This is a genomic window from Methylocaldum gracile (assembly GCF_053646815.1).
The window spans coordinates 1,022,501-1,079,933 of record NZ_CM132196.1; the positions used below are offsets into that span (position 1 = coordinate 1,022,501).

Annotated in this window: 49 protein-coding genes, 1 tRNA gene and 2 rRNA genes (2 of these 52 cut by a window edge); 32 read left to right on the forward strand and 20 right to left on the reverse strand. The window is 56.8% G+C overall.

Going from position 1 to position 57,433, the window contains the following annotated elements:
- Positions 1 to 2,534: ribosomal RNA gene (locus ACWJJK_RS04545) — 23S ribosomal RNA — on the forward strand (it extends 357 nt beyond the left edge of the window).
- Positions 2,535 to 2,628: 94 nt separating this feature from the next.
- Positions 2,629 to 2,741: ribosomal RNA gene (gene rrf, locus ACWJJK_RS04550) — 5S ribosomal RNA — on the forward strand.
- A gap of 24 nt (positions 2,742 to 2,765) precedes the next feature.
- Here the strand turns inward: rrf and ACWJJK_RS04555 are convergent.
- On the reverse strand, positions 2,766 to 2,996 hold the full coding sequence (locus tag ACWJJK_RS04555; protein WP_454129067.1) for a hypothetical protein: 231 nt from the start codon (positions 2,994 to 2,996) through the stop codon (positions 2,766 to 2,768).
- On the opposite strand from ACWJJK_RS04555, the gene ACWJJK_RS04560 reads away from it, so the two are divergent.
- From ACWJJK_RS04560 to ACWJJK_RS04585, 6 genes are all read left to right on the forward strand, one after another.
- Complete coding sequence (locus ACWJJK_RS04560) at positions 2,979 to 3,839, forward strand: ABC transporter ATP-binding protein (RefSeq protein ID WP_454128689.1); 861 nt, start codon at positions 2,979 to 2,981, stop codon at positions 3,837 to 3,839. The genes ACWJJK_RS04555 and ACWJJK_RS04560 overlap by 18 nt on opposite strands.
- A gap of 28 nt (positions 3,840 to 3,867) precedes the next feature.
- Complete coding sequence (locus tag ACWJJK_RS04565; RefSeq protein ID WP_454128690.1) at positions 3,868 to 4,245, forward strand: hypothetical protein; 378 nt, start codon at positions 3,868 to 3,870, stop codon at positions 4,243 to 4,245.
- A gap of 55 nt (positions 4,246 to 4,300) precedes the next feature.
- The gene (gene hrpA / locus ACWJJK_RS04570; RefSeq protein WP_454128691.1) at positions 4,301 to 8,200 is read left to right on the forward strand and encodes an ATP-dependent RNA helicase HrpA; all 3,900 of its coding nucleotides are present in this window, start codon (positions 4,301 to 4,303) and stop codon (positions 8,198 to 8,200) included.
- Between the two features lie 173 nt (positions 8,201 to 8,373).
- Positions 8,374 to 9,570 carry a formate-dependent phosphoribosylglycinamide formyltransferase gene (gene purT / locus ACWJJK_RS04575; RefSeq protein WP_454128692.1) on the forward strand — a complete coding sequence of 399 codons (1,197 nt, stop codon included), beginning with the start codon at positions 8,374 to 8,376 and terminating at the stop codon, positions 9,568 to 9,570.
- Between the two features lie 145 nt (positions 9,571 to 9,715).
- Positions 9,716 to 10,330: a lytic transglycosylase domain-containing protein gene (locus ACWJJK_RS04580; RefSeq protein WP_077729274.1), complete on the forward strand. Its 615-nt coding sequence runs from the start codon at positions 9,716 to 9,718 to the stop codon at positions 10,328 to 10,330.
- Positions 10,330 to 11,199, forward strand: coding sequence for an HDOD domain-containing protein (locus ACWJJK_RS04585; protein WP_454128693.1), 870 nt, complete (start codon positions 10,330 to 10,332; stop codon positions 11,197 to 11,199). The genes ACWJJK_RS04580 and ACWJJK_RS04585 overlap by 1 nt, the downstream gene beginning before the upstream one ends.
- Position 11,200: 1 nt before the next feature.
- Here ACWJJK_RS04585 and ACWJJK_RS04590 read toward each other — a convergent pair whose 3' ends face one another.
- On the reverse strand, positions 11,201 to 11,779 hold the full coding sequence (locus ACWJJK_RS04590; protein ID WP_454128694.1) for a Maf family protein: 579 nt from the start codon (positions 11,777 to 11,779) through the stop codon (positions 11,201 to 11,203).
- Between the two features lie 54 nt (positions 11,780 to 11,833).
- Here ACWJJK_RS04590 and ACWJJK_RS04595 point away from each other — a divergent pair, with 54 nt between their 5' ends.
- From ACWJJK_RS04595 to ACWJJK_RS04655, 13 genes are all read left to right on the forward strand, one after another.
- Positions 11,834 to 12,370 (forward strand): YceD family protein, encoded by a 537-nt coding sequence (locus ACWJJK_RS04595; RefSeq protein ID WP_454128695.1) that lies wholly within the window; start codon positions 11,834 to 11,836, stop codon positions 12,368 to 12,370.
- A 13-nt stretch (positions 12,371 to 12,383) separates the two neighbouring features.
- Positions 12,384 to 12,575, forward strand: coding sequence for a 50S ribosomal protein L32 (gene rpmF, locus ACWJJK_RS04600; RefSeq protein ID WP_454128696.1), 192 nt, complete (start codon positions 12,384 to 12,386; stop codon positions 12,573 to 12,575).
- A gap of 95 nt (positions 12,576 to 12,670) precedes the next feature.
- Positions 12,671 to 13,699 (forward strand): phosphate acyltransferase PlsX, encoded by a 1,029-nt coding sequence (gene plsX / locus ACWJJK_RS04605; protein ID WP_454128697.1) that lies wholly within the window; start codon positions 12,671 to 12,673, stop codon positions 13,697 to 13,699.
- On the forward strand, positions 13,696 to 14,661 hold the full coding sequence (locus ACWJJK_RS04610; protein WP_454128698.1) for a beta-ketoacyl-ACP synthase III: 966 nt from the start codon (positions 13,696 to 13,698) through the stop codon (positions 14,659 to 14,661). Before plsX ends, ACWJJK_RS04610 begins: the two co-directional genes overlap by 4 nt.
- Positions 14,662 to 14,669: 8 nt before the next feature.
- Positions 14,670 to 15,626, forward strand: coding sequence for an ACP S-malonyltransferase (fabD, locus tag ACWJJK_RS04615; protein ID WP_077729281.1), 957 nt, complete (start codon positions 14,670 to 14,672; stop codon positions 15,624 to 15,626).
- Complete coding sequence (fabG, locus tag ACWJJK_RS04620; RefSeq protein ID WP_156880642.1) at positions 15,623 to 16,360, forward strand: 3-oxoacyl-ACP reductase FabG; 738 nt, start codon at positions 15,623 to 15,625, stop codon at positions 16,358 to 16,360. The genes fabD and fabG overlap by 4 nt, the downstream gene beginning before the upstream one ends.
- 147 nt (positions 16,361 to 16,507) lie before the next feature.
- Positions 16,508 to 16,738, forward strand: coding sequence for an acyl carrier protein (gene acpP / locus ACWJJK_RS04625; protein WP_026609307.1), 231 nt, complete (start codon positions 16,508 to 16,510; stop codon positions 16,736 to 16,738).
- A gap of 83 nt (positions 16,739 to 16,821) precedes the next feature.
- Positions 16,822 to 18,063, forward strand: a complete 1,242-nt coding sequence (fabF, locus tag ACWJJK_RS04630) for a beta-ketoacyl-ACP synthase II (RefSeq protein WP_086133094.1) — start codon at positions 16,822 to 16,824, stop codon at positions 18,061 to 18,063.
- A 144-nt stretch (positions 18,064 to 18,207) separates the two neighbouring features.
- Entirely contained in the window at positions 18,208 to 19,083 is an 876-nt protein-coding gene (pabC, locus tag ACWJJK_RS04635) for an aminodeoxychorismate lyase (RefSeq protein ID WP_156880643.1), read from the forward strand.
- Positions 18,999 to 20,036: an endolytic transglycosylase MltG gene (mltG, locus tag ACWJJK_RS04640; protein WP_143735100.1), complete on the forward strand. Its 1,038-nt coding sequence runs from the start codon at positions 18,999 to 19,001 to the stop codon at positions 20,034 to 20,036. The genes pabC and mltG overlap by 85 nt, the downstream gene beginning before the upstream one ends.
- The gene (tmk, locus tag ACWJJK_RS04645; protein ID WP_086133096.1) at positions 20,029 to 20,649 is read left to right on the forward strand and encodes a dTMP kinase; all 621 of its coding nucleotides are present in this window, start codon (positions 20,029 to 20,031) and stop codon (positions 20,647 to 20,649) included. The genes mltG and tmk overlap by 8 nt, the downstream gene beginning before the upstream one ends.
- Positions 20,649 to 21,662 (forward strand): DNA polymerase III subunit delta', encoded by a 1,014-nt coding sequence (locus ACWJJK_RS04650; protein WP_168183710.1) that lies wholly within the window; start codon positions 20,649 to 20,651, stop codon positions 21,660 to 21,662. Before tmk ends, ACWJJK_RS04650 begins: the two co-directional genes overlap by 1 nt.
- Positions 21,659 to 22,015, forward strand: a complete 357-nt coding sequence (locus tag ACWJJK_RS04655) for a PilZ domain-containing protein (protein WP_077729288.1) — start codon at positions 21,659 to 21,661, stop codon at positions 22,013 to 22,015. The genes ACWJJK_RS04650 and ACWJJK_RS04655 overlap by 4 nt, the downstream gene beginning before the upstream one ends.
- Before the next feature lie 62 nt (positions 22,016 to 22,077).
- On the opposite strand, the gene ACWJJK_RS04660 is transcribed toward ACWJJK_RS04655, so the two are convergent.
- The 3 genes from ACWJJK_RS04660 to ACWJJK_RS04670 all read right to left on the reverse strand — a co-directional run bounded on the left by ACWJJK_RS04660 (position 22,078) and on the right by ACWJJK_RS04670 (position 23,743).
- The gene (locus ACWJJK_RS04660; RefSeq protein WP_086133098.1) at positions 22,078 to 22,842 is read right to left on the reverse strand and encodes an OmpA family protein; all 765 of its coding nucleotides are present in this window, start codon (positions 22,840 to 22,842) and stop codon (positions 22,078 to 22,080) included.
- 13 nt (positions 22,843 to 22,855) lie between these two features.
- Positions 22,856 to 23,374: a DUF4398 domain-containing protein gene (locus ACWJJK_RS04665; RefSeq protein WP_139840988.1), complete on the reverse strand. Its 519-nt coding sequence runs from the start codon at positions 23,372 to 23,374 to the stop codon at positions 22,856 to 22,858.
- A gap of 102 nt (positions 23,375 to 23,476) precedes the next feature.
- The gene (locus ACWJJK_RS04670) at positions 23,477 to 23,743 is read right to left on the reverse strand and encodes a PGPGW domain-containing protein (protein WP_077729291.1); all 267 of its coding nucleotides are present in this window, start codon (positions 23,741 to 23,743) and stop codon (positions 23,477 to 23,479) included.
- Positions 23,744 to 25,025: 1,282 nt separating this feature from the next.
- Here ACWJJK_RS04670 and ACWJJK_RS04675 point away from each other — a divergent pair.
- Positions 25,026 to 26,375 carry an ATP-binding protein gene (locus ACWJJK_RS04675; RefSeq protein WP_454128699.1) on the forward strand — a complete coding sequence of 450 codons (1,350 nt, stop codon included), beginning with the start codon at positions 25,026 to 25,028 and terminating at the stop codon, positions 26,373 to 26,375.
- Positions 26,376 to 26,406: 31 nt separating this feature from the next.
- Here the strand turns inward: ACWJJK_RS04675 and ACWJJK_RS04680 are convergent, their stop codons facing one another.
- From ACWJJK_RS04680 to ACWJJK_RS04690, 3 genes are all read right to left on the reverse strand, one after another.
- Positions 26,407 to 27,084, reverse strand: a complete 678-nt coding sequence (locus ACWJJK_RS04680; RefSeq protein WP_454128700.1) for a DUF1294 domain-containing protein — start codon at positions 27,082 to 27,084, stop codon at positions 26,407 to 26,409.
- A gap of 163 nt (positions 27,085 to 27,247) precedes the next feature.
- Positions 27,248 to 27,640, reverse strand: a complete 393-nt coding sequence (locus ACWJJK_RS04685; protein WP_077729294.1) for an Hsp20/alpha crystallin family protein — start codon at positions 27,638 to 27,640, stop codon at positions 27,248 to 27,250.
- 16 nt (positions 27,641 to 27,656) lie between these two features.
- Positions 27,657 to 28,100, reverse strand: coding sequence for an Hsp20/alpha crystallin family protein (locus ACWJJK_RS04690; protein WP_156880645.1), 444 nt, complete (start codon positions 28,098 to 28,100; stop codon positions 27,657 to 27,659).
- Positions 28,101 to 28,318: 218 nt separating this feature from the next.
- Here ACWJJK_RS04690 and ACWJJK_RS04695 point away from each other — a divergent pair, with 218 nt between their 5' ends.
- Complete coding sequence (locus tag ACWJJK_RS04695) at positions 28,319 to 29,419, forward strand: DUF1207 domain-containing protein (protein ID WP_454128701.1); 1,101 nt, start codon at positions 28,319 to 28,321, stop codon at positions 29,417 to 29,419.
- Between the two features lie 20 nt (positions 29,420 to 29,439).
- Here ACWJJK_RS04695 and ACWJJK_RS04700 read toward each other — a convergent pair whose 3' ends face one another.
- The 7 genes from ACWJJK_RS04700 to ACWJJK_RS04730 form a co-directional block, all read right to left on the reverse strand.
- Positions 29,440 to 30,129: an alpha/beta hydrolase gene (locus ACWJJK_RS04700; protein ID WP_077729297.1), complete on the reverse strand. Its 690-nt coding sequence runs from the start codon at positions 30,127 to 30,129 to the stop codon at positions 29,440 to 29,442.
- Positions 30,130 to 30,207: 78 nt separating this feature from the next.
- Entirely contained in the window at positions 30,208 to 30,384 is a 177-nt protein-coding gene (locus tag ACWJJK_RS04705; RefSeq protein WP_208110108.1) for a hypothetical protein, read from the reverse strand.
- Positions 30,385 to 30,400: 16 nt separating this feature from the next.
- On the reverse strand, positions 30,401 to 31,306 hold the full coding sequence (locus tag ACWJJK_RS04710) for a VOC family protein (RefSeq protein ID WP_077729298.1): 906 nt from the start codon (positions 31,304 to 31,306) through the stop codon (positions 30,401 to 30,403).
- 85 nt (positions 31,307 to 31,391) lie between these two features.
- Positions 31,392 to 36,551: a malto-oligosyltrehalose synthase gene (gene treY, locus ACWJJK_RS04715; protein ID WP_156880647.1), complete on the reverse strand. Its 5,160-nt coding sequence runs from the start codon at positions 36,549 to 36,551 to the stop codon at positions 31,392 to 31,394.
- 5 nt (positions 36,552 to 36,556) lie between these two features.
- Positions 36,557 to 38,764, reverse strand: a complete 2,208-nt coding sequence (gene treZ / locus ACWJJK_RS04720; RefSeq protein WP_156880648.1) for a malto-oligosyltrehalose trehalohydrolase — start codon at positions 38,762 to 38,764, stop codon at positions 36,557 to 36,559.
- An 828-nt stretch (positions 38,765 to 39,592) separates the two neighbouring features.
- Positions 39,593 to 40,858 (reverse strand): glycosyltransferase, encoded by a 1,266-nt coding sequence (locus ACWJJK_RS04725; RefSeq protein WP_454128702.1) that lies wholly within the window; start codon positions 40,856 to 40,858, stop codon positions 39,593 to 39,595.
- Entirely contained in the window at positions 40,851 to 41,552 is a 702-nt protein-coding gene (locus ACWJJK_RS04730) for a DUF5752 family protein (RefSeq protein WP_240502441.1), read from the reverse strand. Before ACWJJK_RS04730 ends, ACWJJK_RS04725 begins: the two co-directional genes overlap by 8 nt.
- Positions 41,553 to 41,797: 245 nt before the next feature.
- Here ACWJJK_RS04730 and ACWJJK_RS04735 point away from each other — a divergent pair, with 245 nt between their 5' ends.
- Complete coding sequence (locus ACWJJK_RS04735) at positions 41,798 to 43,624, forward strand: ATP-binding protein (RefSeq protein ID WP_454128703.1); 1,827 nt, start codon at positions 41,798 to 41,800, stop codon at positions 43,622 to 43,624.
- A 471-nt stretch (positions 43,625 to 44,095) separates the two neighbouring features.
- Here the strand turns inward: ACWJJK_RS04735 and ACWJJK_RS04740 are convergent, their stop codons facing one another.
- On the reverse strand, positions 44,096 to 44,821 hold the full coding sequence (locus ACWJJK_RS04740; RefSeq protein ID WP_077729303.1) for an ABC transporter ATP-binding protein: 726 nt from the start codon (positions 44,819 to 44,821) through the stop codon (positions 44,096 to 44,098).
- On the opposite strand from ACWJJK_RS04740, the gene ACWJJK_RS04745 reads away from it, so the two are divergent.
- The 3 genes from ACWJJK_RS04745 (at position 44,820) to ACWJJK_RS04755 (ending at position 46,655) form a co-directional block, all read left to right on the forward strand.
- Complete coding sequence (locus ACWJJK_RS04745; RefSeq protein ID WP_086133107.1) at positions 44,820 to 45,422, forward strand: arylesterase; 603 nt, start codon at positions 44,820 to 44,822, stop codon at positions 45,420 to 45,422. The genes ACWJJK_RS04740 and ACWJJK_RS04745 overlap by 2 nt on opposite strands.
- A gap of 84 nt (positions 45,423 to 45,506) precedes the next feature.
- On the forward strand, positions 45,507 to 45,881 hold the full coding sequence (locus ACWJJK_RS04750) for a HopJ type III effector protein (protein WP_077729305.1): 375 nt from the start codon (positions 45,507 to 45,509) through the stop codon (positions 45,879 to 45,881).
- Positions 45,882 to 46,403: 522 nt separating this feature from the next.
- Positions 46,404 to 46,655, forward strand: a complete 252-nt coding sequence (locus tag ACWJJK_RS04755) for a hypothetical protein (protein ID WP_077729306.1) — start codon at positions 46,404 to 46,406, stop codon at positions 46,653 to 46,655.
- Between the two features lie 326 nt (positions 46,656 to 46,981).
- Here the strand turns inward: ACWJJK_RS04755 and ppsR are convergent, their stop codons facing one another.
- Entirely contained in the window at positions 46,982 to 47,800 is an 819-nt protein-coding gene (gene ppsR / locus ACWJJK_RS04760; RefSeq protein ID WP_077729308.1) for a posphoenolpyruvate synthetase regulatory kinase/phosphorylase PpsR, read from the reverse strand.
- Between the two features lie 113 nt (positions 47,801 to 47,913).
- Between ppsR and ppsA the strand changes: the two genes are divergently transcribed.
- Together ppsA and ACWJJK_RS04770 are read left to right on the forward strand one after the other, a co-directional pair.
- Positions 47,914 to 50,274, forward strand: coding sequence for a phosphoenolpyruvate synthase (ppsA, locus tag ACWJJK_RS04765; RefSeq protein ID WP_156880649.1), 2,361 nt, complete (start codon positions 47,914 to 47,916; stop codon positions 50,272 to 50,274).
- Positions 50,275 to 50,326: 52 nt separating this feature from the next.
- Positions 50,327 to 50,417, forward strand: a tRNA-Ser gene (locus ACWJJK_RS04770).
- A gap of 213 nt (positions 50,418 to 50,630) precedes the next feature.
- On the opposite strand, the gene ACWJJK_RS04775 is transcribed toward ACWJJK_RS04770, so the two are convergent.
- The 3 genes from ACWJJK_RS04775 to ACWJJK_RS04785 all read right to left on the reverse strand — a co-directional run bounded on the left by ACWJJK_RS04775 (position 50,631) and on the right by ACWJJK_RS04785 (position 53,651).
- Complete coding sequence (locus ACWJJK_RS04775; protein WP_086133110.1) at positions 50,631 to 51,647, reverse strand: hypothetical protein; 1,017 nt, start codon at positions 51,645 to 51,647, stop codon at positions 50,631 to 50,633.
- A gap of 526 nt (positions 51,648 to 52,173) precedes the next feature.
- On the reverse strand, positions 52,174 to 52,911 hold the full coding sequence (locus ACWJJK_RS04780) for an ABC transporter ATP-binding protein (RefSeq protein ID WP_086133111.1): 738 nt from the start codon (positions 52,909 to 52,911) through the stop codon (positions 52,174 to 52,176).
- Positions 52,908 to 53,651, reverse strand: coding sequence for an ABC transporter permease (locus ACWJJK_RS04785; protein WP_077729313.1), 744 nt, complete (start codon positions 53,649 to 53,651; stop codon positions 52,908 to 52,910). The genes ACWJJK_RS04780 and ACWJJK_RS04785 overlap by 4 nt, the downstream gene beginning before the upstream one ends.
- Before the next feature lie 139 nt (positions 53,652 to 53,790).
- Here ACWJJK_RS04785 and ACWJJK_RS04790 point away from each other — a divergent pair, with 139 nt between their 5' ends.
- The 3 genes in view from ACWJJK_RS04790 to ACWJJK_RS04800 are tightly spaced (at most 6 nt apart) and all read left to right on the forward strand, a layout consistent with a single transcriptional unit that may run on beyond the window.
- Positions 53,791 to 55,374, forward strand: a complete 1,584-nt coding sequence (locus ACWJJK_RS04790) for a thymidine phosphorylase family protein (RefSeq protein ID WP_086133112.1) — start codon at positions 53,791 to 53,793, stop codon at positions 55,372 to 55,374.
- 2 nt (positions 55,375 to 55,376) lie between these two features.
- Positions 55,377 to 56,270, forward strand: a complete 894-nt coding sequence (locus tag ACWJJK_RS04795) for a ribose-phosphate diphosphokinase (protein WP_156880650.1) — start codon at positions 55,377 to 55,379, stop codon at positions 56,268 to 56,270.
- Between the two features lie 6 nt (positions 56,271 to 56,276).
- Positions 56,277 to 57,433, forward strand: partial view of an ATP-binding protein gene (locus ACWJJK_RS04800; RefSeq protein ID WP_086133114.1) — the 5' portion only. The gene runs 367 nt beyond the window's last position; the window shows 1,157 of its 1,524 coding nt (coding positions 1–1,157); the start codon lies at positions 56,277 to 56,279; its stop codon lies off the right edge, out of view.

Below are 57,433 nucleotides of genomic sequence, written 5' to 3' on the forward strand. Positions count from 1 at the left end.
CGAGTAAGGCGGGGCACGTGAAACCCTGTCTGAACATGGGGGGACCATCCTCCAAGGCTAAATACTACTCACCGACCGATAGTGAACCAGTACCGTGAGGGAAAGGCGAAAAGAACCGAGGTGATCGGAGTGAAATAGAACCTGAAACCGTATGCGTACAAGCAGTGGGAGCACCCTTCGGGGTGTGACTGCGTACCTTTTGTATAATGGGTCAGCGAGTTACTTTCAGTGGCGAGCTTAACCGACTAGGGGAGGCGTAGCGAAAGCGAGTCTGAATAGGGCGTTAAGTCGCTGGGAGTAGACCCGAAACCGGGCGAGCTAGCCATGGCCAGGCTGAAGGTGCGGTAACACGCGCTGGAGGGCCGAACCGGGATCTGTTGAAAAAGATTCGGATGAGCTGTGGCTAGGAGTGAAAGGCTAAACAAGCTCGGAGATAGCTGGTTCTCCTCGAAAGCTATTTAGGTAGCGCCTCGTGTATCACTTCCGGGGGTAGAGCACTGTTTCGGCTAGGGGGTCGTCTAGATCTACCAAACCGATGCAAACTCCGAATACCGGAAAGTGCAGCACGGGAGACAGACGGCGGGTGATAACGTTCGTCGTCAAAAGGGAAACAACCCAGACCGCCAGCTAAGGTCCCCAAATCATGGCTCAGTGGAAAACGATGTGGGAAGGCCCAGACAGCCAGGAGGTTGGCTTAGAAGCAGCCATCCTTTAAAGAAAGCGTAATAGCTCACTGGTCGAGTCGGCCTGCGCGGAAGATTCAACGGGGCTAAGCCATGTACCGAAGCTGCGGATTCAGCGAAAGCTGAGTGGTAGAGGAGCGTTCCGTAGGCCTGTGAAGGTCAATCGTAAGGTTGGCTGGAGGTATCGGAAGTGCGAATGCTGACATGAGTAACGATAATGCGGGTGAAAAACCCGCACGCCGAAAGCCCAAGGTTTCCTGCGCAACGTTAATCGGCGCAGGGTTAGTCGGCACCTAAGGCGAGGCCGAAAGGCGTAGTCGATGGAAAACCGGTTAATATTCCGGTACCGGGTGTAACTGCGATGGGGTGACGGAGAAGGCTAGGTCAGCCGGGTGTTGGACGTCCCGGTTTAAGCGAGTAGGCAGATCCTTTAGGCAAATCCGGAGGGTCAATGTCGAGACGTGATGACGGTGTCTTGGTTCGCCAAGACCGAAGTGATTGATGCCACGCTTCCAAGAAAAACCTCTAAGCTTCAGGTTACATCTGGCCGTACCAAAACCGACACAGGTGGGCAGGATGAAAATTCTAAGGCGCTTGAGAGAACTCGGGTGAAGGAACTAGGCAAAATGGTACCGTAACTTCGGGAGAAGGTACGCCCCTGGTACGTGAAGTGACTTGCTCATGGAGCGGAAGGGGGTTGCAGTGAAACGGTGGCTGCGACTGTTTAATAAAAACACAGCACTCTGCAAACTCGAAAGAGGACGTATAGGGTGTGACGCCTGCCCGGTGCCGGAAGGTTAATTGATGGGGTCAGCGCAAGCGAAGCTCTTGATCGAAGCCCCGGTAAACGGCGGCCGTAACTATAACGGTCCTAAGGTAGCGAAATTCCTTGTCGGGTAAGTTCCGACCTGCACGAATGGCGTAACGATGGCCACACTGTCTCCACCCGAGACTCAGTGAAATTGAACTTGCTGTGAAGATGCAGTGTACCCGCGGCTAGACGGAAAGACCCCGTGAACCTTTACTACAGCTTTACACTGGACTTTGAATTCGCTTGTGTAGGATAGGTGGGAGGCTATGAAGCCGGGACGCCAGTTCCGGTGGAGCCAACCTTGAAATACCACCCTGGTGAATTTGGAGTTCTAACCCAGGTCCGTGATCCGGATCGGGGACCGTGTATGGTGGGTAGTTTGACTGGGGCGGTCTCCTCCCAAAGCGTAACGGAGGAGCACGAAGGTGCGCTCAGCACGGTCGGAAATCGTGCACAGAGTGTAAGGGCAAAAGCGCGCTTGACTGCGAGACAAACACGTCGAGCAGGTACGAAAGTAGGTCCTAGTGATCCGGTGGTTCTGTATGGAAGGGCCATCGCTCAACGGATAAAAGGTACTCCGGGGATAACAGGCTGATACCGCCCAAGAGTTCATATCGACGGCGGTGTTTGGCACCTCGATGTCGGCTCATCACATCCTGGGGCTGTAGCCGGTCCCAAGGGTATGGCTGTTCGCCATTTAAAGTGGTACGCGAGCTGGGTTTAGAACGTCGTGAGACAGTTCGGTCCCTATCTGCCGTGGGCGTTGGAGATTTGAGGGAAGTTGCTCCTAGTACGAGAGGACCGGAGTGAACGAACCTCTGGTGTTCCGGTTGTCACGCCAGTGGCACAGCCGGGTAGCTATGTTCGGACAGGATAACCGCTGAAAGCATCTAAGCGGGAAGCCCCTCCCAAGATGAGATCTCCCTGGGACTGCGAGTCCCCTGAAGGGCCCTGGAAGACCACCAGGTTGATAGGTGGGGTGTGGACGGTCAGTAATGGCTGAAGCTAACCCATACTAATGGCCCGTGAGGCTTGACCATATAACACCCAAACCGTTTGGGTGATGACACAAACGCCGTGTACGTTGTCCGAGTGAAGAGCTAAAAATAAGAGCTCGACTCAAAACCAGTTTTGCCTGGTGGCCAGAGCGAGCGGGAACCACCCGACCCCATCCCGACCTCGGAAGTGAAACCGCTCAGCGCCGATGATAGTGCAGATCCCTGTGCGAAAGTAGGTCACCGCCAGGCACCTCTTACCCAAAGCCCCGTCGCCTAAAAGGCGTCCGGGGCTTTATTCTGTTGTCCCGATCTGCCAATAGCAACCTCAAGCGCGATCCAAGCTTTTACTCCGGTATAATTCGGCAAATACTGCCACCCGATCTTGTCCAGATCAGAAACACTCTCCGGATAATTGCCTGCGTGACTGTGACGCATAAGTCCGATGTCGTTATTTTCGCTAGCCAGCTGACAAAGTCCTATGGAGGAATGAGTGTAGTCGACCATATTTCCTTTTCGATCTTTCGCGGAGAGCTCTGTGGAATTCTAGGGCCTAACGGCGCCGGGAAAACGACGACTCTCAAGATGCTAGTGGGTAATGTTCCTCCGACCTCCGGACCGCTGCGGGTCTTGGGGTTTTCAATTTCAGCTCGTGCCCGGCAAATGCGGCGCAGGATTGGAATTGTGCCACAAGTGGATAACCTCGATCCGGATTTTACTGTGATCGAGAACTTGATGGTGTACGGTCAATATTTCGGTCTGAAGCGTGCCGAAATCAATGCGCGGATACCGTTTCTCCTGTCCCTGGCGGCACTTGAAAATAAGGCACATTATCGAATCAACCAACTTTCAGGCGGGATGAGGCGGCGTCTATCCATTGCTCGGGCGCTGATCAATCGGCAGGAACTTCTAATTCTTGATGAGCCCGCCACCGAACTTGATCCTCAGATCCGCCAGAATATCTGGCAAATGTCGAGACAGCTTCAGAAAGACGGGCTGACGATCGTACCCACAACACATTATATGGACGAGGCGGAGCGTCTCTGTAGCCGCATTATTTTGATGGATCACGGTCAGATTCGGACTGACCAAACGCCGGTCGCCTCACTCAAGAATCGAACCAAGAGTGTTGGAAGTTTATGGAGGCGATGTTTTCTCGTGGCATCGCAGCCAGCCGTTGCAGGAGGACATCCGTTTCGAGCAAGTCGGGGAAACTTTTTTCTACTACGGCGAAAATCTGGAGGGTTTGGTTCGCTCTTTGGACGAAAGAGTAGGCATACGCTATTCCGATCGCCCATCAAATTTGGAAGATGTGTTTCTGAAGCTGACAGGGAGGGAGTTACGAGATGATTGATGCGTTATGCCGCTGGGTTGCAGTATGGCGGCGCAACGCTCTGGTATCGCGCAAGTCGATACGTACCTCTTGGGAGGATTCGCCGAACCAATATTTTATCTATTTGCGCTGGGATATGGTCTCGGGGCCTTTATCGGGGAAATTGAAGGATTATCGTACCTGGCGTTTCTCAATGCAGGAATTCTTTCTACAGTGGGTTTTTTCCCTTTCGCCACGCTGCCGGAGCCGGTTCAACTCGCGAGTGCCTGGCGTCCCCTTCAACACGTTGTTGAGATTATACGAACGCTGCTATCCGGGCGAATTTCTCAAGACATTTTGAAACACTTGCTTATTCTGGCTGCTTATGCCGGGCTGGCAATAAGCTATGCGATTTGGCGATTGCGGCGGCGCTTGCCGCTTTGATTAAAACAGTCGGCTCTTAACCACCGTGGAATCAAGCGTATTCATCAATCCCTCAATGCAGGAAATCTTCAAACAACTCGAACGGAACCTCGAACTTTGCCTTCGCAAGGATCGCTACCGCCTCGGAAAGAGGCTTTCACGTTTGCTGGCGGATATACGCCAAGACCAAGCCGCTACGGATCAGTTACAGGCACTTCAGGACTCGATTGACCAGTCCGTAGCACAAAGGCGGCTTCGAGCAGACGCCATTCCGGTACTTGATTATCCGCACGAACTTCCGGTTGTCGAACGAAAAGCCGAGATCCTCGAAAGCGTTCGCAATCATCAGGTCGTCGTCGTTTGCGGAGAAACGGGGTCGGGCAAAACGACCCAATTGCCGAAAATCTGTCTTGAGGCCGGCCGAGGCGTCTCCGGTTACATCGGTCACACCCAGCCTCGCCGCATCGCGGCCCGTACCGTTGCCGCTCGGATTGCCGAGGAGCTCAAACAGCCCTTGGGGCAGGCAGTCGGCTATAAGGTTCGATTCCAAGATCACACCCGGCCGGAAAGCTTGATCAAGCTGATGACCGACGGCATTCTGCTGGCCGAGACTCAGCACGATCGCTTTCTCGATCAGTATGACACTTTGATCGTGGACGAGGCGCACGAGCGGAGCCTCAATATCGATTTTCTGCTCGGCTATCTCAAATGGTTGCTGCCCAAACGTCCGGACCTGAAGCTCATCATCACTTCCGCCACCATCGATCCAGAACGCTTCTCACAGCATTTTGGTCATGCGCCCATCATCAACGTCTCTGGTCGAACTTATCCGGTAGACATCCGTCATCGGCCGGTAGAAGTCGAGGAGGGCGACGAGACCGACCGCGCCGAGCAGACGGCTATACTCAACGCCGTGGACGAACTGTGGCGGGAGCAGCCCGGGGATATCCTCATCTTCCTGAGCGGCGAGCGCGAAATTCGCGAAACCGCCGAGTCGTTGCGGAAACATCACCCGTCAAAATGTGAAATCCTGCCGCTGTACTCGCGTCTGTCCCAGTCCGAGCAGGAACGGGTGTTCAAGCCTTCGGGTACGCGTCGCATCGTGCTGGCGACCAACGTGGCGGAAACTTCTCTCACCGTGCCCGGCATCCGCTCGGTTATCGATACGGGCTACGCCCGCATCAGTCGGTACAGTCACCGCAGCAAGCTGCAGCGACTGCCGATCGAGAAAGTCTCCCGTGCTTCGGCCAACCAGCGATCCGGCCGCTGCGGACGGGTCGGCCCGGGGATAACGATTCGATTGTATTCCGAACAGGATTTTCTCAACCGGTCCGAATTCACCGATCCGGAAATTCTCCGCACCAATCTGGCGGCGGTCATTCTGCAGATGCACGCCCTCAAGCTGGGAGATATTTCCAAATTTCCGTTTGTTGAGCCGCCCGATGCGCGGCTGATCCGCGACGGTCTTCGAACTTTGCAAGAGGTCAACGCTCTGGACGAGCGCGGGCAGATCACGGATATCGGCCGCAAGCTCGCGAAGCTGCCCGTGGATCCCAAACTCGGGCGTATGCTGTTGGCCGGGGCGGGCGAGCATTGCCTGAGCGAGATCGCAATCATCGTCGCTGCCCTGAGCGTGCCGGATTCCCGCGAGCGCCCCGCCGACCAGGCTTCGAATGCTGATCAGAAGCACGCCAAGTTCCGGGATGATATGTCGGATTTTCTGTCCTTCCTGAAGCTATGGAACGAGTTCGAGGAGCAGAAAAAGCATTTGTCGAAATCCAAGCTACGCCAATGGTGTCGGGACAACTTTCTGTCTTACGTGCGAATGACGGAATGGCACGATATCCACGCGCAAATCATGGAGGTGGTGAAGGGCGAGCTGGACTTGAAATTGAACCAGGCGCCGGGCGAATACGGCGAAATTCATAGGGCACTGCTTTCGGGTCTGCTGTCCAATGTCTGTCTCAAGCAGGAGCAGAACGAATATGTCGCGACGAGGGGTACCAAGCTGTTCATCCATCCCGGCTCTTTTCTGTTCAAGGCCAAACCCAAGTGGATCATGTCGGCCGAGCAGGTGGAGACCACAAAAGTTTACGCCCGCACCGTGGCCAAGATCGAGCCGGAGTGGATCGAGAAGGTCGGCGCCCATCTCGTCAAGCAACAACACTACGATCCGCACTGGGAACGCAAGGCGGCACGCGCGGCGGTGTATGAACGTACCACGCTGTTCGGACTCGTCATTCAGGCGGGACGCAAGATTCCGTACGAGAGGATCAATCCACAGGCGGCCCGCGAGATGTTCATCCGCCACGCCCTGGTGCACATGGATTACGACAGCAAGGCCCCGTTTTTCCTGCACAATCTGAAACTTTTGGAAGAGGCTGATTATCTCCAGCACAAGGGCCGGCGCGCGGATTTGCTGGTGGACGAGGATTGGCTGTTCCGCTGGTTTGACGAACGGATTCCGCAGGACGTGGTTAACGGCGTGACCTTCGAACGTTGGCGTAAGGCAGCGGAGGCGCGCAAACCCGATATTCTCAAACTCAGCCGAGACGACATTACCGCGAAGGAAGACAGTTCGCTGGATGCCAGGAATTTCCCCGATCACTTTCAGGTAGGGCCGTTGCGGTTTCAGTTGCAGTACCGATTCGAACCGGGACACGAGGACGACGGCGTCACGGCCATCGTGCCGTTGCATCTCCTGAACCAGCTCGATCCCGAGCCGTTCCGCTGGCTGGTACCAGGGCTGCTCCGGGAGAAGACCATTGCTCTCATCAAGTCCCTGCCCAAGACTTTGCGTATCCATTTCGTGCCCGCGCCGGACCACGCCGACTGGGTTTTGCCGATGCTGGACTACGGTCATGGTTCGTTCTGCGCCCAGCTTTCGTCGGCATTGAAAAAGACCGGCGGTATTGCCGTGTCGCCCGATTCCTTCCGAGAAGACGTGCTGCCGGCGCACCTTCGCATGAATTTCGCCGTAGTGGATGAATTCAATGCCGTCGTCGATCGTTCCCGCGATCTCAAGGAACTCAAGATCCGCCACTCCGCCGACGCCGGCAAGAACTTTCAGCAACTGGCTCGGCAGGCCTACCTGCATACCGGCTGCAAAAGTTGGAGTTTCGGTGAACTGCCTCAATGTTTCGACGGCCAACACGATGGCCAGACGATCTATGGCTTTCCAGCGGTGGTCGACGAAGGGGAGAACGTGGGCGTTAGGGTATTCGATACTCCGGACGAAGCGGCGCGGCAGCAGGAACTGGGACTGGCACGCCTGTTCCGCTTCGCTTTGGCCAAGGAGCTCAAGTATTTAAAGAATCTTGCAGTCAATGCGCAAGCGGAGTTCTTATACCGGCAAGTGCCTGCGCATCCGTTCCTCTATTCCGAATTGAAAACCGGGCGCGAGCTGCGCGAGGATCTTTTGGACCGGCTCATGGGGGCGTTGTTCTTGGAAGGGCAGCCAGATATCCGTAGCGCCGATCAATTCGAGAAGCGGCTTAGAGATCAGAAAACTGAGCTGGTCCTAAAGGCGGACGAAATGGCGCGCATAGCTCAGACCGTGCTTCAACTATATGGCGAGGTGCAGGCCAAACTGAAGACTAGGCCGGCCAATGCAGCCACGCAGGATATGCAGGAACAAGTGGGATTGCTTGTTTACGCGGGATTCTTGGTTACGACTCCATATGCGCAGATCAAGGAAATGCCTCGTTACCTCAAGGCGATATTGCATCGTCTGGAGAAATCTGCGCAAGACTCCGTTCGCGACCAGAAGCAGTACAATGAGCTTGCGCCCCTTTGGGCGCGCTATTGGAGCGTCATCAAGGCGGCCAAAGGGCGTTTGCTTCCTGAGCGCGACGCCTATCGCTGGAGCTTGGAAGAGTTCCGCGTTTCGCTCTTCGCTCAGATGTTAAAGACGCCGTATCCCGTGTCCGCGAAGCGATTGGACGAGGCGTGGAAACAGCTCTGGCCTCGGACGTGAGACCTTAGACCCGAAGTCGTTCGCGTTGGACTGGAATATCAGTCTCTTCGCCGGACATGCTGCATATCCAGGCAAGGTGGATACGGTGTAGGTAAGAGGCTGTGATTTGAATGCCGGAGAACGGTCTTAATGAATAAACGCATATGCAGCCGATCCATCGAAAGGAGCCAGTCATGAAAATAGGTACCGCACTGACACGTAGCGCCACGCGCGTCATGCTTCTGGGTAGCGGCGAACTCGGCAAGGAAGTCGCGATCGCTCTGCAACGCTACGGCGTCGAAGTCGTGGCCGTGGATCGTTATCCCAATGCGCCCGCCCAGCACGTGGCGCATTGTGCCCACATGATAGACATGACTGATGGAGAAGCTATAAAGCGGCTGGTGGAAATGGAAAGACCGGACATCATCGTGCCGGAAATCGAGGCGATCGCCACGGAGGCCTTGGCCGAGATTGAGCAGACCGGTGCGGCGGTCGTGATTCCTACGGCGCGCGCGGTCTGCTTGACCATGAATCGTGAGGGGATTCGCCGCCTTGCTGCGGAAGAGCTCGGTTTGCCCACCTCGCCCTATGCTTTTGCCGATTCTTTAGATTCGCTGAGGACAGCCGTTCAAACGATCGGCTATCCCTGCTTTGTCAAGCCCGTGATGTCCTCTTCGGGTAAAGGGCAATCGCTGCTGCGCAGCGAGGTCGATGTGGAAAAGGCTTGGGAGTACGCGCAATCAGGAGGGCGAGTCAAGGATGCCAAAGTCATCGTAGAAGGCAAAATTGAATTCGATTACGAAATTACCTTGCTTACGGTGCGAGCCAGCGATGGCCACGGTGGAGAGGAGACTTATTTTTGCGAGCCTATCGGTCACCGGCAGGAACATGGCGACTACGTAGAGAGTTGGCAGCCACAGCGCATGAGTGCAGCCGCTTTGATGGAGGCTAGACGCATCGCCACGGCGGTGACGGGGCGTCTCGGTGGGCGTGGTCTTTTCGGTGTGGAATTGTTCGTCAAAGGCGATCGGGTTTGGTTCAGCGAAGTCAGTCCGAGGCCTCATGACACGGGCATGGTAACCATGATTACCCAGGCACAGAGCGAATTCGAGCTGCATGCCCGAGCCATACTGGGATTTCCCGTTTCGACCGGTCTCCGCAATCCGGGGGCCAGCGCTGTGATTTACGGCCAGATCGAAGGCGAGGGCATCGCGTTTGAGGGAGTCGGCGATGCGCTTTCCGTTCCCGAAACCGAAATCCGGCTGTTCGGCAAGCCGATTTCATATCCGCGCCGCCGAGTCGGCGTGGCTTTAGCCGCCGGTAACTCCATCGAAGAAGCCCGAGAACGAGCGAAAAAAGCGGCAGGATTGATCAAGCCCTTGCCGGGGTAGATGTCCTGCGGAGCGAAGCGGGTCGCAGGTTTGCCGCCCTGATGTTTGACGCGGCAGGCGCAATGGCCTTGCCGAGTTGCAAAAAAACAGATTCGTGCAAAACTTTCGTCTGTCGATAGGGTGACGATCAACAGGCGGAAGAACGATGATTAGACCATCAAAAATAAGACGCTCGTTGGCACTTTTTTTCTTTCTTTGTTCGGGTTCGGCCGCTGCGGATGTTTACAAATATGTGGATAGCGCCGGACATGTCTTTTATACGGACAATCCGAAACACTCGGGCTATCAGCTGATCATCAAGTCGCCTGCCGCATTTTCGCTCTCTCGGACCTCGAAAAAATGGCCGACCGGCTCCAGATTCTCCGATAAAAATCGTAGACAATTTGCGTCATTGATCGATGCGGCAGCCAGCAAGTACAGCCTTGATCCGGCATTGCTGCATGCCGTTATCCGTGCCGAGTCCTCCTATAACCCTGGAGCAATATCCAGCAAAGGCGCGGTCGGTCTGATGCAGCTCATGCCCGAAACGGCCGCTCGCTACGGTGTTCGTGATCGTTATGATCCGAGCGAAAACATAGAAGGAGGTGCAAGGTACCTAAGCGAGCTGATCGACATGTTTCAATCCGACGTTAGACTCGCCGTGGCGGCTTACAATGCCGGGGAAAACAACGTTATCAAATATGGAAATAAGGTGCCTCCCTTTCAAGAAACTCAGGCGTATGTGACCCGTGTCCTCAATTATTACAACCGATTGAATTGATGTTTGCAGCCGAAACGCCGGAAGCCCTCGTCATGGGGGCGCCTCAATTGGTATCCCCGCCAGTCGCGGTGGCGCGGATTTCGACCGTTCTCGAACGTGAAGACTTTACGATCGGAGAAGTTGCGGAAGCGATTGGCCAGGATCCCGCTCTTGCGGCGCGGTTGCTGAAAATCGTCAATAGCCCTTATTACGGTTTGTCGGGGCGTATCGAGACCATTACTCGTGCGGTTGGAATGGTCGGTGCCGACGCACTGTATGGTTTGGCGCTAACAACCTCTGTCATTCATGGATTTCGCAAGATCCCGACTTGTCTGGTCAACATGAACGATTTTTGGTTGAACAGCCTCTATTGTGGCGTGATTGCGCGTCTGTTGGCCAAGGAAGCTTCCGTTTTGCACAGCGAACGCTTGTTTGTTGCCGGGCTGTTGCATCGTATCGGTGCGCTGATTATCTACATGCGCTTGCCGGATAAGGCACGGGGAATTCTTTTGTCTGCGGCAGGTGACGATCGGTTGATTCCGGGTTTGGAAAAGGAGCTTCTCGGTTTTACCTATGCCGAGATCGGTGCGGCATTAGCCAAGGCGTGGAAAATGCCATCGGCCTTGCAGGAAGGGATTCGTTGGCATTTGGAGCCAGAACAGGCCGAGGACTATCGTTTGGAAGCCAGCCTGTTATACCTCGCCAATCAACTGAAAACTGTGTCATTACTCGGTTTTCCGATCCAAGGTGTGCTTAGGGCGATTCCTGATGAAGTCGCCTCTGCTATACGTTTGGACGAGACCCAAATAATAAATGTGATGTCCAAGGCAACCGAGAAACTCAGCGATACCGCTGCCGTGTTCATGCCGGATGTTTACGTGCGCCATTGATTCAGATTACCTGAACCCCGAAGCTTTCCAGTAGGCGGGCGAGCCGAATCAATGGAAGCCCAACCAGTGCGTTGGGGTCTTCGCCTTCGAACCTTTCAAATAGCACGATGCCCAAGCCTTCGGACTTGAATCCTCCAGCACAATCGAAAGGCTGTTCTCGGTCTACATAACGTTCGATTTCCTTGTCACTCAATTCTCGAAAGTGAACCAAGCAGCGGTCGACTTCGGCTTTCATATCTCCCGTGGCGGTGTTTAGGACGCATACGGCGGTGTAAAACGCAACGCATCGGCCGGAAGCCGCACGAAGTTGCCGGATGGCGTTATCACGGGTCATCGGTTTGACCAACTGTTTTCCGCATAGAACGGCTACTTGATCGGAGCCGATTATCAGGGCGTCGGGAAAACCGGGCGCCGCGGCAGCGGCTTTTTCCTGCGCTAGCCGCAGTGCTTGGCAGTCCGGCTTTTCGTTGACTTTGGGCGTTTCGCTAATCCCTGGAGAGATCGAATCAAACTCAAGTCCCAGCTTTTTCAATAGGTCTTGGCGATAGGTCGAGCTGGATGCCAGAACAATTTTTGTCATGCGGTCGGATTTGAGTGAAGACGTAATGGGTCAAAAAGAGTTAAAGAAGCGATTTTGACAGCTTTTGACATTTCTCGATATCATTGCACGATTATGCTTGACCGTTTGCCGGATTTGATAGATCCATTAGAGTTCGCGGAAAAGAAGCGACGGATCGTCGGATCGATGCCTTTGAACACCATTTCTCGTATACAGGATATGGTGCTGAATGGTGAAGCTGAGGCGAAAGTCGATCTTGAATTTAAGAAAGAAGGCCGTCGTGCAATCGTTTCTGGTTGGGTGGAGGCCGATCTTAAGCTGGAGTGCCAATGTTGCCTGGGGCCTCTGGACTGGCCGGTGCACAGCGAAGTACACCTCGGCGTCGTCAGCTCCATTGATGAGGGAAATCTACTACCTGAACCGCTTGAGCCCTTGCTTCTTGACGAAACGGGTGTGATTGATCTGGCGGATATAGTGGCGGATGAATTGCTGCTGGCAATTCCTGCAATTCCCCAGCACTCCCATTGTGCTTCGCCTAAGACAGAAACTACTAATGTGGATTCCCGCGAGAATCCTTTCGCCGTGTTGGCGCAACTGAAAACTATTCGATAATAGGAGCTTTTAAATGGCCGTACAGCAAAATCGTAAGACACGTTCTAAGCGGGGTATGCGTCGTTCGCACGATGCTTTGAAAGCAAATGCGCTTTCCATCGAGCCTACCACGGGTGAAACGCATCTTCGGCATCACGTCAGCCCGGATGGGTATTATCGCGGGCGTAAGGTGATTGCGAGCAAAGAAGAAACTAGCGAAGAGTAGCTTTGACATTCGGATTGACTCCGGGAGCCGGAATCGATGCGGCTCCTTATTGTTGTTTCTGCTGAGTTTGCCGCTCGATTGACTAAACAAGAACTATGATTAAGAAGCCGACCATCGCTTTGGATGCCATGGGCGGCGATCACGGTCCCGCCGTGATCGTTCCGGCGGCTCTGGACAGTGCCGAAAGCAATCCTCACTTAAATTTGATTCTTGTAGGTGATGAAGCCGTATTGCGCCATCATCTTGGATCAGCATTAACACGCCTCGGTGACCGAATTCGCATTCATCACGCGTCTGAAACGGTGGAAATGCATGAGTCCCCGGCGAAGGCTCTCCGCGGCAAGAAGGATTCATCCATGCGAGTTGCCGTTGACCTGGTCAAGGAAGGCGTTGCCGATGCCTGTGTCAGTGCCGGAAATACCGGTGCGTTGATGGCGATCGCGAAATTCGTTCTCAAGACGATACCTGGGATCGATCGTCCGGCCATCATCTCTGCTGTTCCCTCCATGGGAGGACATACCCATGTGCTGGATCTCGGGGCGAATGTGGATTGTTCGGCCGAGCACCTCTATCAATTTGCCGTAATGGGCTACGAGCTCGTGCGCGCGGTCGAGGATAAAGATCATCCGCGGGTGGGATTGCTGAATATCGGCGAAGAAGAAATCAAGGGCAACGAGCAGGTTAAGGAAGCCGCAAAACTATTGGCTGGTGCCCACATCAATTTTATCGGCTACGTCGAAGGGAACGATCTCTACTCGGGTAACGTGGATATCGTCGTCACCGACGGCTTTGTCGGCAACGTGGCGCTCAAAACCAGCGAGGGTCTCGCCAAAATGATCAATCATTCAATCAAACAGGCATTCGGCAGGAATTTTTTCACTAAACTGGCCGGATTAGCGGCTATGCCGGTGCTCCATTCCTTTAAGAAGCAATTCGATCATCGGCGCTACAATGGAGCCTCCCTCTTGGGGTTGCGCGGCATCGTAATCAAGAGTCATGGTAACGCCGACCGTTTGGCTTTCGCGAATGCCATCGGCATTGCGGTGAAGGAGATTGAAAAGGCTGTTCCGACTCGTATCGGCGAGCGCATAGCGGAGATTTTCGCTGAGAGGAAGACCGCGTGAGACGGTACGCTCGGATTCTCGGAACCGGTGGCTATCTCCCCGAAACCATTCTCACCAACGAACAGATCGCTCAAACCGTCGATACATCGGATGCTTGGATCATCGAACGGACCGGTATTCGCGAGCGCCGCATCGCAGGAAAACATGAAACAGCCTCCAGCATGGCGGAGCGCGCTGCGCGTCAGGCTCTGGAGTCGGCAGAAATCGAACCGGGAACGATCGATCTCATCATCGTTGCAACTTGTACGCCGGATCGAGTTTTTCCCAGTACCGCTTGCCTGTTGCAACAGAGGTTAAATATCCGGGATTGCGCTGCATTCGACGTTCAGGCAGCATGCTCCGGTTTTATCTACGCGCTCAGTATCGCTGACCAGTATGTCAGGGCAGGAGCCGCCCGTCGGGTTCTCGTCGTAGGCAGCGAGGCAACCTCGCGGATCGTCGACTGGTCGGATCGTGCAACCTGCATTCTTTTCGGCGACGGTGCCGGGGCTGTCGTGCTGGAAGCGGCGGATGAGCCTGGAATCCTGAGCACACATATTCATTCCGATGGGCAATATCAGGATTTGCTGTACGTCCCCAACCCTAACGGTGCGGGGAGCGGTGAAGGCGACGAGCGATTCTTGAAGATGCAGGGTAACGAGGTATTCAAGATCGCCGTCAATACTCTGGGACGCATCGTGGACGAGACCTTGGCCGCCAACAATCTGCAGAAATCGGATATCCACTGGTTAGTCCCCCATCAAGCCAATATACGCATCATCGCCGCTACGGCAAAAAAACTGCATATGCCCATGGACCGCGTGGTGATGACCATCGAAAAACAAGGCAATACATCCGCGGCTTCGGTGCCGCTCGCTTTGAACGAAGCAATTCGCGACGGTCGAATTCAGCGAGGCCAGATGGTTTTGATGGAAGCTTTCGGTGGCGGTTTCGCTTGGGGCTCGGCCCTCATCCGGTACTAGGGGAGTTTATGTCTACGAATCTCGTCGACGAAGGTTTGGCGTTTCTTTTCCCGGGGCAAGGCTCCCAGTCCGTTGGGATGTTGTCGAAGCTAGCCGAGGTCCATACCGAAGTTGCGTCGACCTTTCAGGCCGCTTCAGAAGTGCTTGGCTACGATCTCTGGGATTTAGTGCGGAACGGTCCCGAAGAAAGACTTAATCTGACGCAGTGTACCCAGCCGGCCATGCTGGCCGCCGATGTTGCTGCCTGGCGAGTTTGGTCCAAACGGACTTCGGTAAGACCGGGCTGGATGGCCGGCCATAGCTTGGGCGAATATGCGGCATTGGTGTGTTCCGGCGCTTTGATTTTCGAGGATGCAGTTCGGCTTGTGGCCGAGCGCGGACGATTGATGCAGGAAGCGGTGCCTCCCGAAACCGGGGCGATGGCAGCTATTTTGGGATTGAACGACACCCAGGTCGTTGAGGTTTGCAGCAGAGCATCGACCGAAACGGAGATTGTCAAACCGGCCAATTTCAACGCTCCTGGGCAAATCGTGATTGCCGGTCATAAGGTTGCCGTGGAGCGGGCAGTTGAACTAGGCAAAGCGGAGGGCGCCAAGCGGGCCGTTCTCTTGCCGGTCAGCGTGCCGTCCCATTGTCCGTTAATGAGAAGCGCCGCTGAGAAATTTAGGCAAATGCTGTCCGACATAGCGGTAAAAATCCCTCCGATTGGAGTGCTGCATAACGTCGACGTCGCCTCCCATTCGGCTCCCGACGTGATTCGGGCCGTCTTGGAAAAGCAACTGTACAGCCCGGTTCGTTGGACCGATTCCATTCTGTTCATGTCTCAGCAGGGCGTCAGCCGGTTTGTCGAATGTGGTCCCGGTCGAGTTCTGACCGGTTTGAACAAGCGAATCGTCCCGGCGTGCAGAACCGAAGCGGTTTTTGATCCGGATTCCTTAATTAGAGCATTGGAGCTTGTTCAATGATGTCTAAATTCGCTGTTGTAACCGGGGCCAGTCGCGGTATCGGGCGTGCTATAGCTCTGCGTCTGGCGAAGGATGGTCATACCGTCATAGGTACGGCGACCACCGAGTCGGGGGCCAACGCCATCTCGGCGGCTTTGGCCGAAGGCGGATTTCGCGGCAAGGGCATGGTACTGGACGTGGCCGAGGCCGATTCGGTTGAGCGATTCTTCAACTCTGTGAACGAAGAGTTCGGCGCCCCGCTCATTTTGGTCAATAACGCCGGAATAACGCGAGACAACCTGCTGATGCGGATGAAAGACGAGGAATGGGATGACATCATCCGGACCAATTTGTCATCCGTTTACCGTATGTGTAAAGCCGGTTTGCGTGGAATGATGAAAGCCCGAGAGGGACGCATGATCAACATTACCTCCGTCGTCGGAGCGATGGGAAATGCAGGGCAAACCAATTATGCGGCCGCCAAGGCCGGTATCATCGGTTTTACCAAATCGCTCGCGAGAGAAGTTGGGTCACGGAATATCACCGTCAACGCCGTGGCGCCGGGATTCATCGATACCGACATGACGCGCGCGCTGCCTGAGGAAAGCCGTAAAGCGTTGCTGGATAACATCCCCTTGGCGCGATTAGGATCTGCGGATGAGGTGGCAGGCGTGGTGGCCTTTCTATGTTCGGATGACGCTGCTTACATCACGGGCGAAACCATACATGTCAACGGCGGCATGCACATGGCATGATCTCATGCATTTCCGGGACGCGTGCTTTCGCTAATGAATTGAGCGACCGACGTTTTCTTTTTAGAGAAAAGTCTTGTATTCACCCGGTTTCAAATTAAAATTTCCCGACTCACTAAAACCAGAGAAAACAGCTGAGGATATAAAACGATGAGTGATGTAGCAGAGCGTGTTAAGAAGATCGTGGCTGAGCAATTGGGCGTGAAAGAAGAAGTCTCCAATGAAGCTTCTTTCGTCGACGACCTCGGCGCCGATTCCTTGGACACGGTCGAACTGGTGATGGCCCTGGAAGAAGAATTTGAGTGTGAGATTCCCGACGAAGACGCGGAGAAGATCACCACTGTCCAGCAAGCGATAGACTACATCGAAAGCCACATCTGATTTGATCCTGCCGCCCCGCAAGGTTTTCGGCTTGGCGGGGCAGGATTGTCTTTGTCAATTTACACCCCGCTAAGGAATAAAGATTGAGTAGAAGGCGCGTGGTCGTTACCGGATTGGGCGCAGTATCGCCGGTCGGGTTAACGGTGACTGATTCCTGGGGAAACGTGCTTGACGGCAAAAGCGGCATCGCGCCCATCGAGCATTTCGACGTTTCCGATTTCTCGACCCGCTTTGGCGGGAGTGTCAGGGGATTCGATATCACCCGATATATTTCCGAAAAAGAAGCCAAAAAAATGGATGTTTTCATCCATTACGGGCTTGCGGCAGGCTGCGATGCGTTCGAAGACTCTGGACTGGACGTAGCCGAAGAAAATTCTGAACGTATCGGCGTGGCCATCGGTTCCGGCATCGGCGGTATCACGGGAATCGAGAGCGGACATAGCGCCTTTTTGAGAGGCGGACCGCGGAAAATTTCACCGTTCTTTGTGCCCAGCAACATCATCAACATGATATCGGGCAATGTATCCATCAAGTACGGATTGAAAGGCCCCAACTTCGCTATCGTTACCGCATGTACGACAGGCACTCATAATATCGGTGAGGCCGCCCGCGTGATTCAATACGGCGATGCTGATGTCATGATTGCCGGCGGTGCCGAAATGGCGACTTCGCCGACTTCCTTGGGAGGATTTGCGTCAGCACGGGCCTTGTCCCGCCGCAATGACGATCCGGTGCACGCCAGTCGTCCTTGGGACAAAGACCGGGATGGCTTCGTATTGAGCGACGGTGCGGGGGTCTTGGTGTTGGAGGAATTGGAACACGCCAAGCGGCGTGGTGCCAGGATTTATGCCGAACTGATCGGTTACGGCATGAGCGCCGATGCCTATCACATGACTCAGCCGCCGGAAGGTGGCGAGGGGGCGGCACGTTGCATGCGAAACGCGCTGAGGGACGCAGGCATCAACGCCGATCAAGTCGATTACATCAATGCTCATGGAACATCGACTCCAGCCGGGGATATCGCGGAAACCAGAGCGATCAAGACCGTGCTTGGAAATCATGCCTACAGTACTCCGATCAGCTCGACGAAATCCATGACCGGCCATATGCTGGGTGCTGCCGGTGGCATCGAGGCGATATTCTCGGTACTGGCGCTCAGAGATCAAGTCATTCCTCCAACCATCAATCTAGACAATCCGGACCCGGAATGCGATCTCGATTATGTTCCCCACACCGCGCGTGAGGCAAGGTTGGACATCGTCATGTCCAACTCTTTCGGCTTCGGTGGAACGAACGGCACTTTGATTTTCAAGAAGTACAACTAATTTCCGTTTGATAGCTCCAACTCTTCGTCAATAAAGGCTTAGAGTTGGACGTTCATATAGGCACGCATCAGCGTGCTTTTTGTTATCTTAAGACCAGGTTTTTTTGGGTTGGCCGATTAAGATGATGATGTGGGTTCGGCGTGTATGACGGCTCTAGTGAACGGCCAACCGACACGTTGTGTGGATTTGGCAGACCGTGGCTTCCAATACGGAGACGGGACATTCACCACGATTGCCGTCCGTCAAGGAGTCCCTTTGTTTTGGGCTTTGCACCTGGCTCGTCTGGAGCGCGACTGCCAAAGACTTCTCATTTCTTTTCCCGGGAGCGAATGTTTAGAGCCCGATGTACGGACACTCTGCATGACGCAGCTGGAAGGGGTGTTGAAGATACAAATCAGCCGAGGTATCGGAGGCCGCGGTTACCGACTGCCGCAACCGCAGCGGGTGACTCGGGTCCTGAGCATGCACCCCCTGCCCGAATATCCGCCCGAATTATGGAAAGTCGGTGTCGAGATACGGGTTTGCGGGAGCCGGTTGGGTATCAACCCCCGGCTGGCCGGCATCAAACACATGAATCGTCTGGAACAAATCCTTGCTCGTGCGGAGTGGGCTGCCGACGAGATTCGGGAAGGCATCATGCTGGATGCCGAGGGCTATGTCACCGAAGGCACGATGAGCAATGTTTTTCTGGTTAAGGACGGCACTCTGCACACGCCGAAAATCGACCGCTGCGGCGTCGCCGGGGTCATGCGTGGCATAACGATCGCGACGGCTCGGGAGAACGGGGTCGACTTCGTAGAGTCACGGGTTACGCTTGAGGAACTTTACGCTGCCGACGAGGTATTTTTAACAAACTGCGTAATTGGACTATGGCCCGTTCGCCGATGCGAGCATCGAACATATGGTATTGGGCCGATTACAGAAGAGATTGATCGATGGCTAAGGACGAAGGCGGAAAGCGAGTTGGCCGCAGCGTGCAACGGGCGATCGGGATTATCGTCATCGCTGCCAGTTTCCTGATCGGATGGTTGTGGATGGACTATCGAGCAGCGCTGGATAGGCCGCTAGGACTCGAGAGTCCAGCTTATTTCGAGATTGCTAAGGGCGACAGCCTGGCCCGCATAACAGCCAGACTTAAAGAGCAGGGAATTGTATCTAGCCCGGTATGGTTCAGATTTCGGGCCTATCTGGACGGTTCGGCCAGACATTTGAAGTATGGCGAGTACGAAATCCCGCCGGGGACGACGCTTCGGGAGCTACTGGCGCTGTTCGTCTCGGGCAAGGTCCGCCAGTACCCGATTACGCTTGTGGAAGGCTGGACATTCCGGCAAATTTTGAGCGCATTGGATCAAAGTCCCCCCCTAAAGAAACGTGCAACGGGTAAATCTCCCCAAGAGATCATGCAAATCATCGGGGCGCCCGATGAGCATCCGGAGGGACGTTTCTATCCGGACACTTATTTCGTGACCAAGGGCACCTCGGATATCGAGGTTCTCAAGCGGGCTTATCGAAAAATGCAGGGAGTACTGAACGAAGAATGGGCCAATCGTGCCGAAGGGACTACCTATGGTACGCCCTACGAATCATTGATCGTGGCTTCGATTGTGGAGAAGGAAACGGCCCGTTCGGATGAGCGTCCTCTTATTGCCGGCGTATTCACTCGACGTCTGGCCAAAGGTATGTTGCTGCAAACGGATCCGACGATCATTTATGGTCTGGGCGACAGCTTTACTGGAAATATCCGGAAGGAAGACTTGCTGAAAGATACGCCTTACAACACCTATGTTCGTTCGGGATTGCCGCCGACCCCCATCGCCAATCCGGGGCGCGATTCGATCCGCGCGGCCTTGCATCCCGCTGCGGGGGAGAGTTTGTATTTCGTCGCCCGCGGAGACGGCACTCACGTTTTTTCCGATAGTCTGGAAGAACATCGGCGCGCGGTCGAACAATTCCAAATGCGGCGACATGACTAGAGGAAAATTCATCACCCTCGAAGGCGGGGAGGGCGTAGGCAAAACCACCAATCTGGAGTTCATCCGAGATTATTTGCAAAGGCGCGGAATTAGATTTCTCGTCACCCGCGAACCTGGCGGCACCCCTATAGGTGAAGCCATCCGCCGGCTGGTGATCGATTCTCAAGGGATGTCGGCTCGGACTGAACTCTTGCTGATGTTCGCCGCCCGCGCCCAGCACATCGAAGAAGTCATCGAGCCCGCTTTGGCCAAAGGCATCTGGATCGTTTGCGATCGGTTCACCGATGCTAGTTATGCGTACCAGGGCGGTGGGCGCGGCATCGATAACGCGGTCATTCGATTTCTTCAAGAATGGTTGCAGAAAGGGCTGGAACCCGATCTCACCCTTTTGTTCGACGCTCCCGTGGAAGTCGGCCTCCAACGGGCTAAAGGCAGAGGCCAACTGGACCGTTTCGAAACCGAACTGCCGGCTTTCTTTTCCCGGGTCAGGGAAACGTATTGCGATTTGGCCAGACAATGGCCTCACCGCATCAAGCTACTCGACGCGACTCAGCCGCTCGAGGACGTGCAGGCGGAAATCGCAAGGCATTTGGATTCTTTGCGTCAGACCTGATGGGAACGGCGTCCAGCGGCATTCTCTATCCTTGGCTCGATGAGCCATGGCAAAAGCTGAACGCTTATCTGGCCTCTCAGAGGCTGCCACAGGCTCTCTTGATTCACGGTGTTGACGGGATCGGGAAAACGTATCTGGCCGAGATTTTCGCCCAAAAGCTGCTTTGCAAGCACCCGGAAATCTTTGCCTGCGGCGATTGTGCCGGGTGCCGGTTGTTTCTAGCCGGAACCCACCCGGACTTCCTGAGGATAGAGCCTGCAGAGCGGGGAAAGCCTATCGCTGTGGACACGGTTCGGCACTTGATCGCGAACCTTTCGCTCAAGCCGCAGTACGGCGGCTACCGCATAGTCGTGTTTTGCGCGGCGCATCAATTGAACATCAGTGCAGCCAATGCCCTCCTGAAAACCTTGGAGGAACCGGGTGAAAATACGGTAATGCTATTGCTGACCGATATGCCTTCCGCCCTGCCGGCGACTATTTTCAGTCGTTGTCAGCGTTTGCCGATCGCGCTTCCGGACGATGCGGTCGCCGCTCGATGGCTGGAGGAGCAAGGAACCGGCGAAGCTACAGCCGTGTTGCTGGCCGCTGCGAGGCATGCTCCATTAAAGGCGTTGGCGTTGGCCGAGTCAGACGTCGTGGAGCGCCGGAGGACGGCGTTTTCGGAGTACGTCGACGTGGCTTTGCGACGTCAAGAGCCAATAACTCTCGCGGAACGGTGGTCGACCTTGGCTTATGAGGATTTGGTCGACTGGATGGTTTCATGGACTATCGACTTAATCCGTCTCCGCAGCGTGCCGGACTCTCCGCGTTTGGATAACCCGGATTTGCGTCAGGGCTTGCAGGCCTTGGTCCGTCGACTACACTTGAAGAGCTTGTTCGGATTCCTCGACTTATTGCTGCAAGCAAAACGCGCGCTGAACGGTCAAGTCAACCGCCAGTTGCTTTTGGAGGAGCTTTTGATTCATTGGGCGCAACTCGGACAGTCGCCGCAAGCGGACTGGTATCTATCATGAGTGCAAGCGAAAACAAGGTACGCCAAGGCATTCTGTCTCTAACGATTCGGGATAAAAATGTTCTGTACTCCGCCTATATGCCGTTCGTCAAGAACGGTGGGCTGTTCATTCCGACGAACCGCAGCTACAGTCTGGGCGAAGAAGTATTCATGTTGCTGAATCTTATGGATGAACCCGAACGGATTCCGGTAGCCGGAAAGATTATCTGGATTACCCCTAACGGTGCGGAGGGTTCTCGCGCCGCGGGTATCGGCGTGCAATTCAGCGACGAGGACGGCGGGGCTACCCGTGCCCGAATCGAAAACTACCTGGCCGGCAGCCTCGAGTCGCAGCGGCCGACACATACGATGTAACTGCTGACGAACGACGGTTATATGACGCCTGGCTTCACTTTGAGTTCCGACTTCGGTTGATATCATCTACCTCGTTCGGCGACTGGTTTGCCCGGTTCCGACAAATATATTTCTACGCGACGGTTCTGTAACCGTCCGGCGTTCGTATCGTTCGAAGCCACTGGATAAGCCTCGCCGTATCCGCGGGTCACGATACGGTCCGGGCTGACGCCGTTTCTAAGCAAGAAATCCTGCACGGCTTGTGCGCGGCGCAGAGACAGCTCCTCATTATAGGACTCCGATCCGCGGCTGTCGGTATGCCCTTCGATGAGGACGTTGCGATCCGGGTGCTGTTTAAGCGTATTCACTAACTGATAAAGCTCTTGCTGAGCGCCCGGTTTGAGGTTGGCTTTATCGTATTCGAATAGCACACTGCCCAAGGTAACCATAAGACCACGCTCGGTCTGCTGGGCCTTAAGCGCAGAAAGCTCCTGTTGTAGAAGCAGCCTCTCGCGTTCGTCGAGGATTTGCTGGGTCTCGGACTCGGCTTTTCGGGTTTCGGCTATGGCCCGTGCGATCTCGACTTTCCTCTGGGCGATGTAGGCGAGATGGGTGGTTTCGTCTTCATCGTCAGCGTTTTCGGCCTGCCGCAGGGTTTCACCCGCCTCCGCGAGCGCGACTGGAGCATTTTGTGCGATCTCGACGTCTTGCTGGGCTTGCGAATACGACAGGCGAGCCTTTTCCAAGGATTCGTTCTGCGTGGCGCAGCCTGCGCATAGGGTGATTATGCCTAGCGAAAAGCAGCGAATCGCGAGTGAATAACGGAGATTATTGTCCGTCCTTGACATAGCGTTGCCTCCTTTAGAGATTCACGTCGTCAGTGCGCCGACCTCTGGTTTCCGCCTCGCGGCGCAGCTCTTCGATGGTTTGCTGGGCTTGCTGCGCCATTTGGCGGGCATTTTCCGACTGGGCTTTAGCCTCGGCCAACTGGGCGTCGATCTGGGCCTGCTCGGCCAGACGGCGCGCATCCTCGTATTTCTCGTCAGCCAAAGCCTTCTTGGCGCGTCCCAATTTATCCATGGCACGTTGTATTTCCGCCGGGGCATATTCCGACGCTTTTACCATCATGGCTTGGTTGAGAGCCGTATCCGCTGTCGAAATCGTATTGATGGGCGGAGTTTCGGATGCACAACCGAATAATCCCATAGCACTCAAACAGACGATAGAAATACCTGGCCGAGGTTTTGAAAATGCCTTGTAGATTCTCATGAGAAAACCTCCTGTAACATGAGAGTTGCGACTTTCAGAACTACTCTTATTCCCTGTCGATAAGCCAAGCGTTAAGTGCTCGCCGATACGATAGTCGGGTGCATCGGCCATAGGCTCGATCAAATGCGAGAAAAAATCGCTTCGCAGCCGGCAAGTTATCGGAAGTGTGTCATCGGGTAACTGGCTCTTTATTTTGCTCACAGTATTATCGGTTCATTTCCCGATCAGATTGCTAGCTTTCCGTTTGATATCGTCGGCACTTTGCTTGAGATCTTTGGCTCGTCGTTTGACGACACGTAACCAGTGTCGCGCCCAGGCGAATTCGATGCCCAGAATTGCCAGGCCTAAAGGGATGAGTAGAAAAGCTGGACCCGGCAATACGATTAAAGCGATCCCGATCAACACTACGGTAGATCCGACCACTCCGATGACCACGCGCCGCGCCACCTTATACGTTTTGACGAGGCTCGTGCGTGACATAAGTCCTCTTTTTCATTGATGAGCCGAGGTTTCGCTGAAACTTTTCAAGGCTTTGACCCGTCGGCGGTGGTTCAGTTTCTGAAGGCGATACGTATGACGGAACGATCTTGTCGTTCGCTTCGCAAGGCAGTAGGCATTTGGGATTATCGGATTGCCCTCAAAGAGCCGTTTTTTAGATCGTTAAAAAGCATCTCGATCACATAGATAAATCGTGACGAAAAGCAGCACAAAGACGGATGGTCAAGTGACGTCGCTAGAATTATCTCTGATCTCCAGAAAATAATATTCTTGATTGAACATTACGTTTAATCATTACGGAAAGGCCTCTTAGTGTGAAAGGCAAATCATGATTGAATAGGCATTCAATTCGGTTTTAAGATCGGCTGACCAATATATATCAATACTCATTAAGCCGACCTAAAAATAAGTCCCAGTTTTACTGAGCATGGATTCGGTACCTGTCCATCCGCGGGAAAGGGCTTGCCGGAGTCGAACCGGCCTTCCGGGGATATGAGCCCCGGCGCGCACCGGCGCCTTTGTTGGCTCCGCGGTCTACGTGGGGCATGCAAAAAAGAAGCCTTACCTATTAGATGGCGAGCTTGCTAATCTATCGCAAAAAAATGTAAAACTCCGTGAATATACTTATCTCTTAACTGTGACAAATGCCGCGAAAGTGGAATCGCCTATCGGCAGCATATCTCTTGGGAGGTACGATATGTTTCATAAAGTGACCGGCTCATTGGTTGTGCCGTATGTTTTTGTGAAGCACATCGGTTACGCTCGGCAACCCCTTATAGAGTCGTGTTTCTACTGCCTTTGCTTATGGCGATCGGTAGGCTTTCGAGTAGATTCTGGAGGGATATATAAAATGAAGCCTGCTGAAACCGGACAACCGCTATCAATCCACCTGTTATTATTTTGCATCCTTGATTTTGTTGAATGCCCGGCGCTGGTTGCCGATCTTGGTTTCCCCGTTTAAACCATGCCGGTCACGAAAGAGGGCGGTCTTCCGCGGCGGATCGGGAGATAAAGCAAGATAGCGCGGGAACTTAGACGCCATTTGAGCATCTATAGACGCTCGGTGATTGCCTCCTTTTCGGCGCCCATCTACAAGGGGAGGGGGCTTAGCCGGCGCTCTGTAGCAATGTAGCAATCCGATTGATTGGTCGATTGGAGGTGTGCAACCGATCGACTCGATTTAAGCTTCCCCACTTAAGGCCTATCCCCGTTGGCTATCAGTCCCGATCATTGCCGGATTTCTGATCGCCTGCGGAATCGAGGTATGAGTAGATTCATAGAGATACAAACCATGTGGGATAGTCTTCAAACATTAATTTCAGCTGACGGGCTCATGCCTCACGGATATTGCCTGCTATGGCGTCCTTCCTTGCTTTATCTGCATGTTTTTTCGGACGTCATGACGGCGCTGGCCTACTATTCCATTCCAGGCGCTTTGATCTACTTCGTCCTGCGCCGCCGCAATCTTCGCTTTCGCAATATTTTCTTGCTCTTCGGCGCCTTCATTCTCGCCTGCGGTACGACTCATTTGTTGGAAGCCTGGACGGTCTGGCAGCCGATCTACGAGGTGGAAGGTATTGTCAAGCTGTTCACTGCCCTGATTTCGGTCGTCGCTGCCGTTGTGCTATGGCCGTTGATCCCCCAGGCTCTCGCCATGCCCAGCCCGGAGGAACTGGAACAGACTAACCGGCGATTGATCAAGGAAATACAGGAACGCAAGGCGGCCGAGGAGAAGATTCGGCAACTGAACGCTAATCTGGAAGAGAGGGTTACGCAACGCACGCAAGAGTTAATGCAGCTTAACCGCCAGCTTAAATTGGAGATTCAGGAACGCAAGCGGGTCGAAGACAGTCTTCGCGATGCCGATAGCCGCAAGGACGAGTTCCTGGCCATGTTGGGTCATGAGCTCAGAAATCCTTTGGCTCCGATTCGAAACGCCGTGCAGGTCATGCGCAAGATCGGTGTGGCCGATCCCAAATTGGCTTGGGCGCGCGATGTCGTTGATCGTCAAGCCGGCCATCTGACCCGGTTGGTGGACGACCTGCTGGACGTTTCACGCATCATCAGGGGCAAGATTACTTTGCACAAGCGCGCCATAACGGTTGCCACGGTTATCGAACAGGCTCTCGAAACCAGCAAGCCGTTAATCGATGCTCGTCATCACGAACTCGCGGTTTCGTTACCGGAAGAACCGGTGCAGATTTATGGGGATCCGGTGCGTTTGGCGCAGGTTGTCTCGAACATACTCAATAATGCGGCCAAGTACACGCCTTCTGGCGGCAAAATCAGGCTGACGGTGGCGCGTGAATCCGCCCAGGCGGTCATTCGTGTACGTGATACGGGTGAGGGCATACCGGCCCATCTGTTGCCGAGGCTTTTTGATCTGTTCACTCAAGCCGAGCGTACCATCGACCGCTCGCAAGGCGGTCTCGGTATCGGTCTGACGATCGTCCAAAAACTCGTGGAGTTACACGGGGGCCGGGTCGAAGCCAGCAGCGAGGGTCCCGGAAGAGGCAGCGAGTTCGTCATCAGGTTGCCGGTTTCCGAAGAACTTGTGGAAGTCGGCGCTAGCGGAGAATCCCCGTCCGCTACGTTGAAAAGCGTTCATTCATGATCGGCCGGTTTCCGCCCGAACTTGATCAGGGTTAGGGCCCAAGAAAATCGACCGCGAGAAACGCGGCCCACGCCAGTCCGTGGCAGATAATAATGCCCCATAGGATTATCCTGTAGCGGGTCTTCCGTATCTTATGGCGGAAATCGTGCTGCGCAAGGAGCGCCCCCGGCCAGCCTCCCATCAACTCTATCATGTGCATGTAAAATTCCGGTATGCGCCATTGGCCGGTTATCGCGTGTTTCTTATCCAGTCCATAAAGCATGATGGCCAGCACGCTTAGGAAAACGTAAGAAAAGAACGGAATCGGATTGTATGTCCGCCAGATCAGATAGCACGACAAGAGGATGGGCAACCCGATCAGGGTCCAGAGAAATGGCGAACGCGGGGTGGCTAGGATACCCTCGGTCGGCTTTTTCGCCGTGATATCGACGCCTTTGATCGCGGCGTAGGAAAGGCGCCTCTTGCCGGGAACGTCGCGTGCCACGTTGTAGAAAATGATGTCTCCGACCTGTGGGCGCCGGCTCGTACCCTCCTCGAGTACGCTGATATGGACGAAATAGTCGTCGCCGCCCATGGATGGACGCACGAATCCGAAGCCTTTGTCATCGTTCCAAAGGACAAGGACGCCTTCCTGCAAGCGGGAATCGTCGGCGACGACCCGCCGCTTGCGGCCGGTCGTCTTTCGTTTATTGAAGGGGGCCGAGGTCAATTCAATTTGCCTTGTAGAACTTTGGCATACGCCTTATTGTTACCTGTGTCATTTGTAATCGATTTTACATCTGCCGGCTCAAATCCGGCTCGCGGATATGGCAAGGCCCGGCGCTTCCGAACACCGGGCCTCGACATCGCAGAATCCAAAAGGCTGGCTCCGGCTAATCCACGCGCACCTCAATCTTGCGCGGACGCAATTCGGCCCGCTTGGGAATTTTCAGAGTGAGCACGCCGTCCTTGAGTGTGGCGTCGATGTTGTTCGGTTCCAGTTCCGGACTGAGCGAGAAACTCCGGCGGTATCGCGTCGAACGGATGTCCGCATATAGCGCCTGGATGCCCTCCGGCATGTCGAAATGTGCATCACCCTCGATAAGCAGACTGTTCTTATCGACTTCTATATTAAGTCGATCTCTCGATACCCCCGGCATGTCGGCTACCAGCGTGATGCCCTCCGCATCTTCGCAGATATCGACCGGCGGGTTCAACACCACCTGACGCTCGGGTTTTTGGACGTCGGCGGACTGCCTTGTTGCAACATCTTGTGTCTCAGCCATGATGTTCTCCTTTTGCTCATTTCACTTCGATCTGCCGAGGCTTGGCCGCCTCGCGCCGTTGTACCCTGATGTGCAGAATGCCGTTCTCGCAGCGGGCTTCGACTCGATCCGGATCCACATCTTCCGGTAGCGTGATTGCGCGCCGGAACTCGCCGTCGAAACGCTCCTGGCGATAGTAGTTGGCATCCTCTTTTTTCGGCAATTTCCGCTCGCCCGAGACGGACAGCACGTTCTGCTGAATGGAGATGTCCAGTGTCTTGGGGTCGACACCCGGGGTAAACAAGTAAACGTCCACCTCGTCGGATGTGGCGCCCACATTCACCGGGGGGAAACTGCCGCGAGTGGCGGATCTGATTCCAATCGGCCAAGACCAACGGCCGAATAGATCGTCCATCTCCCGCTCCAGGCGTTGGAACTCGTCGAATAAGCTGCTCTCGAATGGCGTGGGTCTGTTGAACATAGGTCATACCTCCTTTTAAGCGGTTCAAACTCTTGCCGGCTGAAAGAACAATGGGGTCTCGGCCGCGATTTTCAAGAGATTCGGAGCGAGCGGCATACGCCAAGCCTTTCTTCGTTTGGCCTGATCGGCGCAAGGGCTCGCGGGTTTCCGGCATTGCCTGGAATTTGCCTACGGACTAAGATCACGCTGCACCCCGAATGGATTTCAGGAGTTATTCCATGCGCTCGCACTATGGATGGGTACTTTCCCTCGTTTTTTTCATTCCTTCTGTGGCTCAGCCGGCCGGCCCGAGAGACGATCGTTTCCTCGAAGGCTACGCTTCGGCCGTGCTCGACATGCGTTTCGGGCTGAGCGATGCGAAACCCAGCGTGAAAAACGGTCGGCTGGTGCTCGATCCGGATCAACTCAAAGGACGGAACCCGCAAACGGTCGCTGACGCTCTGCGTGGCATAGAGGGGTTGCAGGTCGAAGTGGGAAGACCCGGCAGCGCGTCGATTGCGGTTAGCGAGCCGGTCCCCGAGACTCAGCCGGCGCCATCTTCCGAAAAACTGACGCGCTATACGGGCTGGCTTCCGCCGGCCAAGGCTTTCGAGTCGCTGATCGCCGATCCGAAATGGCCGCGTTTCTCCGCATCCGTCCAGTTTTACCAGAGCGATGAAGAACTGAACACGGTCGGTTCCGCAAACTTCGGTGCGATGCTTCCGTTTTACGGATGGGAAGGATTGGGCGCCAGTTGGCAAGTCGGACTCCAGGCCGGCGTATTTTCGATTTTCAATCTGAACGCGAGTTCTACCGATCTGGTGAACTCCGATTTCTTCGTGGCGCTGCCGGTGAGCGTCAGAACCGGCCCGTTCTCGGCCCAGGCGCGCGTTTTCCACCAAAGTTCGCATTTGGGCGACGAGTACCTGCTGCGCAATCGGGTCGATCGCATCAATCTTTCCTTCGAGGGCGCCGATCTCTTGCTCTCCTGGAATTTCGGCGATTTCTTGCGCCTCTATGGCGGTGGAGGAGGGCTGTTCCGAACCGATCCGGGCGATCTCGAACCCTGGTTTGTTCAAGGCGGATTCGAGTTGACGAGCCCCTATCCAGTATTTACCGAACTCTTGTATCCGGTCGCGGCACTGGACATTCAGGCTGCCGAAGGAGGCGATTGGGACGCCAGCTATTCGGCGCGTGCCGGCATCGAGTTTCGCAGCGCCTGGCTGGAGGGTCGGCGCTTGCAGTGGCTGTTCGAATATTTCAACGGGCGCTCGCCGAACGGCCAGTTTTTCGAAAGGCACATCGAGTATTTCGGGACCGGTCTCCATTTCTATTTCTGATCAGGAGAGACCCGCTGGGATCAATGCAGCCCCGTTTTTCCGGCAAACCAACGGGCAGCCTCCTGCGCTATATCCGAGGGAACGCTATGGCCGCCCTCGAATTCCCGGTAGACAACCTCATAGCCGGCCCGCTTCAGCTGCGGCACGATGCGGCGGCTGCATTTGTCGATAGGCAACACGGTATCGTCCGTGCCATGGGAAATGAAAACCTGCGGATTTCCGCGCTGTACGGTGGATATCATGAAGCCCGGCGAAAACGCGAGGATATGGCTGAACAAGTCACCGTTCATGACGCCCAGCGAGAGCGCATAAGACGCGCCGTCCGAAAAGCCGCCGATCGCGATTCGCGACGGATCGACCGCATAGTGGGTAAACACATGGCTCAAGACCCGATCGACCTGGGTGAGGTCTACCCCATAGTCTTCGATGATCACATCCCAGGTGAATTCGTGCGATGCGGGCGCCGCCAGGATCAATCCGCAAGGATCGGCCAACTTCAAGAGAGGGGCCAAACCGTGCTGGGAATTGCCCCCGGCTCCATGAAACAACAACACCAGCGGAAGAGCGCGGCCTCCCCGATAGCTCTCTGGAATATAGAGATGCCCGCTACGCTTGGATTCTTCGAGTCTGAGCGGTAGCAGGCCGGTTGGGGCGGACTTCTTGATCTTTATCCGCTCCGGACGCGCCGAAAGATGTCCTATTTTGCTCATTGCGATACTTTTCCTTGAATGAAGATTCCAAGGTTCGAGTGACGCTCGGGTCCTTTTGTGAGCTCCAGCCGGTCGGATTCATCTCAGCGGAAATCCGATGCTCACGCCGGTACGCATATGAACCGGACCGTATCGGACACCTGGCCCGGAAATGCCGATACCGGCGTACGGCCTCACGCTGCTACAAGCGCTAAGTAATGGCGCAACGAGGATCAGCCCTATGATCAGGATGATCGGCCTTTTGGCTGCTTTCATGATCGGACCTCTTGCTTCATCGTGAAGGCGGTATTTGCTGAATGCCGAACATCGCTCCCGACGGATCGGTCATCACGGCGACCGTTCCCGAGCGGATGTCGGGGTGCGGAGCGATGAGCACCTTACCTCCGAGACTTTCCGCGCCGGCAACAGTTCCGGCGAGATCCGAGACTCGAATGTACGGCAGCCAGGCCGCTTGTCCCCCGGCCAGGGGCTGTCTTGCGAGTCCGGCCCTCGGAGTCCCTTCGCGCTTGAAGATGAGATACGGTTGCTTGCCGCTCTCGCGCGGCCACGAGTCGACTTGATATCCCGCAAGCTCATGGTAGAACCGTGTCGCCTTGTCGAGGTCCTCGGCCCACAATTCGTCCCAAAACCAGTCGTTTTCCTCGGGTTCGATGGGCTCGGGATCGCCCCATCGGGTACGGATTACCGTCAGCGGAGCACCGTCCGGATCGCGGATAACGGCGAAACGTCCCCGTTCCGGCGCGTTCACCGGCGTCAGCGGCACGGTTCCGCCGGATCGCTCGGCCAGCTGCACCGCGCGATCGACATTCTCGACCGAAAGCAAGCTAAGCCACTGATTCGCGGGGTGCGGCGGTTCGGTATCCTTAGCCACGAGACCGGAAATCGGACGTCCGTGGTTCCAGGCAATCGAATAGTCGAAATCACCTTGAGTGGAGTCGGTAAACCGCCAGCCGAACAGGCTTCCGTAAAAACGCTTGGCGGCGGGTAGATCGTCGGTCACGAGATCGTGCCAGACAAAACGGCCGGGTTGGTGGAGCCGCGTCTCGGTGGGCGAGATTGCGGGCAACTCGACCACACGGTCGGCACAGGCCGAAAAAAGTCCGAGCGAGACGATCAGCAGGACCGGGATAATGCTTCTACAAGTGTGTTTGAAAGGTTTGTATCTGATACGACGCATCACAAACTCCTGCCAAACGACCTATGGTGCTTTCGGATTCAAGGTGCTGCCTACGGCGGCTTCTTCTATCGGATGTGAAAACCCACTAATCCACCTTGACCAACAACGCCAGCGGAAAGCCCGAAAACAATTCCGTTGCCATCAGCGGGGCCGCGCCGCCAAGCGTTACCTGTTCCCGCGTGAGGCAGTGCGCATAAGTGCCGGCGACGGCAGGCGGCAGCGTCAGGCGGGTATCGTCCCAAACCGTCCCATCGCCCAGCGGCGATAAGGCGCCGTTGCCGAGGCGCAATATCCAGCGGGGCACCGCCACCAGCACCGTGCGCGAGCCGAAGCGGCGGAGAAACGCGCACAGGTGTTCGGCTTTTTTCCCCTCGGCTTCCAGCGGATGATAGCCGCCGCGGCGGAACAAATCCGGATCCTGTTGCCGCACTCGCAGCGTTTCCCGTGTGACATACAGCTTGATTCGCCCGTCGCTCATATCGCTTTGCATCTCACCGAGTTTCGGTGCGAGCTCCGGCGCAGTCAGTCCATCCCATGCCTTGATCTCGTTCAATAAAAGCTGTCGCCGCTCATAATCCGCCGGCCGACGGTTGTCCGGGTCGACCAGGCTGAAATCCCACAGCTCGTTTCCCTGATAAACGTCCGGCACGCCGGGAACGGTGAGCTTAAGCAGGACTTGAGCCAGGCTGTTGTGCAAACCTGCGCGGGTGATGCCCGACAGAAAATCGCGAAAGTCGCGGAGAAATTCGTCCTGCTCTCCTGGAGTTACGAGTTTCCGCAGAAAATCCGAGACTGCCCGTTCGTAGGGTAAATTCGGATTCAGCCAACTGCTGAACAGCTTGGCTTCTCTCATCGCCTTGACCATGTAGGCTTCCAATCTCTGCACGTAGTTCCCCGCGCTTTCCGGGTTCAGCTCTCCCAGCGGCCAGGTTCCGACCAAAGTCTGATAAATCAGGTATTCATCGTTTCTCGACGGGGCCGGATCGCCGTCGACCATGCTTTTCTTCTTCCGGTTGAGCTCGCTCCAGTTACGGACGCGCGCTATCCATTCATCGGGAAGCTCCGACAACACGTCGATGCGGGCCCTCACATCCTCGGAACGCTTGGTATCGTGGGTCGAGGTGCTCAATAGGGAATGGGGCCAGAATTGGCTGCGTTCTTCGTTACGGCGATGAAAATCGGCGAGCGAAACGCCGAAATATCTGGGATCGCCACCGACTTCGTTCAAAGACACGAAACGGTTGTAGCGGTAGAAAGCCGTGTCTTCCATGCCTTTCGCCATGGCCGGGCCGGTCAGCTGCTGAAATTTCATCGCGAACGAGACGACCTGTTCCCGATACCGGTCGCTCTTGCCCTCCGCCAGAATCGTCAGCAGTTCGTCCCGGACGAAATCGAAGATCGTAAGGTCTCCCACCAGGCTTCGTTTTTTCGCGTGCTCGACCGCGAGCTCGATGTAGTTCCGATCGGTTTCGGATATCCCCCGGCCGGTTACGTAGGTTCGGTAGACCGGAAAACAAGCGATGATTTCCCGCAGTGCATCCCGCAGGCTGTTCAGGCTGTAATCGCGGGTGCGGCGGTCGCTTTCCGCGATCCGGCTCAGCCGGTTGGCGAGCACCGTGAGTTCGCTGGAAAGGGCGACCCTAAGAATCAAGCGCTTTGATTGGTAAAGCAATTCGTCGAAATCGACGGGAAAACTGCAGAAGGACCGGTAGAAGGCATCCAGCGCCTGCTCGGCCCCCGGCCAGATGAAGAGGCCGTTGACCAGGTTGGCGAAGTCGTAGCCGGTCGTGCCATGGACCGGCCATTGGCTGGGAAGGCTCTCGTCCAGAGCGAGGATCTTTTCGACCACGACGTAGAACGCCCGAGCTTCCGATGTGGCGGCGGCCTGGTCCTCGGATTCCGCGGTTTCCGTCCGGGTCAACGCCAGCACGCGATCTTGCAGCGCCCGGCAGTAGGCTCCCGGATTGTAAAGTCCGTCCGGATGGTCGATCCTGAGTCCCTGTATCTTTCCCAGGGCGATGAGGTCCAGGACGAACCGGTGGGTGGCCTCGAAGACATCCTCGTTTTCGATGGACAAGGCGGCCAGATCGTTGGTATCGAAGAATCGGCGATAGTTGATCTCGTCCGCCGCAACCCGCCAATAAGCCAGCCGGTAGGCTTGATATTCGAGAAGCTCGTGGAGCCGGTCGAAACTTGCCGGAACGCCGGGCATGCCGTTGAACTCGCTGACATTCTTGGCGATGAACTGCGAGATGTCCCGGCTGGCTGCGCACAGCCGCGCCAGATGCTGCTTGTGGATTTCTTTGTCCCGGTTGCGTTCGTTGCGCTTGTCCTTGCCGGTCTGCCAGCGGCCGGGCAGGTGGCTGAAAGCCGTTATCAGGCTCTGAAATTCCGCGAGGTGGGAATCATCCGGACTGAGCGCGGTTTTCAGCTGATCCAGCCGGTAAGCCAGAATGCGCGGATATTCCTTGGGATCGATCGGGAACCGGTGGGGCCCGTAGTAAACGGAGAAGGAACCCTCCTCGGCGTCGAAAGCGAGTTCCAGCTCTCCGCTTTCCAATGCGGTTCCGTACGGCGACCCCAAGGTGGGCAGCAGGACTTTGCCGCGCAGATAGTCTTTGACCGGCGACCAGTCGATATCGAAAAAATCGGCATGATCCGAAGCCGGTCCATTTTCGAGCACGTCCAGCCACCAGATGTTGTCGCTGCCCATGACGCCCATATGGTTGGGCACCATATCCAGAATCTGGCCCATGCCGCGCCGTGCGAGCTCGGACACGAATCGGTCGAAATCTTCCTGGCTGCCGATTTCGGGATTCAGTTCGCCATGATCGACGATATCGTAGCCATGGGTGCTGCCCGGCCGCGCTTTCAGATACGGAGACGCATAACAATGGCTGATGCCTAGGTCCTGAAGATAAGGCAGGATTTCCGTCGCCTGGCGAAAGGTGAAATCGCGGTTGAACTGCAACCGATAAGTGGCGCGCGGAATGGAAAAGCTGACGCCCCCGGCTATCGCCGTCTTGCTTTTGATCTGGGTTTTCGGAATTCCGCTGCGCCTTTCGGCCAAGGCGTGCAGCAAGGCGGTGACGGTATCTTCCTTGCGCCACTGTTCGAATTCCAGCGGCAGTTTTCGCCGCCAGTTCGGAAAATCGTCGGGCGCGCCGGGGATCACGAGCTGGTCGGCCTGCCCGAGGGCATCCTCCAGCCGCAGCAGCACGATGTCGGCCGCGGTTCGGGACAGCAGAAGATAAACCGCGCGCACCATGTCGGGCATCATATCGGGCACGGAAATCGGATGGATATTGATGTCGGCCGGCAGCAAGTCTTCCTGTTCCAGCGTGACGAGCAGGCGAGCGCGGGCGACTGCCCGGGCCACGACGGCGTCGTGGCGGGCATCTTCGGAGGCAAAGAGCTTCAATGCCGTGCGTTCGTCCAGATCGCGCCCGAGCCAGAATCCTCTGAGGGGTGGTTCGTCGATCCCGGACGTGACGATGGCCGATTCCGGCGCATATTCCCGTGTAGGCAGGAATTTTTCGGTCTTCCAGTGGGAGAACAGCGATTCGCAAGGCAGCACGCCCGCGTGTTTCAGCCGTTCCATGATGTCCGCCGGAACGGTTTCGCCGTCGGTCGCCAGCACCAGACAGCGATTGCGCTGGCTTTCCAGGGCAAGGATCCCCAGGAGGTCCTCGAAGGGAAAGGCGACATAGCTGCCGTCCTCGGAGCTCCCGCCGGCCGGAATCCAGTACTGCCGGGCCAAGTCGGTCACCTTGTGCACCAGCACGGCGCCGACATGCCGCATCGTCTGCCGCAGACTGGCGGTGAAAGGGCGGTAGGCCGCTTCTCTCAGACTCGGTGGTGTAAAGGGCGAAATGGTGGAGACGCCGCCGTCCGGGCAGGTTTCGGTCGGCGGCGAACCGAGCCGGATGCCGGGCGCATGGTAGGTTTGCTGCGACCAGACTTCCGCACCGCCCGCGGCGGCACTGAATACGAATTCCAGGCATAAGCCGATACTCAAGCCGAGCTCCGCGGCGCGGTCCCCGGCCGACTGGATTTGCTGTTCCGCCTGCCAGTAGAGATAGGCATAGTAGTCGAGCCCGGCGGCATTTTCGGCCGCAAAGCTTTGTACCTCGGGAGACGACGGATCCCTGAATTGCGCCGGCCAATCGGTCCACGCCGAATATCCGGCGCCCTCGCGGGCAAAGCGTTCGCACAGCGCGTCGAACAGCGACTGATGATAAAGAACGGGCCCGCGCGCGGACTGATAGGCGCGAAAGGCTTTTCCGCGTTTGGAAAGCTTCCGCAAATGCTTGTTGCGGAAATGAGCGAAGAGCGATTCCAGGATGCCGAGCTTTACCGCCGCCACTTCGGTATAGTCGATCAGCTCTTCGGCGCGCAGGGCGCGTAGCTGCGCCTGGAATTCCGGATCCGCGACGGCTTGCTGCACGGCCTCGGACTCGGCGAAGTCGGGAATGGCTTCGACGTCGAGGTACAGCACATTGTAAAAAAGCCGGTTGGACGGCTCGTAAGCATTGCCGATTTCCGGCTTCACCGGTTTCAGGGCTTGGAGCGGACTCACCCGGATCATCGCTGCTTCATGCTCGGCGGCGTAATCGACCAAGCCCTTGAGATCGGTAAAATCGCCGATGCCCCAGTTGCGTTGCGAGCGTACGGCGTGAAGAGCCAGCGATAATCCCCAGACCTTTTGTTTTTCTTGCAGAACCGGCGGGAGATAGCAGCGCTCAGGCGTCACGATAAGGCTCATGCTGCCTTTGAGATTTCGCTCCGCGTACTCGACCGTCAGTCGGTGATAGCCCAGAGGAGGCTGAACCGGCAGGGTGAAGGCGTAGCGCCGATAGCACTGGTCCTGAATCGCCAGCTCGCCGACCAGCGCCAACTCGGCCGGGCAGAAGTCTCCGTCCCATCGCTTTCCATCGTCGAGTTCCAGAATCCACGTCATGAGCACATGATCGAGCTGACGAGGCACGGTACAGACGATGACGCGGGAATCCTCGCCCTCGCGAACGACCTTGACCGGCGGCAGGATTCGAAGCCAATGCTCATATTCCAGCTCGGCCATGATCGCCGGCAGCCGTGCCTCGTCGCAGGCATCGATGCCCATGGCCGCCAAGAGTTCGCGCTTGGTGTCGGCGGAAACGCGGACCGTTTCGCCCCGTGAGTCGACGAACTCCGTCTCGATGCCGCAAAGGCCACACAGCTGGTCGATCGCTTTAACGACGGGCATCAGCCTTACCTAATAATCTGTGCGGCCAAGAGCCGCGCCTTATTTCCTTCTCCCTTCGGGCAGAGGTATCTACACAAGTCTCCAAAGCCGTCATTCCGGCAGGGAAGGGTTGCGACTAAAGCAACCGTTTGCGATTGGATGCCGGAATCCAGAACACACGGATGTGAGAGGCCGTTGCCGTCCTTGGCTTCTGGACCCCGGCACTCCAATCGCAAACGGTGTCTTCGGGAAGGGCGTGGCCGGCGCTCCCGGCCAGGCCGTTTGCGATTGGAGCACCGAAGCCACCCTTCCCTGCCGGGGTGACGAGTTGCGTCGATACCTTTACTCCTTGGGAGAGGGGGGGGTGAGGGGCTTGGAGAAAGTGGCCCGAAGGGCTGGATGAGGGAGAGCGCGCTCTCCGGTCGCATGAGAAACCAGGCCGTTGACCAGGCGGGTATCCGGCCCGAAGGTAAGCTGTCGGTAATGTCCGGGTCGCTGACGGCTAATGCCGGATCCGAGGAAAGATCCAAGTTCGACAGCGGTTCTTCCCCAAGATTGGATAAGAGGATCAAGCTGCCGCCGTCATCCAGTTGCCAGACGACCGAAAGTCCTCGTGCGCCGAAGAGCTTGAAGTGTGAGCGGCCGGCGCTTATTTGTTTCAAAAGCGGGACGATTTGCTCGCGGCGGACCGCCAGTAGGGATTGGTAGAACGACTGCCATTCCCGATGTTTCGGAATCTCCAGTGCGGCCCAGTCCAATTTCGAGTTGAAGAAGGTCGAGGGGGCGGAAGGATCGGGAATCCGTTGTCGGAGCTCCGGGGCGGCGAATCGTCCGAAGCGGGCGAATTCGTTGCGTCGGCCTTCCGTCACCGCCTGGGCCAATTCCGGTCCGAAGTCGCAGAAATATTGGAACGGCGTCGGACAGGCGAATTCCTCGCCCATGAACAGCAAAGGCGGGGAAGGCGCCAACAGCAACAGCGTCACCGCCGCTCGGAGTGGGCGGGTTTCCGCCAGATCGGAGAGACGCTCGCCGAATGCGCGGTTGCCGACCTGATCGTGATTTTGCAGAAAGGGGACAAACGCGGTGGGCGGAAGATCGCGGCTGATTTCGCCGCGCCGGCGGTTGTCGCGATACGGCGAGGCTTCCCCTTGATAGGCGAAGCCTTCGGTCAGGGCGCGTCCCAAGTGTTTCAGGGGCGCGTCGGCATAATCGGCGTAATAGCCGTCGGTTTCGCCCGTCAACAAGAGGTGCAACGCATGATGCATGTCGTCGTTCCACTGCGCGTCGTACCGCCGGGGCGAACCGTCGGCCTCGCGCGCGAGATAATGAGCGGCGTTGTCGTCGTTTTCCAGTACCAGATGGACGTGCCGGCAGCTTCCGGGGCCGGCGCGAACCCGCTCCGCCAACTCGTCCAGAATATCCGGGCGCGAATCATCGACGATGGCGTGAACCGCATCCAGCCGCAGTCCGTCCAGGTGGTATTCCTCCAGCCAGTACAAGGCGTTGTGAATGAAAAAATCGCGCACGGTGCGGCAGTTCTCGCCGTCGTAGTTGATCGCGCTGCCCCAGGGCGTATGGTGCCGGTTGCTGAAGAACGGCTTGCCATAGACATACAAGTAATTGCCTTCCGGCCCGAAGTGGTTGTAGACCACGTCGAGGAACACCATGAGGCCCTTGTGATGAGCGGCCTGGACGAACTCCTTCAGATCGTCCGGCGTTCCGTAGCTGGCATCCGGCGCGAACGGCAGGACGCCGTCATAGCCCCAGTTCCAGCGGCCGGGAAAAGCCGCGATCGGCATCAGCTCGATCGCCGTGATGCCTAGCGAAGCCAGGTAGTCCAGCTTGTCTTGCAGTGCCCGAAAGCTTCCTTCCGGGGTGAAGGTGCCGACGTGCAGTTCGTAGATCACGGCTTCTTCCCAGGACCGTCCGGTCCACTCCTCATCGGTCCAGCGGAAGCCGGCCGGATCGATCACCTGGCTGGCGCCGTGCACGTCCGAAGGATTGAAACGCGAGGCGGGATCCGGAACGGCGAGGCCATCGTCCAGCCGAAACCGGTAACGGCTGCCGGCCGCCGCTTCAGTTGTCATGACCTCGAACCAGCCGTCGGCTCGCTGCTGCATAGTCAAACGTCGCTCCCTCTCGTCCGTTCCGAGGATCAAGTCGACCTTGTCCGTTTGCGGCGCCCAGAGTCTGAAGCGCACGCCGCCTTCCGTGATTTCCGTGCCGAATGGCATTGAGTGTTTTCGAATCATCGTTCCGATTTGGGTGTTTCCCTTCGAGTTATCCGGTAATAGGCTGGGATAGGCGGCAGCGTTCCCGGCAAACGGCTGAGTTGTTGTCTTGGCCAACCGAGTCGATAAGGAGTCGCTGACGCGACGGTTGTTTTGAATGTGGGTTTCCGAACCCACGGTCGGGATACTTTCTTTTGCTTGGCCAAAAGAAAGTATCCAAAGAAAAGGCCACCCGATTGCCGCTTGTCTCCTCCGCTTCTCGCTTTCGTCGGGAGGCGATCAAAGGGACTCCTGTCCCTTGATCGCCGCGATTCATCCATGAATCGCCCCTCCGGGTTATTCCCGCCGAAAGCTGCGGTGCTCGGCGCGGCAAACGGGAGTTAGAGTAATTTAAAAATTGACTGTGGGCGTTTTTTGCCCCGTATGGTGCGCCCGAGCATCGACGCCTTGAGCCGGAACCGCCCGAAGGGGCGCGGCACGATGCCGCGCGGCAACAAAGGCACATGGAAGTGCCTTTTGTTGCCCCCGGCTCAAGGCGTCGACGCGCAGGATCAGCGCGCCATCCGGGTGTCCTTTCTTTTGGGTCCTTTTCTTTGGACAAGCAACGAAAAGGACCTCGGCTGTGGGTCCGACAAACCGGCAGGACAGCCGGTTTGCACGGCTTCGCCGCCCGATAGGGCGAGGCCTAAGGATAGGCCGAGTGAAACCCACATTCAAAACAACCGTCGCGTCAGCGACTCCTTACCATCGAATCGGTTGCTACAGCGAACTCAGCCGCCGGGAACGCTGTGTCCTTCAACCGGGCTCTGCGTTCCCGGCCAACACCACCGATTACTGCCCTCTAACTCGAATCGCCCCCGCCAGCTCGATGCGTTCTCCCGCGGCGTGCAGCACGCTCACCATCAGGGTCAGGTATTCCCGAAGGTGGCGGGTGATCAGGAAGTTTTCGCGTACGAACTCCCGCGCTTTATTGCCCATTTCCTCGATTTTGTGCCGGTCGTGGAGCAGGTAGCGGATGCGCAGGGCCGCGCCTTCCGGGGTATTGACCAAAAAGCCGGTGTGATGGTCGATCACCTGGAGCCGAATACCGCCGGTATCTCCGCCGATGACCGGTTTGCCCTTCCATAAGGCTTCGGTGACCGTCAGGCCGAAGCCCTCGCGAAGCGATTTCTGCACCACCAGATCGGCAGCCCGCTGCAATGCATTGATGGTGCGGTGGGCGTCGGGCGGAAGGAGCAGGACATGTACATCGGAGTCGCCGTTCGCCGCCTGCCGCGCTTCGGCCAAAACGGCGTCTCCTTCGGGATCGTCGGTAGCGGAACCTCCGGCCAGAACCAGCTGAATGTCCCGCAGGAAATGCTTGGCGATTCGGTATGCTTCAATTACGCCTACCGGGTCCTTGAACTGGTCGAAGCGAGAGACCTGAACGATGATGGGGCGCGTCCGGTCGATACCGAAGCGCTCGCAGACGCTGTCGATCTCGTCGTCCGGCAGATCGACATTCTTGTCGCTCAAGGGATCGATGCTGGGCGGAATCAGGTATTGCGAGTGGGGCAGGGGCTGCACGAACGCGGCGAGCGAGAAAACGCTGGCGTCAAACCCGGCGACGAAGCCGCGGAGATAACGCCAGATTACGCGGTTCGGCCGATTGATATCGATATGGCAGCGCCAGATCCATTTGCCCTTGCGCTCGGGAATATATCTCAGCAGCGGAGCGGGCTGCGGATCGTGAATGAAAACGATGTCGGCATCGCTTAGAATCGGGCGCAGCTGTTCGGCGTTAAAGGCGTTGGTCTCTTCGAAGTTCCGCAGCCAGTCGTTGGGCATGTTCACCATTTTGCCCTGGAGACCATTGTGAAAACTCTTGGTGCATTGATAAAACACCGCATTGCCGGTGATCACTTCCCAGTGGGTTTCGATTCCGAGCTCCCGCATCAGCGGCACGTGTTTTTCCAGAATCTCCGCGACGCCGCCGCCGAGCCGGGTCGAGTTGACGTGGACCACGCGTTTGTCCCGCAGCGTTCCCGCGAGCTGATGCAGCTGATCGATGACATCCTGACCGACGACCTCGGCGTACGATTCCAACAGATTAGCCACGGCCCACCTCGCACAGGCAACCGGAGAACACGCGCGCCAATTCTTCGCGGAGACTGGTCAGCGAGGTAAAGTAGGGATCGATCTTGGCCAGACATTGACAGAGGCTTTCATAGCGTCCGTCGAAAGACTCCAGCCAGTTCCGAAAGTCATCCAGCCGGTTCTCGTTGCGCCGCTTGGCGTCGATGAAGTGATAGAAAATGCTGCTTACCGACATTTGTCCGATCCGGGCGGCAAGCTTCTCCGGGGTGAAAAACTGGAGATCGGTGCGAAAAACGACGGTGAGCGCGCGAATAAACTCGAACTGCTGATCCGGTTGCGCCCATGCCAGAACCTCGCGTTCATCCAGCCGCTGCTCGATGATCTCGATCAGCTCCTGGCGCAATTCGTCGAGCGTGTCATAGCTGTTGGGATCGACGACACTCAGGCGCTCGGCGAGCACCTTGTCGTGCAAAGCATGCCTGGACCAGGCGGCGAAGTCGTTGCTGTATTCGGGCTCGTCGAAGCGGGGATGGAGCAGATTGCCCCAGAAGTGAAAATAAATGCTCCCGGGATGAATAGCCAATAGCTGATCGCGCAGTTCCTTAAGGTTCTGTGCCCGTTTACCGGTCGCGATAGCCAATAGGGCGCAATCATTGACTATGAAAGGCATCGATCCGCTGGCGACGTTCTCCATGGCGATCTCTGGCTTGCCCATCGTTTGCGTACAATTCTCGAGCACCATAGCCAGCTTGGCGGTATTTGTAAATCCGTGAAAGTCGGGGTATGTCTTTTCAGCATCGGCAGGCCGGGAATAACACCTTTTCCCGCTGCGCGACGGGATAACGCAGTGGATTTGACACGCCCGTTCGTTGTCCCTGTGTTACAGTTTTAATCCTACGTACCGGTTCGTTGACAAGGCCTGGTTCGGGGAGTTTAAGCGCATGCTGGGGAGACGACACGATGTCGAACAATACGGACAAGACCACGCTGAGAGAGAATGCCGAAGCCGAGCTCGACAATAAGCTTGAACCGGCCGCACCTACGGACGTCGATGAGCAAACTCCGCAGCAGGAGCGTCAATCGCTACACGAGTTTCAAGTCCGCGCGCTGGAATTGGAAGCCGAAAACCGGAAGCTGAAGGAGGCGCTGGAGGCGCTGGAAGAGTCCCGCGACCACTACGCAAACCTTTTCGATTTCGCTCCGGCGGGTTATTTGACCTTGGATGAACACGGCGTGATCAAGGAGATCAATCTGACCGCCGCCGGCATGCTGGCACGGGAGCGCCCGGCCCTAATCGGGCTTCCGTTCGTTCGCTTTATCGCCAAGGCAGATCAAAAAAAGTTTTCGAATCACCTTTCGCAAAGTCGATGCGAGCGGCGGAGCCTCACCACGGAGCTCCGTCTAGTCGGAAAGGGCGGTTGGCATCTTCCGGTGGAAATGCATACCTCATCGATGCGGGATAGCCGACACTATGTGTTTTACCGCACGGTGCTGACCGACATCAGCGAACGCTTGCTGGTGCGAACGGCCTTGGATCAGTCGCGCCGGCAGCTCGAACAGAATGTTTCGGAACGGTCGGCCGCTCTGCAAGAGAATCGGCAACTGGAGGCCGAGGTCGCCGAACGGAAGCGGCTGGAAGCCGAGTTGCGGCAACGCATGCAAGAACTGGCCGATGCGGACCGGCACAAGGACGAGTTCATGGCCATGCTGGCGCACGAACTGCGCAATCCCCTGGCGGCCATCGTCAATGCGACCGAGTTGATGCGACGCAAGCCTTCGGGCCATCAGCACCTGTATGACTGGGCCTGCCGGGTGATCAAAGATCAGACCGCGCATCTCGCCCACCTTCTGGACGACCTGCTGGACGTGGCGCGGGTCACGCAGGGAAAGATCGTATTGGACCAGGCGACAATCGATCTGAGGACCGTCGTGTCCCAAGCGGTCGAAGCCAATCGGGCCCTGCTCGAGGATCGCCGGCATCGCCTGAACGTGCGTGTTCCGCCCGAGCCAGTTTGGGTGCAGGGCGATAGCACGCGTTGCGTCCAGATCGTCGGCAATCTGATTCACAACGCCGCCAAATTCACCGAGGTGGAAGGCGAGATCGAGGTCGTCCTCGACACCGAAGCCGACGATGCCGTGGTGCGGGTTCGCGACAACGGCACCGGCATTTCCACCGAACTCTTGCCCCGGATTTTCGAGCCGTTCACCCAGGAAGACCGCTCGCTGGCCCGTTCACGCGGCGGCTTGGGAATCGGTCTGTCGCTGGTCAAGAAACTGGTGGAGCTCCATCACGGCCGGGTGGAGGTGGCCAGCCAAGGCCCCGGTCAGGGCAGCGAATTCACGGTCCGCTTGCCGTGGATGAAAACGCATTCGTCCAGCCGGAAACACAGCGAGAAGGTCCAAGATTCAGGTTTGTCCGCGGCCGATCAATATGTCCTGGTGGTCGACGACAATGTGTCATCGGCCGATTCCTTGTCGACCCTGCTCGAGGCGTATGGGTATCAGGTTCAGGTCGCCTACGACGGCAAAGAGGCGCTCGACCGGGGCAGGGAGCGAGCGCCCGATGTCGTGCTGCTGGATATCGGTATGCCGCAGATGGACGGGTATGAAGTGGCTCGGCGCATGCGGGAAGATCCACGGCTCACGGGAACGCGCTTGATCGCGATCTCCGGCTATGGCCAGGAAGAGGACCGGCAGCGCTCGCGCGAAGCCGGCTTCGACCACCATCTGGTCAAGCCGGTGGACATCGATGTCTTGCTGGATTTGCTCGGCAGCAGGCAGCCGTAGGTCAACAATCCTTTGTCGACAGATTTCGTAGGGCGGATTAGGCGCACTCCGGCATAGGCTGGATGTTGAACACCGCGTTCTGCGTGCGCCGTAACCCGCCAAAACAACGCCCCGTGTCCTTGCCGTTCGCTTCGGTGGGTTACGGTGCGCGCCTGAATCGGTGAGTTACAGTGAGTAAAGAAAACAATGCCAGTATTACCCGTCATTCCGGCAGGGAGTGCCGGAATCCAGAGGCCAAGGATGGCCTGCCCTCTACGTCCTTGTAACCTGGACCCCGGCAGTCCCAATCGCAAACGGGCCTTTAGTCGGCCCCTTCCATGCCGGGGTGACGATGTGGTTTGACTTTCGTTACGAACAGTAAGTACAGGTTGTCGGGGCGCACCTAACCCACCCTACCATGGGCTGATAGAGTACTCCCGTATCGCGCCGCATGGTCGGCGGCACAAATACGCCGGAATACGCTGCGGTAGGTCAACTCTCCGCCGAATATCCCACGATGCGGCCGCTATCCAGGCGGATCAAGCGTTCGCAGCGGGAAGCCAGGGTTTCGTCGTGGGTGACCAGAACCAGCGTGGTGCCTTTCTCGCGGTTCAGCTCGAACAGCAATTCGATAACGGTCCGGCCGGTATTGCTGTCCAGATTGCCGGTAGGCTCGTCTGCGAACAGAATTTTCGGTTCGGTGACGAAAGCCCGCGCCAGCGCGACGCGCTGCTGTTCGCCCCCCGAGAGCTGCCGCGGATAATGCTTGAACCGGTGGCTCAGGCCGACCCGTTCGAGCATAGCAAGGCTGCGGAGCCGGGCCTCGTCGCCGGCACCGGCCAGTTCCATGGGGAGCATGACGTTCTCCAGTGCGGTCAGATTGGGAAGAAGCTGGAACGACTGGAATACGAAACCGACATACTCGCTGCGGAGCCGCGCCCGGCCGTCTTCGTCCATATCGGTGAGGCAGGATCCCGCGAGCCAGATGCGGCCCGAAGAAGGTAGATCGAGGCCGGCCAGAAGGCCGAGCAAGGTCGATTTGCCCGATCCCGAAGCGCCGACGATGGCCAAGGTTTCTCTCGGTTTGATCGAGAGGTCGACTGCTGTCAATATATCTAGCCGACCGTCCGCCGTTGTGACGTGTTTGCCGAGATTCTCCGTTCGAATGACGAATTCCGCGTCGATATCCTCCAACGCACCGATCTGCTCCTGTGTCATGCGAAAACTGTTGTTATCCTTCATTTTCCTCGTGTTGCCGGGATTGTGTCAGGCAAAAACCGTTCTTGTTCTCGGCGATAGTATCAGTGCCGGGTATGGTTTGGAAAAGATAGACCACGGCTGGGTGGCTATGTTGCAGGAGGCGGCGCGGCCGCTTGGCGCCGAGGTCGTGAACGCCAGTATTTCCGGCGAGACGAGCGCCGGCGGCCTTGCCCGGATCGACGAGCTTCTTCGTCGGCACCGGCCGACCGTGGTGATACTCGAACTCGGCGCCAACGACGGTTTGCGCGGGCTTTCGCCCAAGCAGCTGGAAGCCAACCTGAGCGAAATGACCGTCCGCTCCAAGGCCGCCGGTGCCGAGGTATTGCTGCTCGGCATGAAGATACCGCCGAACTATGGCAAGCGTTACGCCGACCTTTTTCGGAATGTCTTCCACCGGGTCACCGAGACCCACGATACGGCGTTCGTGCCGTTTCTTCTGGAAGGCGTCGGCGGTCAAGACCATTTGATGCAGGCGGACGGCCTGCATCCCAATCGCGAGGCTCAGGCGATCCTGTTTCGCCAGGTTTGGGACAAGCTGGAGCCGATGCTCGCCCGTTAAGCTCTGAATTTGCGACCGTCTGCGGTCTCTACGTGACGGTCCTCCATACGTGATCCAATAAGGTTCGTTTTCTTTATCACCGACATGATTACATCGTTAGAAGCATTCATCGCCAAAATCAAGCAATGCCAGCCGGTCGCCTTCAAAGAAAGCATCGACGTCATCGGGCAATATTACGATTATCGGCCAACCCGCTTTACCAACGGTCTGGCTGATAACCGGGTGGTCAACGAACCGGGGAGCAACGAAGGTTCCTGCAAGATTTTCTATTTCGGCCGGCTGCACGGGTTATCCGAGAAAGAGACTCTGGCGCTGTTCGGCGAGCATTACGTCGAAGTGCTGTCGAACCCGAACGGCGAAAGCCACAAGAACATCAGAACCTTCATGCAGTGCGGATGGCCTGGAATCACCTTCGACGGCGAAGCTTTGGTTCGAAGATCGCCGGATCGCAGTGCGTGATGAGAGGGGACGAAAGCGGGGTCCCCGCCGGCGCGCTTTTCACCACGGCGTAGTGGTATGGATCGGGAAGCCGCCTCGTACGCCCGAAATGTAGAACTTATAGGATGGGCTGAGTGTGCGAAGTCCATCGTTCGCGATCGATGCCTGTCCTGAGCCCCGTCGAAGGGTGCTTCGTTCCACAGCGCATTCATTTTATGAACTTTCCGCCACGGTACGGCAGAGCGGGCTGGAAAGCCGTTCCCGGCCGAGGAAAATGTAGGCCGGAATAAGTCGTAGGTCGACAATCATTTGCCGACGACCGTGCGCAACGCCATTGATGGATCTGGGAGGGAGGCGGCCGCCCGATTTCGGCGCGCGCCTCGGCGGCGGTCGTTGTCCTGCGCCGTATCCCGTCGTCTAGTTTCATCGAATGAATTGTTGTTTAATCCGAACGCTTTGCCCGCATATGCTGTCAAAAGCCCGTTTTCCCTAGATTTTTTCCGGAAATTCCGGTGCCATACCGAAACATCGTTGGAGAGTTTTATGCTGATTTTTTTCAAGAGCCTAGTGGCCCTCTCGATATTGATTTTTATCGTCGGGCTGATTAAACCGAAATGGATTCTATTCTGGATGAAGCAACCGGATCGTCTGATAGCCACCTCGGTGGGCTTGCTGCTGTTCATGGCGTCGTGGACCGGGATCGCCAAGCTGACCTTGAAGCCGAAGGCTCCTCAGGCGGTACAGCATTCGGAGCGGTCTGTCGACGAGCAGAATACTTTGCAGTTGGGGCGTTGAGGGTTCGGCAGCTGTTATCGTGCCGTGCCGTTATCGTTTCTCGCCCTCCTTTGCAGCCAAATAGCTTACTGCGGCTTCCGCCACGGAATGGTTACTCGGTCTGATCAGTTTATTAATCAGGCCCGTAAATACCCTCCCGGTATTTACGGGCCGCCGCCCAGGCCGGTACACGCTTAGGCTTGGGCTCGCGCGGCTTGTCGCCGCGCTAAGGAAACCCTGCCCCGGATTACCCCGGCCTATGTTTATAGGCCGGGGTAATAATCAACGATACGGCCGCGCCGATCCGAGGCTATGGTGCCGGAGGTAAGTCCGCGACCTGGCCCCGTTTACCACCGCATTCGTTGCAGACCAGCACGGTGAAGTATGTTGGCGGCGATTTCTTCCACCGACATGGTCGAAGTATCTAAGTAAGGAATTCCCGCTGCTTGGAACAGCCCGTCCGCAGCGCGGATTTCATTTCGACATTGTTCGAGAGAGGCGTAGCGGCTTCCGGGTCTTCGTTCTTCTCTGAGCTGATGTAGGCGTTCCGGATTCATGGTCAGACCGAACAGCCGCTCGCGGTGCTTCCGTAGATTGGATGGCAGCCCGGAAAGATTCAGGTCCTCCTCGGTCAAGGGATAGTTGGCGGCCTTGATGCCGTAGTGCAGGGCGAGAAACAGGCTGGCCGGGGTTTTTCCCGAGCGTGAAACCCCGACGAGAATGATGTCGGCTTTGTCGTAAGCGTCGACGCCGATGCCATCGTCGCAATCGATGGCAAATCTCAGAGCTTCCACGCGCCCCCGGCCCAGAGCCGCATTGCCCAAGCCGTGGGCCCGTCCGATCGCTTGGGCGGACGGCTGTCCGAGCGCCGTTTCCATGCGATCGAGAAAGGCTTCGAAAAGATCGAATACCACGGCTTCGCTGCGTTCCAATATTTGACGAAGATGATCGTCGGTCAGCGTACTGAACACCAGCGGCGCTTGTCCGTCCCGGGCAAATGCGTCGGCGATGCGCCGGCACGTGTCTATCGCCTTGGCTTCGCAATCGACGAAAGGCTGGGTGACGCGTTCGAACGTGACGGTCTCGAACTGGCTCAAGAGACTCCGTCCGAAGGTCTCGGCGGTGATGGCCGTGTGATCGGATACGAAGAAGACGGTGCGTTTCATGCTTTTCTTACCATGCCGGGTGGATTCCCATAGAATACTGAATTCGAACGCAGGAAGCTTGTGAAAGGGCCGCGGCGCATCGCAAGCTCTCGGCAACTATTACGGGGTGTCCGATGAACGAATACGTGGTTTGGTTCGATGCTTTGGGAATGGACGATGTGGGGCGCGTAGGCGGCAAGAATGCCTCGCTCGGCGAAATGATCAGCCGGCTTTCCGAGGCGGGCGTCACGGTACCCGACGGTTTCGCCACCACGGCCGAAGCGTATCGGGATTTTCTCGCTCAGAACGGCCTCGACCGACGCATCTGGGCGGAACTGGACCGGCTCGACGTTGATAACGTCACGGCGCTGGCGCGCGCGGGCGACACCATCCGCCAGTGGATCATGAACACACCTTTTACCCCCGAACTGGAAAAAGCCATCACGGAAGCTTACCGCCAACTGGCCGGCGAGTCCCCGAAGGAGTTTTCCGTGGCCGTGCGCTCCTCTGCCACGGCGGAAGATCTTCCGACGGCGTCGTTCGCCGGGCAGCAGGAAACCTACCTCAACGTGCAAGGCCTGGACGGCGTGCTCCGGGCGGTCAAGCAGGTTTTTGCCTCGCTTTTCAACGACCGGGCCATCGCCTATCGCGTGCACCAAGGCTTCGAGCACCGCAAGGTATTATTGTCCGCCGGCGTGCAGCGGATGGTGCGCAGCGATCTCGCCGCGAGCGGCGTGATTTTCACCCTGGATACCGAATCGGGTTTCCGCGATGCCGTTTTCGTGACTTCGAGCTATGGCCTCGGCGAAATGGTGGTGCAGGGCGCGGTCGATCCTGACGAGTTCTACGTCTACAAGCCGTCTCTCGCGGCCGGAAAATCGGCAGTGCTGCGCCGCAGCCTCGGCAAGAAAGCCGTCAAGATGATTTACGACCCCGCCAAATCCGTGGTCACCGTCGACACGCGCGAAGAGGACCGGCAGCGGTTTTCCGTCACCGATCAGGAAGCGGAAGAGTTGGCGCGGCTCTCGGTGCGCATCGAACAGCATTACAAGAGGCCCATGGACATCGAATGGGCCAAGGACGGACTCGACGGCCGCCTCTATATTCTCCAGGCCCGGCCGGAGACGGTGCAAAGCCGCGTCACGCGCGAGATGGAGCGCTATCGGCTCAAGCAGAAGGGCAAGGTGCTGGCCGAAGGCCGCAGCGTTGGACACCGCATCGGCAAGGGGTGCGCCAAAGTCATCGCCAGCGTGTCGCAGATGGATCTGGTGCAGCCGGGCGACGTGCTGGTGACCGACATGACCGATCCCGATTGGGAGCCGATCATGAAAAGAGCCAGCGCCATCGTCACCAATCGCGGCGGGCGGACCTGCCACGCGGCGATCATCGCCCGCGAGCTCGGCATTCCCGCGGTCGTCGGCTGCGGCGACGCCACCCGCAAGATCCAGCGCGATACCATGGTCACCGTCTCTTGCGCCGAAGGCGATACCGGTTACATCTATCAGGGCGAACTTCCTTACGAAGTCAGCAAGGTCAACTTGGACGAGATGCCCGAGCTGCCGGTCAAGCTCATGATGAACGTGGCCAACCCGGAGCGCGCTTTTGCCTTTTCCGCGCTGCCGAACGACGGCGTCGGCCTGGCGCGGCTCGAATTCGTCATCGCGCGGACCATCGGTGTTCATCCGAAAGCCTTGCTCGAATACGAGCGCCAGCCGGCCGAGCTGCAGCAGGCGATCCGCGAGCGCATCGCCGGTTATCGCGATCCGGTGAGTTTTTATGTCGACAAGCTGGCGGAAGGCATCGCCATGATCGCCGCCGCTTTCGCGCCCAAGCCGGTGATCGTCAGGACCTCGGACTTCAAGACCAACGAGTACGCCAATCTCCTGGGCGGTAAAGCCTACGAGCCGAACGAAGAAAATCCCATGATCGGTTTTCGCGGCGCCTCGCGTTATGTGGACGACTCATTCCGTGACTGCTTCGAGCTGGAATGCCGCGCCTTGAAAAAGGTGCGCGAGGACATGGGGCTGGAGAACGTCTGGGTCATGATTCCCTTCGTGCGCACTTTGGACGAGGCGCGCGGAGTCGCCGAGCTGCTCCAGCGCTTCGGCTTGCCGCGCGGGGTGAACGGGCTCAAATGGATCATGATGTGCGAAATTCCCTCGAATCCCTTGCTGGCCGACGAGTTCCTGCAAATCTTCGACGGCTTCTCCATCGGTTCCAACGATCTGACCCAGCTCACCCTGGGCATAGACCGCGACTCCGGGTTGGTCGCGGGGGGCTTCGACGAGCGTAACCCGGCGGTCAAGGCGCTCATCCGCCAGGCCATTCAGGCCTGCCGCAAGCATGGCAAGTACATCGGAATCTGCGGACAGGGGCCGTCCGATCATCCCGACCTCGCTCGCTGGCTGCTGGACGAAGGCATCGAGAGCTTGTCCCTCAACCCGGACACCGTGGTCGAGACCTGGATGTTTTTGGCCGGGAATAACGTCGGTTGAGTATCGAGGAGGCTGACAACCGCCGGATTTTCAATTAAAATGCCGCGTTTTCGGAGAGATGGCCGAGTGGTCGAAGGCGCACGACTGGAAATCGTGTATACGGCAAAACCGTATCGAGGGTTCGAATCCCTCTCTCTCCGCCAATCATAGAAACCGAAGGCGTTCGGTGAAATCCGGAAAACCCGCGAGTCACAAGGCTTGGCGGGTTTTTTGTTGTCCGGAGACGTTCGGCAGGGAACGCTTGAACCAAATCGCTTGTCATGCGAGGCCGTCAGAGATGCCTTATTCGGTCGAATTTCATGCCGGACTGGCGGAAAAACCCGAGCATAAGCGCGGTGTCGATTCTGCGTGCTCCGTCACCCGGATACTCCTCCCAAATTGGCCAATGAAGCACCTAAGGAGCCGCCGATAAACGGTGCCAACATAGCGATTACCTGGGGTAATTGACGCATGGGTTCCCGCGATATACCGAAAGTCTGGAGATAACTCCACAGTTCCTGATGTTCGGATGTGGGAAAGTTTCGATTGAACTCGCGCTTGGCGCGCGCGTACAAGGCCAAAGTGCAGGGGATATACAAGGCGATGACCATCAGGGAAAAAACCGCACCCCAGTACATGCTCAAAGTCAGCGACCAATTGACGAATTCCTCGGTCAGTTTTCCCTGCCCCAAGAAGACCACCGGCCACCGCAGCCAGGCGAGCATATGCAAGACGCCGATCAACAGCATCGCAGAACCCAAATTGACCGCGTTTTTTAGGTGGCTAAAACGCGCTTCGATAAAATGCAGGACTTCATCCGGAGGCAGTTCCTCGAACGGAGCCATGGAACTGCTTCCGGCCAGAATGATCGCGAAAGGCACCACGGTCGCGATCAGATTGACCACGCTTACTAGTCCGAGAATAACTCCGAGCTGCAAGGGTGAAAAATAGCCTGACGCCTCAAGTACGCCGTAGGTCAGTCGAAAAATCGCGGTTACACCATTTTCGCGGAGAGCACCGAAAACGAAGTAGGCGACGGACAGGATTCCGAGGAGACCTATGATTGCAGCGAAATACCTGAAGCATTGACGACTCAGGTTGAGGCGAATCGTATGAATGCTGACGATCATCACGGCTACTGCAATGGCGTAATAGACAATTACAGCCGTCAGCCACACCGTTCGCGCGCGTAGCTCGGACAATTCCATAACGATGCTGCGGTCGAACGCTGAAACCTGATGGGCCAACTTGCCGGGGATCGTCGACAGTCCGAACCCGCCCAATTCGAATACTACGATAGCCGTCAGCAAAACCCCGACCGGGGCAAAGGCGAAAAGAAGACATCCGAACTCCTGCTTCGTCGCAGCATCGGGAAGAAAAAAACGCTTTCTCATGGCTTTGTCCCCCTGCCGATGTCCTACTCCGCCAGGAACGCACCGGGTAATGACGGTCGTGGCAGAACGACGATCGTTTAGATGTGAAATTTACATTGTACGAGTCTGTCAGGCGATCGATTCCTTCGCCCACGGTCGGTCGCCGCAAATAGCCCCGACCCGCCGACCATGACGTGTAGCCTATTTCGGGAAGCTCGGATAGAGCGACGCCGAATTCAGGGAGCTTGCCGCCCTACGCGTCCAGCATTCCAATGTATTTCAGCCGGTTGATTTCCGCAGATGATGGGAGATTTTCGACAAACGGTCCAGGGGGCGGTCTCTACCTGATCCGAGTGTTTGAGCTCTTGGTCTATTACTCGAAAAGTCGCTATTTCGGTGCTGCACGGTTTCCATTAGCTAATCCGTTTGCCGACCCGTTAACGTCGGGAAAGGATTCCCGACCTACAATAGCCTAAGGCGCTATACCACATCGGAAAATGCACTAGCGTGGCACGTGCGCCGCCATGGGCAGTATCTACGAGAACGGTTAAAGCAGCTCCCGAATGACCGGATAATCCGAGTAAAGCCGCTGGCGAAAGGTTTCGATCGCGGCCTCGCTTCGCTCGGTGCGCGGGATGTTTACCGGAATGTCGCCAATCACCGAAGCCGGACGCGACGACAGGAATATCAGCCGATCCGCCAGTTCGATCGCTTCGCGCAAGTCGTGGGTAACGAACAGGACCGTGTGCGGACGCTCTTGCCAAAGTGCCACGACCAATTCGCGGACACGACGGGCCGTGGGCGGATCGAGCGATACGAACGGTTCGTCCATGAGCAAGAGATCCGGATTGACGGCGAAGGCCCGCACCAGGGCCACACGGCGGCTCATGCCCAGCGAGAGCCGTTCCGGGTATACATCCTGCGCGTTGGCGAGTCCGACTACGTCGAAAAGATGATCGATATAGGCGGGATCGGCCTCTTTGGGAAGGGCCAGCTCGATGTTTTCCCGCACCGTCCGCCACGGAATGAGGCGCGGATTTTGAAAGACATAACCGATGTGCGGTTTTCCGGTTTCGGTTCCGATTCGGACCGTGCCTTCATAATCCCGGTCCAGTCCGGCTGCTATATTTAGTAGCGTAGTTTTGCCGCAGCCCGATGGGCCGACGAGACAGGCGAATTCGCCGGATCCGAGTATGATGGACAGATCCTGGAGTATAGCGGGTGCTCCCGTTTCTCCTTTGGGCCGATAGGTTTTTCTGACTATCTCGATTTGAACCGCGGTCATCGGCGCCACCGTTGGGCATGGCGATCGAGAGGCTTGAGGAGGCCGATCTCGATCAGTTGAATTACGACGACGAAGGCGATGGTGTAGGCGAGGATGGCGGAGACGTTGAACATCTGGAAGAACAGGTGCAGTTGAAAACCCATGCCGTTGCTGCGTCCGAGCAATTCCACGACCAGAATGATCTTCCAAATCAGCGCGAGCCCGGTCCGCGAGGCGGCGATGAAGAACGGGTACAACTGCGGCCAGACGATGTGGCGCAGCGTTTTGTACCGGCCGAACCGATACGCTTCGGCCATCTCCAGGAGATCTCGGTCCAGCGTCCGTGCGCCTTCCCGCACGGTCACGACGACATTGGGCAGCTTATTGATGACCACGGCGGCGATGGCGGCGCTCTCGACCAGCCCGAACCAGACGTAACACAGGATGATGATCACCAGAGCCGGAATGTTCAGAAAAAACACGAGCCAACTGTCGAAAAAACGATCCAGTTTTTCGTGCCGGCCCAGCAGGATACCCAAGGCAGTCCCCATACTCATGGCCAAGACGAAACTGACGGCCAGCCGCGCCAGCGTCACGCCGAGATGGTAGGGCAGCGCTCCGGAGCGGACTTCGGACAGAAGCACTTCGGATACCTCCAAGGGAGACGGCAACAGCGGCGTTCCAAAGGCGATTGCCGCGGCTTGCCAAAAGGCGACCAGCGCCGCGATCGAGGTTATCGGGTAGAAAAAAGCGGCGCGCATGTCGGAAATAGCGGCAAATGGACGTGAGAAACGACTGATTACAACTGACGTGTTATTTTAAGGGTTCGGCGGTGTCAGTGGTAAACAATCCGCCTTCTTGGAGGAAAATTAGAGTTTTTTCGAAAACGATTGCGGAACCATGACCGAAACAACATCCGATTCCGAAGTATCCGATCTCCGCAACGATCACATCAGCTATCGGCTCAAGCTGCGCCGCATCGCCATCGATACCTATCGGGAAAATGTCGCCTATCTCCACCGGGAGTGTTCGGTTTACCGTGCGGAAGGCTTCCAGGCGCTCGCCAAGATCGTGGTCTATTGCAACAACGAGCGAATCGAAGCCGTACTGAATGTGGTGGACGACGACCAGATCGTCAATCCCGACGAACTGGGCCTTTCCGAGCAAGCCTTCAGTCAACTGTGCGCGGAGGAGGGGCACGACGTTCGGGTCGCGCAGGCGGAACCGCCCGCATCCATGGATGCGGTTCGGCGCAAGATCGGCGGAGAGCGGCTGAGTTACGACGATTACATTTCCATCACCCGCGACATCGCGAATCGCCGTTATTCGAAAATGGAAATGGCGGCCTTTCTGGTGGCGACCGGACAAAACGGACTGGATCGGGATGAAGTGCTTCTTTTGACCAAGGCCATGCTGTCGACCGGAAGCCGGATCGACTGGAACGAGCCTTTGGTGGCCGATAAGCATTGCATCGGCGGCATTCCCGGCAACCGGACATCCATGCTGGTCGTGCCCATAGTGGCGGCGCACGGCACCTTGATTCCGAAAACCTCGAGCCGTGCCATCACGTCGCCGGCCGGTACGGCGGATACCATGGAGGTCTTGGCGCGAGTCGATCTCTTGCCGGAGACCTTGGACAAGTTGGTTCGAATCGAGCGAGGCTGCCTGGTCTGGGGTGGAACGACGCGCCTGGCGCCTGTGGACGACATGCTGATTTCGGTTGAGCGCCCGCTGGGCATCGATTCGCAAGGCCAGATGGTGGCTTCGATTTTGTCCAAGAAGCTCGCGGCCGGCGCGACGCATCTGTTGCTGGATATCCCGGTCGGGCCGACAGCCAAAGTTCGGCACATGCGCGATGCGATGCAATTGCGAAAACTTTTCGAGTACGTCGGCGACCGCTTGGGACTTTATTTGGAGGTCATGATCACCGACGGCCGGCAACCGGTCGGCCACGGTATCGGGCCGGTTCTGGAGGTGCGCGACGTGATGCAGGTGCTGGAGAACGACCCGCGTGCTCCGACCGATTTGCGGGAAAAGTCCCTGCGATTGGCCGGGCGTATTATCGAATTCGACCCGGATGTGCGCGGCGGTCAGGGATATGCCATCGCTCGGGAAATTTTGGAGTCGGGGCGAGCCTTGGAAAAGATGAACCGTATTGTTGTGGCACAAGGTGTGCAAGAACAAAAATTCGAGCTGGGCAAGCTAACGTATGAAGTCTGCGCCGAACGCGCGGGGTCGGTGACTCATATCGACAACTTTTTTCTCGCTCGTATCGCGCGACTGGCCGGAGCGCCGATGTCGAAAGGGGCTGGCGTCGACGTGCTGAAGAAGCTGGGAGACAAGGTGGAAAAAGGCGAAGCGCTGTACCGGATTCATGCCGAGTTTCCGTCGAATTACGATTTCGCTTGCGATTTCGTCCGTCAGCGTACGGGGTACGAGTTGGGCGAGTTCGATAAAATACCTAAAGGTTACGTGGAATTTTGACCATGATTTTAGGATTCTCCGATTCTCGCGTTCAGACCATGGCAGTGGTGGAGGCTCTGGATGCCCGATACGGCGAGGTCGGCATCCACCGTTTTCCGGACGGGGAAAGCAAGGTGACCTTGCCGGAGATAAAGGACGAGCATGTCGTCGTATTTCGCAGTCTCCAGGATCCCAACGACAAATTGGTCGAGCTGCTCCTGGTCGCTCGCGCTCTGCGGAACCAAGGCGTCAAAAGACTGTCTTTGATAGCGCCCTATTTATGTTATATGCGGCAGGATTGTGCCTTTCAACCGGGTGAGATCGTCAGTCAAAAAATAATCGGGGAGTTTCTTGCCGGCTTGTTTGATGATGTCGTGACCGTCGATCCTCATTTGCACCGTATCAGCCGGCTCGAAGAGGCGGTTCCGGCGAGAAATCCGATTGTCGTACCGGCGGCTCCGCTGTTCGCGCGTTATCTCGCGAACCGGTCAGACAAGCCGTTGCTGGTGGGGCCGGATGCCGAATCGGAACAATGGGTAAGCGCCATCGCGAAAGGCTGCGGGCTTCCTTTTGTCGTCGCTTTCAAGCAACGTTTCGGTGACAGGGCAGTGTCGGTCGAGACGACTGATTTTCAGGTGAGGGGGCGAAGCGTAGTCCTGGTTGACGACGTGGCCAGCACCGGCACGACCTTGACCGAAGCCGTTGCCAAGCTGCGCGCACTGGGGGCCGAGAAGGTCGATGTGCTGGTGACGCACCCGTTATTCGTCGAGAATGCCGTCGATAAGCTGCGACGTAGCGGTGTTTCCGAGATCGGCAGCAGCGACAGTATTCTTCACTCCACGAATGTCGTGTTTTTGGCCCCGATCCTGGCGGAAATCTTAAGAAACGCACTCGACTACAATCGGAATTCCAGCTAAGACTCCATGCTGATCTTCTTTAATATTCTGCGAAGGATATCGCTCAGGAAGCTGATTCTTGTCGGTTTTACGATGGCGATACTGCCCTTGGTGCTCGCCTTGGTGTTCGCTGTCACGGCGGTCAAGGAATTGGCGGTTTCCTCTCAAAAAACGGCTTATCGGGTGGCTCAAATCAGCCAAAAAAAGGAGTTGTTGCGCGAGAGGCTCACCGATTTCGAGCGCAAGGCCAAGCGGTACTTGATTTTAGAAGACGCGGAGAGCCGCGTCGCTCTCGAAACGGTTCACCGTGACCTCGGCGAGGTAATCAGCAATTTGTTGAGCTTGACCGAAGAGCCGGCGTTGGTCGCCCAGCTCCAGCGGTTTTCGGTAGAAGAGGGAGGCATCTTTCAGCATGTTTCGAACATGGCGATCGAGCCGACGGCAAAGCCCGAAAAAGTCGACACCCGCCGTTCCGGCGCGACGCGCGAGCAGCGTGACCGGCCTAGAAAGGCGCGCATGGAAAAGACAGATGAAATGTTTTCGACGCTCAATCTGAAGGCCAAGGAACTCGCTCGCGGTTTCTCGGGGATCGTGGATTCCGAGGTCGACAATCTGGAGAGCAGGTCCTCCGCGGTTCAGCGCCGGATGTTGCAGGAGTCGTCGGTTTTGCTGCCTATTTCGGTGGTCTTAATTTCGTTTGTTACGTTTTTCATCATCCGCTCGGTGCGCCAGATGGACCATGCGATACGCAAGCTCGGGGCCGGCGATTTCATTCGGCCGATCCAGGTGACCGGTCCTAAGGATTTGGAATACCTGGGCGAACGGCTGGATTGGCTGCGCAGCCGGCTGCGAGGTCTCGAGGAGGCGAAACAGCAATTCATCCGCCATGTGTCCCACGAGATCAAGACTCCGTTGGCGACCATCCACGAAGGCACCGAACTGTTGGCGGACGAAGTGGTCGGGGAACTCAATACCGAGCAAAGAGAGATCGCGCAGATCGTGGTCAGCAATACGCAAAAGCTGGATACCTTGATCGCCGAGTTGATCAATTACAGCCAAGTCAACGCTCGTCCGGGAGCCATGCTTCGGGAAACGGTCAATATGGCGAGGCTCGTCTCAGAATTGATCGACGATTACCAGATTCGCTTGCGCACCAAATCCATCGAGCTGACCGAGCAGTTGCG

Excerpts from the sequence above, each read along its gene's own strand:
- ACWJJK_RS04565 (WP_454128690.1), top strand. The coding sequence starts at position 3,868 with ATGGCGGCGCAACGCTCTGGTATCGCGCAAGTCGATACGTACCTCTTG.
- rpmF (WP_454128696.1), top strand. The coding sequence starts at position 12,384 with ATGGCCGTACAGCAAAATCGTAAGACACGTTCTAAGCGGGGTATGCGT.
- ACWJJK_RS04555 (WP_454129067.1), bottom strand. The coding sequence starts at position 2,996 with ATGGTCGACTACACTCATTCCTCCATAGGACTTTGTCAGCTGGCTAGC.
- ACWJJK_RS04685 (WP_077729294.1), bottom strand. The coding sequence starts at position 27,640 with ATGGCTGAGACACAAGATGTTGCAACAAGGCAGTCCGCCGACGTCCAA.
- ACWJJK_RS04650 (WP_168183710.1), top strand. The coding sequence starts at position 20,649 with ATGGGAACGGCGTCCAGCGGCATTCTCTATCCTTGGCTCGATGAGCCA.
- treZ (WP_156880648.1), bottom strand. The coding sequence starts at position 38,764 with ATGCCATTCGGCACGGAAATCACGGAAGGCGGCGTGCGCTTCAGACTC.
- ACWJJK_RS04700 (WP_077729297.1), bottom strand. The coding sequence starts at position 30,129 with ATGAGCAAAATAGGACATCTTTCGGCGCGTCCGGAGCGGATAAAGATC.
- ACWJJK_RS04790 (WP_086133112.1), top strand. The coding sequence starts at position 53,791 with ATGACCGAAACAACATCCGATTCCGAAGTATCCGATCTCCGCAACGAT.
- ACWJJK_RS04755 (WP_077729306.1), top strand. The coding sequence starts at position 46,404 with ATGCTGATTTTTTTCAAGAGCCTAGTGGCCCTCTCGATATTGATTTTT.
- ACWJJK_RS04745 (WP_086133107.1), top strand. The coding sequence starts at position 44,820 with ATGCGAAAACTGTTGTTATCCTTCATTTTCCTCGTGTTGCCGGGATTG.
- ACWJJK_RS04670 (WP_077729291.1), bottom strand. The coding sequence starts at position 23,743 with ATGTCACGCACGAGCCTCGTCAAAACGTATAAGGTGGCGCGGCGCGTG.
- fabD (WP_077729281.1), top strand. The coding sequence starts at position 14,670 with ATGTCTACGAATCTCGTCGACGAAGGTTTGGCGTTTCTTTTCCCGGGG.
- ACWJJK_RS04710 (WP_077729298.1), bottom strand. The coding sequence starts at position 31,306 with ATGCGTCGTATCAGATACAAACCTTTCAAACACACTTGTAGAAGCATT.
- ACWJJK_RS04730 (WP_240502441.1), bottom strand. The coding sequence starts at position 41,552 with ATGGGCAAGCCAGAGATCGCCATGGAGAACGTCGCCAGCGGATCGATG.
- mltG (WP_143735100.1), top strand. The coding sequence starts at position 18,999 with ATGGCTAAGGACGAAGGCGGAAAGCGAGTTGGCCGCAGCGTGCAACGG.
- ACWJJK_RS04690 (WP_156880645.1), bottom strand. The coding sequence starts at position 28,100 with ATGTTCAACAGACCCACGCCATTCGAGAGCAGCTTATTCGACGAGTTC.
- ACWJJK_RS04780 (WP_086133111.1), bottom strand. The coding sequence starts at position 52,911 with ATGACCGCGGTTCAAATCGAGATAGTCAGAAAAACCTATCGGCCCAAA.
- ACWJJK_RS04585 (WP_454128693.1), top strand. The coding sequence starts at position 10,330 with ATGTTTGCAGCCGAAACGCCGGAAGCCCTCGTCATGGGGGCGCCTCAA.
- ACWJJK_RS04775 (WP_086133110.1), bottom strand. The coding sequence starts at position 51,647 with ATGAGAAAGCGTTTTTTTCTTCCCGATGCTGCGACGAAGCAGGAGTTC.
- ACWJJK_RS04735 (WP_454128703.1), top strand. The coding sequence starts at position 41,798 with ATGTCGAACAATACGGACAAGACCACGCTGAGAGAGAATGCCGAAGCC.
- acpP (WP_026609307.1), top strand. The coding sequence starts at position 16,508 with ATGAGTGATGTAGCAGAGCGTGTTAAGAAGATCGTGGCTGAGCAATTG.
- ACWJJK_RS04740 (WP_077729303.1), bottom strand. The coding sequence starts at position 44,821 with ATGACACAGGAGCAGATCGGTGCGTTGGAGGATATCGACGCGGAATTC.
- ACWJJK_RS04580 (WP_077729274.1), top strand. The coding sequence starts at position 9,716 with ATGATTAGACCATCAAAAATAAGACGCTCGTTGGCACTTTTTTTCTTT.
- purT (WP_454128692.1), top strand. The coding sequence starts at position 8,374 with ATGAAAATAGGTACCGCACTGACACGTAGCGCCACGCGCGTCATGCTT.
- ACWJJK_RS04660 (WP_086133098.1), bottom strand. The coding sequence starts at position 22,842 with ATGTCAAGGACGGACAATAATCTCCGTTATTCACTCGCGATTCGCTGC.
- ACWJJK_RS04750 (WP_077729305.1), top strand. The coding sequence starts at position 45,507 with ATGATTACATCGTTAGAAGCATTCATCGCCAAAATCAAGCAATGCCAG.
- treY (WP_156880647.1), bottom strand. The coding sequence starts at position 36,551 with ATGCCCGTCGTTAAAGCGATCGACCAGCTGTGTGGCCTTTGCGGCATC.
- ACWJJK_RS04795 (WP_156880650.1), top strand. The coding sequence starts at position 55,377 with ATGATTTTAGGATTCTCCGATTCTCGCGTTCAGACCATGGCAGTGGTG.
- plsX (WP_454128697.1), top strand. The coding sequence starts at position 12,671 with ATGATTAAGAAGCCGACCATCGCTTTGGATGCCATGGGCGGCGATCAC.
- ppsR (WP_077729308.1), bottom strand. The coding sequence starts at position 47,800 with ATGAAACGCACCGTCTTCTTCGTATCCGATCACACGGCCATCACCGCC.
- ACWJJK_RS04590 (WP_454128694.1), bottom strand. The coding sequence starts at position 11,779 with ATGACAAAAATTGTTCTGGCATCCAGCTCGACCTATCGCCAAGACCTA.
- tmk (WP_086133096.1), top strand. The coding sequence starts at position 20,029 with ATGACTAGAGGAAAATTCATCACCCTCGAAGGCGGGGAGGGCGTAGGC.
- fabG (WP_156880642.1), top strand. The coding sequence starts at position 15,623 with ATGATGTCTAAATTCGCTGTTGTAACCGGGGCCAGTCGCGGTATCGGG.
- ACWJJK_RS04695 (WP_454128701.1), top strand. The coding sequence starts at position 28,319 with ATGCGCTCGCACTATGGATGGGTACTTTCCCTCGTTTTTTTCATTCCT.
- ppsA (WP_156880649.1), top strand. The coding sequence starts at position 47,914 with ATGAACGAATACGTGGTTTGGTTCGATGCTTTGGGAATGGACGATGTG.
- ACWJJK_RS04785 (WP_077729313.1), bottom strand. The coding sequence starts at position 53,651 with ATGCGCGCCGCTTTTTTCTACCCGATAACCTCGATCGCGGCGCTGGTC.
- ACWJJK_RS04705 (WP_208110108.1), bottom strand. The coding sequence starts at position 30,384 with ATGAAAGCAGCCAAAAGGCCGATCATCCTGATCATAGGGCTGATCCTC.
- ACWJJK_RS04665 (WP_139840988.1), bottom strand. The coding sequence starts at position 23,374 with ATGGCCGATGCACCCGACTATCGTATCGGCGAGCACTTAACGCTTGGC.
- ACWJJK_RS04675 (WP_454128699.1), top strand. The coding sequence starts at position 25,026 with ATGAGTAGATTCATAGAGATACAAACCATGTGGGATAGTCTTCAAACA.
- pabC (WP_156880643.1), top strand. The coding sequence starts at position 18,208 with ATGACGGCTCTAGTGAACGGCCAACCGACACGTTGTGTGGATTTGGCA.
- ACWJJK_RS04655 (WP_077729288.1), top strand. The coding sequence starts at position 21,659 with ATGAGTGCAAGCGAAAACAAGGTACGCCAAGGCATTCTGTCTCTAACG.
- hrpA (WP_454128691.1), top strand. The coding sequence starts at position 4,301 with ATGCAGGAAATCTTCAAACAACTCGAACGGAACCTCGAACTTTGCCTT.
- ACWJJK_RS04560 (WP_454128689.1), top strand. The coding sequence starts at position 2,979 with ATGAGTGTAGTCGACCATATTTCCTTTTCGATCTTTCGCGGAGAGCTC.